Source organism: Paraburkholderia bannensis NBRC 103871 (assembly GCF_000685015.1).
Lineage (GTDB): Bacteria > Pseudomonadota > Gammaproteobacteria > Burkholderiales > Burkholderiaceae > Paraburkholderia > Paraburkholderia bannensis.
On the sequence record NZ_BAYA01000012.1, the window covers coordinates 172,130 to 229,452 of the forward strand.

The window sequence follows — 57,323 nt, forward strand, 5'->3', positions numbered from 1 at the left end:
ATAACCCTGCGACGGGATTGCAGATCGAGCCTTGCGAGCAAGTCGCCGGGCCCGACCACCGAAGCACACGTTGTTTAACTGACTCTCGCGTGCTCCGGCCTGTACTGCTACAGCTTGAACGGCTTACGGACGGCTGCCCGTCGGGAACGGCCATGCAGCAGCCGGGTTCAGTGCCGTCTTCACCGTTGCTGCGGGTGCAGCCGGTTGCGCAGCAGCCGCAGGCGCAGCAGCGGCAGCCTTCTTCGCCGGTGCCTTGCGGGCAGCCTTCTTCGCAGCAGGCTTCTTGGCAGCAGGCGCGGCCTTTTTCGCAGGCGCAGCCTTCTTGGCAGCAGCCTTCTTCGCAGGCGCAGCCTTCTTGGCCGGTGCAGCCTTCTTCGCAGCAACCTTCTTCACTGCGACTTTCTTGGCGGCAACCTTCTTCGCTGCGGCCTTCTTCGCCGGTGCTGCCTTCTTGGCTGCAACCTTCTTCACCGCGACTTTCTTGGCGGCAACCTTCTTCGCTGCGACCTTCTTCGCCGGTGCTGCCTTCTTCGCAGCAACCTTCTTCACGGCGACCTTCTTGGCTGCAACCTTCTTCGCAGCGGCCTTCTTGGCCGGTGCTGCCTTCTTCGCCGGAGCTGCCTTCTTCGCAGCAACCTTCTTCACGGCGACTTTCTTGGCAGCAACCTTCTTCACTGCTGCGACCTTCTTCACTGCGGCCTTCTTCGCCGGAGCAGCAGCCTTCTTCACTGCAACCTTCTTCACTGCGGCTTTTTTGGCCGCCGGTTTCTTCTTGGCAGTTGCCATTTTTCTTCTCCTTCAGGTTCAGATGAGAGTCAGTTCAAACTACACCCTTCGTCAAAACCCGCTTCCCGCAAACGCTTCTCAGGGCGCACGCTACAAAGCGGGCTATTCATCGGCGTACGCTGGTCCCGCGCGCTTACGCTAATGAATGCGGTAAGGCGCGCCGTGCTGAAAAGCACGGCGCGCCGAGTCATTCCGGCGTCGGCTACCGACACCGGGCAACGTTCGTTGAGGGCGCAAGCCACATGGCTCGCGCCTTTTTCCGGGGGGAAGTTTGCCCATCCCTCTGAAGGGTTTGCAAAGTGCCTTGCACGTAGTTGAGCCGCCAGGGCTCCGGGCACGCTTTGCATCAGGCGTTCCTGCTCCTAATCGTCATGCCGGCGAAGGCGCTCGCGTAGCGCCTTGCGGCAACCCCAAAAGACTGACTTCGCAGTGCGTCCGGGTCATTCCCAGGTCAGCGCACCGCCCGTCTGGTACTCGATCACGCGCGTCTCGAAGAAGTTGCGTTCCTTCTTCAAGTCGATCATTTCGCTCATCCACGGGAACGGGTTCTCTTCGTTCGGGAACAGCGCGTCGAGGCCGATCTGCTGGCAGCGACGGTTGCAGATGAAGCGCAGATAGCTCTTGAACATCGACGCGTTCAGGCCGAGCACGCCACGCGGCATGGTGTCTTCCGCGTAACGGTATTCGAGTTCGACCGCTTCCTTGAACAGTTCGGTGATCTCCGCGCGGAACGCCGGCGTCCACAGCTGCGGATTTTCGAGCTTGATCTGGTTGATCAGGTCGATGCCGAAGTTGCAGTGCATCGACTCGTCGCGCAGGATGTACTGATACTGCTCCGCGGCGCCCGTCATCTTGTTCTGGCGGCCGAGCGCGAGAATCTGCGTGAAGCCCACATAGAAGAACAGGCCTTCCATGATGCACGCGAACACGATCAGCGACTTGAGCAGCGTCTGGTCGGCTTCGAGCGTGCCGGTCTTGAACGAGGGATCCGTCAGCGTCGTGATGAACGGGATCAGGAACTCGTCCTTGTCACGGATCGACTTGACCTCGTGGTACGCGTTGAAGATCTCGCTTTCGTCGAGACCGAGCGATTCAACGATGTACTGGTACGCGTGCGTGTGGATCGCCTCTTCGAACGCCTGGCGCAGCAGGAACTGGCGGCATTCGGGCGCCGTGATGTGCCGGTAGGTGCCGAGCACGATGTTGTTGGCGGCGAGGGAGTCGGCGGTCACGAAGAAGCCGAGGTTGCGCTTCACGATGCGGCGCTCGTCCTCGGTCAGACCATTCGGGTCTTTCCACAGGGCGATGTCGCGCGACATGTTCACTTCCTGCGGCATCCAGTGATTCGCGCAGCCAGCCAGGTACTTTTCCCAGGCCCACTTGTACTTGAACGGAACCAACTGATTGACGTCGGTCTGACCGTTGATGATGCGCTTGTCGGCGACATTCACGCGGCCTTCGGCCGAGACCGGCGCCTGCGGCGGCGGTGCGACTGCGAAGTCGGCGGCGAAGATGTTGGTTGCCGAAGAGGACTGAGGAGCGGAGTGCATGCCCGGAGCAGAGACAGCCTGTCCCGCGAGGTTGCGCATTGCGTTTTGCTGCGCACCGCTCGACGGAGTTACGGCCGTGTTCTCGTCATCCCAGTTGAGCATAAATGTCACCATCAATTTAGAACGGTTTGTACCATCTTTTCGTGAGCGGTAAAAGGGTTCGCACACGAAAAAACCTGTTTTCGATTCGCGTTGAGACCTCGATACAACACTTTGTTATCGCATCGTCTCGATCGACTCACGTGAACAGTGCGCAAGCTTCGCTTCTGCGTTGCTCGAACGTCACTGTCGCGACGCGCTTCGTGGTCTACGCGCAATCGTGAGCGCGGGTGAAAGAGCCTTCGCATCACGCGCGCTTCGTTCATCGATTCGCACGTCATTGCCTTCGCTCTTCACTGCGCTTTTCATCGCGCTCGTCGTTGCGTTTGTCCTTGCCGTTGTCGCCCGTTGTCGCCCGTTTCGCTTCACGCTTGCCGCGCATCGTGCGCGCTTTGCATATCGATCAAACGAGGATCGAGTGACTAGCGAAAAACCCCAAGGATTCCTGAAGCCTGTCACAAACGAAACGTGAGGAAGAAGCGAGCAACACGCGTGCCGCGTCGTTGCTCCACATCGCCATCCACACTTCGCCGGGAGAGACAGGCGGCGCGCATTGCGCGCACCGCCCTTCAAACGCTTCGACTACCTACTATTGTTTACTACAGTGCTGCCGCATGACTGCCTGCTTGCTGCCTGGCTACTGCTGTACTGCTCGCGGTCCTGCGTCATGCGCGCAGTGTTGCACTGCGCGTTGCCGCTTTATTGACGAGCCGATTCGACAAGCTGAACTGGCAAACTGCACTGGCAAACTGAGCGCCAGGATTACTGGCAGGCTTCGCACTCTTCGAAGCCGGCGTCGCCCGGACGCATCATGCACACCGGACCTTCCGCTTCCGGTGCGTCTTCGGCTGCCTGTTCGGGCGCCGAGTGCATCACCGTCGAGCCGCCGTTGCCGGCCGCGCCGCCTGCTGCACCGAAGCCAGCGCCACCGCTTGCACCACCGCCGTTCGAGCCACCCGTCGGCACTGCGTTGAGCGCGCCGTGAGCGACCGTCGACTTCTCGACGTGCGTCGCCGCCATCGTGCGCAGGTAGTACGTCGTCTTCAGGCCGCGCACCCATGCGAGCTTGTAGATCTCGTCGAGCTTCTTGCCCGATGCACCCGCCATGAAGATGTTCAGCGACTGCGCCTGGTCGATCCACTTCTGGCGACGCGACGCCGCTTCGACGAGCCACGTCGGATCGACTTCGAACGCCGTCGCATAGACAGCGCGCAGGTCGGCCGGGACGCGGTCGATGCGCGAGAGCATGCCGTCGAAGTACTTCAGGTCGGCGACCATGACTTCGTCCCACAGGCCGCGCGACTTCAGGTCGCGAACGAGGTAGTCGTTCACCACCGTGAATTCGCCCGAGAGGTTCGACTTCACGTAGAGGTTCTGGAACGTCGGCTCGATACACGGCGACACGCCGATGATGTTCGAGATGGTCGCGGTCGGTGCGATCGCGATGCAGTTCGAGTTACGCATGCCGTGCGCGGCGATGCGCTCGCGCAGCGACGTCCAGTCCATCGTCTCGCTCGTGTCGACTTCGACGTAACCGCCGCGTGCTTCCTCGAGCAGCTTGAGCGTGTCCTGCGGGAGGATGCCGCGATCCCACAGCGAACCGCGGTAGGTCGAGTAACGGCCGCGCTCGGCTGCCAGTTCCGTCGACGCCCAGTAAGCGTAGTAGCAGACCGCTTCCATCGAACGGTCGGCGAACTCGACGGCCTCTTGCGAAGCAAACGGCGTGCGCAGAACGTGCAGGCAGTCCTGGAAGCCCATGATGCCCATGCCGACCGGACGGTGCTTCAGGTTCGAGTTACGCGCCTTCGCCACCGCGTAGTAGTTGATGTCGATGACGTTGTCGAGCATGCGCATCGCGACGCTGATGGTGCGCTTGAGCTTCTCGTGGTCGAGTGCGAACGTGCCGTCGGCCTGTTCGACCATGTGAGCGACGAGGTTCACCGAACCCAGGTTACACACGGCGATTTCCGTGTCGCTGGTGTTCAGCGTGATTTCCGTGCACAGGTTCGACGAGTGGACGACGCCGACGTGCTGCTGCGGCGAACGCACGTTGCAAGGATCCTTGAACGTGATCCACGGGTGGCCCGTTTCGAACAGCATGCCCAGCATCTTGCGCCACAGTTGCGCAGCCGGCAGCTTCTTGAACAGCTTGATCTCGCCGCGTGCCGCCTTCTCTTCGTAAGCGACGTAAGCCTTTTCGAAATCGGCGCCGAACAGGTCGTGCAGATCCGGGCAGGTCGACGGCGAGAACAGCGTCCAGTCGCCGCCTTCCATCACGCGCTTCATGAACAGGTCGGGAATCCAGTTCGCCGTGTTCATGTCGTGCGTACGGCGACGGTCGTCGCCCGTGTTCTTGCGCAGTTCGAGGAACTCTTCGATGTCCAGGTGCCACGTTTCCAGGTACGCGCAGACCGCGCCCTTGCGCTTGCCGCCCTGGTTCACCGCGACGGCCGTGTCGTTCACGACCTTCAGGAACGGCACCACGCCTTGCGACTTGCCGTTCGTGCCCTTGATGTGCGAACCGAGTGCACGCACGCGCGTCCAGTCGTTGCCCAGGCCGCCCGCAAACTTCGACAGCAGTGCGTTGTCCTTGAGCGCTTCGTAGATGCCGTCGAGGTCGTCGGCAACCGTCGTGAGGTAGCACGACGACAGCTGCGAGCGGTGCGTACCCGAGTTGAACAGCGTGGGCGTCGACGACATGAAGTCGAACGACGAGAGCACGTTGTAGAACTCGATCGCGCGCGCTTCGCGGTCGATTTCGTTGAGCGACAGGCCCATCGCGACGCGCATGAAGAATGCCTGCGGCATTTCGATGCGGGTGCCACCGACGTGCAGGAAGTAGCGGTCGTACAGCGTCTGCAGGCCGAGGTAGCCGAACTGCAGGTCGCGGCCCGCGTCGAGCGCGTTACCGAGACGCTTCAGGTCGAACTGTTGCAGCTTGTCGTCGAGCAGGCCGGCTTCGACGCCGCGCTTGATGAACTGCGGGAAGTACTCCGCGTAACGCCAGCCCATGTCGGCTTGCGTGACTTCTTCTTCCAGGATTTCGCGACGGATCGTGTGCAGCAGGATGCGCGACGTGACCTGGCTGTATGCCGGATCCTTTTCGATCATCGTGCGTGCGGCCAGGATCGCCGAATCGTAGACCTGCGACATCGGCACGCCGTCGTACAGGTTCTTGACCGTTTCCGCGACGATCGGGTCGGCGCTCACGGCGTCGCCCAGGCCTTCGGTCGCCGACACGATCAGCGCGCGCAGCGCGTTCATGTCGAGCGGGCGCGTGACGCCGTTGTCGGTCACGTTGATGCCAGGCGCGGCTGCCGCTTCCGGCGCATGCGTGCGTTCCTGGCTGCGCTTCTCGCGATACAGCACGTAGGCGCGCGCGACGTTGTGCTCGCCGCCGCGCATCAGCGCGAGTTCGACCTGATCCTGGATGTCTTCGATGTGGAACGTGCCGCCGTTCGGACGGCTGCGCACGAGTGCGCGCACGACGTTCTGCGTGAGCTGCTCGACGAGTTCGCGAACACGCGCCGACGCTGCACCCTGTCCGCCATTGACGGCCAGGAATGCCTTGGTCATGGCGAGGGCGATCTTCGACGGCTCGAAGCCCACAACGCTGCCGTTACGGCGAATCACCTTGTGGTCGGCGAACTGCGCGGCGCCGTTCTGGCCGTCCTGCGGCTGGCCACCCAGCTGCGCGGCGGGCGCGCCTTCATACCGGGTCGAGACGTTATCGGTCGTTTGCATGTGCAAAGCTCCTGGTCCTGGAAATGTGCGAAGGGAATTCGCGAATTAATACGGATGCCGCGCCCCCGTGTGCGCGAACGATTGGGTGGAGATGGAGGGCCAGCCTGGCGAGGCTGCCGGATGCGGCAAGGCAGATGAACCACGTAACGTTTCGTTCTTCATCGTGTATGCCGCGATCATTGGCTGTACCCTTTTCTCTCGATATCAGCCGGTGCGCCGGACTTCTGGCCGACTGCACCGCACAATTTTTCCTATGCCGCTAATGCGCGCGGCGCCATGCTCGACCGAGCGGGGCGCCGCAGAACAACACAACATATGGTGTAAAGCCGTGCTTCGGGTACGAAGTATAGTGGAAGCGCCGGACAGTCAAAGAAGAAAAAACGAAGAAAATTTCGGCCTGGAGTCTTGACAGCACGCGAAGCCTAGACGGCGCGGGCATTTGAGCGCGACGTCATTTTTCATGCGTCGAAAAAGCCCATACGCCGCGCTACGGTTAGTGCAGCAAAAGGTCTTCGCCTAGTTGCGCCATGGTGCGTCAAGACGACGCTGACGCCCCATCAAGAGGCATCGCGCGCATGAAGATAGGGAAAGAACACATCGCCCAGTTGCGCCTCGCGTTGCAGGCGCGTCCAGTCGAAATGCGGCCCCGGATCGGTCTTGCGACCTGGCGCGATATCCGAGTGACCCGCGAGCGCGTCGATCGGATAGTGCGCGCACAACGCTCGCACGAGGGGCGCGAGTGTCTCATATTGCGCGGCTTCGAAGGGCTGGGTGTCGCTGCCCTCCAGTTCAATGCCGATCGAGAAGTCGTTGCAGCGCTCGCGGCCGAAGAAGTTCGACAACCCCGCGTGCCACGCGCGCTCGTCGCACGAAACGAACTGCTCGAGCGTGCCATCGCGATGAATCACGAAATGCGCCGACACGCGCACGCCGCGCAGATGCGTGTCGAAGTACGGATGCGCGTCGCAGTCGAGCCGATTGAGGAACAGGTCGGCGATCTCGGGGCCGCCGAAGGTGTCTGGCGGCAGGCTGATGTTGTGCACGACGATGAGCGTCGGCACTGCGCCGTCGGGACGCGCTTCGAAGTTCGGTGACGGCAGGCGCTGCGCGGGAGACACCCAACCCTGCGCATCGACAACGTACGCAGGCGCATCCGGTGCTACGGCGTAGCTCATCGCGCGGGACGATCCTGACCAGTCTTGCGCGCGTCGTAGGCGCGTTCGTGCGCGGCGCTACAGAAGCTCTGCGCACCCACGCTCACCGATTCGCTGCGCGGCGCATGCACGCCGCACTCGGCGCAACGCACCATCGGCTCGGGCAATGCGCTGCCGTTCGAGCCGGCTTTCGCACCCCCATCATTCGCACCGAAGGAGCCGCCAGGGCCATTGCCCTGTGCGCCGCCATTCGCGCGCCACGCGCCCTGCCCCGGCTGACGCGGATCGGCGCCCGGACGTGCTTGCGGCTGCGCGCGGCGCAGTGTCTTGACGAACCACTGCCCGACGAAGAACAGCAGGATCAGGAGAAGAATCTGTCGCATGAAGTTAATCAGGTATCAGCATGTGAAGCATGCAGGTGACGCAGCAGGTAAAGCCGCGCAGCGTCGTGCATCAAACCACAGGACGATGCAGCAGCACTTCGAACACAAAGCGGCTGCCGACATACGCGAGCAGCAGCGCAACAAACGACGCGATCACCCAGCGCAGCGCCGAGCGCCCACGCCAGCCGGAAATCTTGCGCGCGGTGAGCAGCGTGCCGAACATCAGCCACGAGAGAATCGCGAACACCGTCTTGTGATCGAGCGAAAGCGGACGGTCGATCAACTGCTCGCTGAACACGATGCCCGACACGAGCGTAGCGGTCAGCAGCACGAAGCCCGCGCCGATCAGACGGAACAACAGCTTTTCCATGGTCAGCAGCGGCGGCAGCGTCTCGATCCAGTTCGACAGCCAGCCGCCGCCCTTGTTGCCGGCGTTGCGCTGGAAGCCCGCGCCCTTGAGCGCGTGCAGACGGCGCTCCACGGCGAGCATCAGCACCGCATGCAGCGCCGCGATCGCGAACAGCCCGTACGCCACATTGGCGATCACGAAGTGCAGCTTGAAGAGCGGCGCAGCCGCATACGGCAGCACGCGCACGCCGCCGAACACGAGCGGCAGAATCGACGCGATGCCGGCGAGCGGCAACAACAGCAGGCGCAGCCCGTCGAGCGAAAAGAAAAAGCTCTCGATCCAGTAGATCACCGCGCCGAGCCAGAACATCGCCGACAACGCGAACGCGAAGCCGAAGATCATTTCGTGGGCGGGGAAGATCGTCGTGTGCAGCAGCAGGCCATGCGCCGCCAGCGCGGCGAACAGCAGCGTGCGCGAGAGTGCGCCGAAGCTGCGCGCGCGCGAAGCCTCGGCGTCCGCGCCCGCGAGGCCAGAGGAACCGGAGGGTGCAATCGCCAGCGGAACCGGCGGCACGCTGCCGAAAAGCGGCTCGACGCTGGCGCGGCGCAATGCGCGCCAGTCGGCAACGCACAGACCGCCGTACAAGAGTACGGTGAGGGCATACAGTACAATATCCATGTTCGAAGTTTACTATAGGCCCCCTGGCCGCGCGGCAAACACACCGAAGCGCGACGAAACGCGGCGCGCTCCCGCTGCGTGACCCACCGGGCCTCACTGCTCACCGCCTCCCCATGCTCGACAATCTCACTCAACGGATGGCGCGCGTCGTCAAGACGCTGCGCGGCGAAGCCCGGCTGACCGAAGCCAATACGCAGGAAATGCTGCGCGAGGTTCGTCTCGCGCTGCTCGAAGCAGACGTTGCGCTGCCCGTCGTGCGCGAGTTCATCGCCAAGGTCAAGGAAAAGGCGCTCGGCGAGGAAGTGATCTCCAGCCTGTCGCCGGGCCAGGCGCTCGTCGGCGTGGTGCAGCGCGAGCTGACCGCCGTGATCGGCGGCGACTACGAAGGCAAGGCCGTCGAGCTGAACCTCGCCGTCACGCCGCCCGCCGTCATCCTCATGGCGGGCCTGCAGGGCGCGGGTAAGACGACCACGGTCGGCAAGCTCGCCAAGCTCCTGCGCGAGAAGTACAAAAAGAAGGTTCTGACCGTTTCCTGTGACGTCTACCGCCCCGCTGCTATCGCGCAGCTGAAGACGGTGACGGAACAGGTCGGCGCCGACTTCTTCCCGTCGCAGCCCGACCAGAAGCCGGTCGACATCGCCGCAGCCGCGGTCGACTGGGCCAAGCGCCACTATCACGACGTGCTGCTCGTCGACACGGCCGGCCGCCTCGGTATCGACGAGGCGATGATGAACGAGATCACCGCGCTGCACGCCTCGCTCAAGCCCGCCGAAACCCTGTTCGTGGTCGACGCCATGCTCGGCCAGGACGCGGTCAACACGGCCAAGGCGTTCAACGACGCCCTGCCGCTCACCGGCGTCGTGCTCACCAAGCTCGACGGCGATTCGCGCGGCGGCGCGGCGCTTTCCGTGCGCCACATCACCGGCAAGCCGATCAAGTTCGTCGGCGTCGCGGAAAAGCTCGACGGTCTGGAAGTGTTCCACCCCGACCGCATGGCCAACCGTATTCTCGGCATGGGCGACATTCTCGCTCTCGTCGAGGAAGCGCAGCGCGGCGTGGACGTGCAGGCCGCCCAGAAGCTCGCCGACAAGGTCAAGAAAGGCGGCGATTTCGACCTCAACGACTTCCGCGCCCAGCTCACGCAGATGAAGAGCATGGGTGGCCTGTCGTCGCTGATGGACAAGCTGCCCGCACAGTTCCAGCAGGCCGCCTCGGGCGCCAACATGGGCCAGGCCGAAAAGCAGATGCGCCGCATGGAAGGCATCATCAATTCGATGACCGCCCAGGAGCGCGCCAAGCCCGATCTGATCAAGGCCACGCGCAAGCGCCGTATCGCGGCGGGCGCAGGCGTGCAGGTGCAGGAAGTGAACCGTCTGCTCAATCAGTACGACCAGATGCGCACCATGATGAAGAAGCTCAAGGGCGGCAACCTGCAGAAGATGATGCGCGGCATGAAGGGCATGATGCCCGGCATGCGCTGATCGACGTTTCCTGAGTTTGATCCCGGGCTGCGCGGCGCAACTGCGCGCGGGCAGCCCGACACGACGCGGCGCGCGAGCCGGAACATGAAGCGCGGGTTTTTGCTGTAGCGCGCGCCGTCGTTATTTTCCACACTGAATAGCTACAGCCACCGCCCCGCCAGAGTCATGAATCGCGAAGAAGCCCTCCATATTTTCCGCCACTCCGAAGAAATCGTTTCGGTGAGCGAGGTCAATGCGTCGATCGGCCGGATGGCCGAAGCCATTCGCGCCGATATCAGCGAGGACTTCCCGCTCGTGCTGTCGGTGATGGGTGGCGCGGCCGTGTTCACCGGCATGCTGCTGCCGCACCTCGACTTCCCGCTGGAGTTCGACTACATCCACCTCACGCGCTACCGCAACGCCATCAAGGGCAGCGCGGAGATGCAATGGCGCGTGGCGCCGCGCGAGTCGGTGAAAGACCGCGTCGTGCTCGTGCTCGACGACATCCTCGATGAAGGCGAAACCATGGCCGCGATCCGCGACCGCATCATGGACATGGGCGCGAAGCGTTTCCTGTCGGCCGTGCTGTGCGAGAAGATCATTCCGAAGGCCAAGCCGCTGCATCCGGATTACTGCGGCTTTTCGGTGCCGGATCGCTACGTGTTCGGCTGCGGCATGGATGCAAAGGGTTACTGGCGTAACCTGCCGACCATTCGCGCACTGACCGAGGGTGCGTAACCCAGGCGCGTAAGCGCGGGCCGCATCGGCCACGCCAATAAAAAAAGCCGCTTCATTCGAAGCGGCTTTTTTGTTGTCGACGTGCGCAGTCGTGGGCGACGTCAAAGGTGATGCACGAACGCGGCAATGCCCGCAAGGATCATCTCCACCGAAATCGCCACGAGCACGAGCCCCATCAAACGCTCGAAGGCCGTCACCACGCGCTCGCCGAGCCACTGCTGGATGCGCTCAGCGAGCACCAGCACGATCGCGCAAATCGCCATCGTCACGATCAGCGCGCCGATCCACTCGAACAGCTTGCCCGGCGCCTGCGAGGTCAGCAGCATCACCGTGGCCAGCGCCGACGGCCCCGCCAGCGCAGGAATCGCAAGCGGCACGATCAGCGGCTCGCCGCCCTTGTCGCCGCCGCCGAACGGGCCGCCCGGATGCGGAAAGATCATGCGCAGCGCGATCAGGAACAGCACGATGCCGCCGCCGATGCGCAGCGACGTGTCCGTGAGCCCCATCATGCGCAGGAAGCCGTTGCCGGCCACCATGAAGATGAGCAGGATCACGAACGCGATCGCCACTTCGCGCAGGATCACGATTGCCCGGCGCTCCCGCGCTACGTGATGCAGGCAGCCGATGAAGAGCGGGATATTGCCGAGCGGATCGGTGATAAGCAGCAACAGGATCGTTGCGGACAGGAAACTGTACTCCACGTTCGCAACGCTCCCTTAGCTGGGTTGGATCGCCGAAATGTGCGCGGGGCTGTGCCCGAAAACGCGCATCAAGCCTGAAGCGCTGCCTGCACCTTCTGCGCGACCGTCTGCGCGGCTTCTTCGGCCGGCAACAGCGTGGCTTCCGTGTCGCGGCGGCCCTGGTACTCGATCTTGCCGTCCTTCAGGCCACGCTCGCCGATCACGAGACGATGCGGCACGCCGATCAGTTCCCAGTCGGCGAACATCACGCCCGGACGCTCGCCGCGATCGTCGAGGATCACGTCGATGCCCGCTGCGAGCAGTTCGTTGTACACACGTTCCGCGTGCTCGCGCACGAGTTCGCTGCGATCCATCCCCATCGGGCACACGACCACCTGGAACGGTGCGATCGATTCCGGCCAGATGATGCCCTTGTCGTCGAAGTTCTGCTCGATCGCGGCGCCCAGGATACGCGTGACGCCGATGCCGTAGCAGCCCATCTGCATCGGCGCGGGCTTGCCGTTTTCCGCGAGGAAGGTTGCGCCCATTGCGTTCGAATACTTGGTGCCGAGCTGGAACACGTGGCCCACTTCGATGCCGCGGCAGATGTCGATGACGCCCTGGCCGTCCGGCGACGGATCACCCTTCTTCACGTTGCGGATATCGGCCACGACCGGCTCCGGCAGATCGCGGCCCCAGTTCACGCCCGTGGTGTGAAAGTCGACGTCGTTCGAACCGACCACGAAGTCGCTCATGTTCGCGACCGTGCGGTCCGCGATCACCTTGACCGGCTTCTTCGTATTGAGCGGCCCGAGGTAGCCCGGCGGCGTGCCGAACCATTCGACGATTTCGGCTTCGGTCGCCATGCGGAAACCTGCAAGACCTTCGATCTTGCCTGCCTTGATCTCGTTCAGGTCGTGGTCGCCGCGCAGCATCAGCAACCAGATCGTCGGCTCGGCGCCTTCGTTGTCGGTGGCCAGGATGATCGACTTGATGGTCTTTTCGAGCGGAATGTCGAGCAGCTTCGCGACGGCTTCGCACTTCGCGGCGCCGGGCGTCGAGGTCTTCGTGAGCGCTTCGGCCGGTGCGGCGCGCGAGGCGATCAGCGGCAGGGCTTCGGTGGCTTCGACGTTAGCGGCGAATTCCGAGGTCGGGCAGTAAGCGATGTCGTCCTCGCCCGTTTCGGCGATCACGTGGAATTCGTGCGAACCGCTGCCGCCGATCGAGCCGTTATCGGCCACGACCGCGCGGAATTGCAGACCGAGGCGCGTGAAGATGCGCACGTAGGCGTCGTACATCTTCTGGTACGACAGCTTGAGACCGTCGACGTCCTTATCGAACGAGTACGCGTCCTTCATGATGAATTCGCGGCCGCGCATCACGCCAAAACGGGGACGGATTTCATCGCGGAACTTCGTCTGCACCTGGTAGAAGTTCACCGGCATCTGACGGTAGCTCTTGATCTGGTTGCGCGCGATGTCGGTGATGACTTCCTCGTGCGTCGGCCCCATCACGAAATCGCTTTGCTTGCGGTCCTTGAAGCGCAGCAGTTCCGGCCCGTATTGCTCCCAGCGCCCCGACTCCTGCCACAGTTCGGCCGGCTGCACCGCCGGCATGAGCAGTTCGATGGCGCCCGCGCGGTTCATTTCCTCGCGCACGATCTGCTCGACCTTGCGGATCGAACGCAGGCCGACCGGCAGATAGTTGTAGATGCCGCCCGCGACGCGACGGATCATGCCCGCGCGGATCATCAACTTGTGGCTGACGATTTCGGCGTCAGCCGGCGCTTCCTTCAGGGTGCCGATAAAGAAACGGGAGGCTTTCATTCAGGGTTTTTTCCAAAAGCGGCGGCAACGGGAGGCCGCCCGAAAGAGTCCAACGGTGGAGTTCACAGACCCGACATTATGACAACGCCCCGGATGCCGCGCAGGTGAGGCCCGCGGCCGGCGTGGCGAACGGTTTTTGCGCCTTCGTGACAAAACGCTCCAAACTTCTGGCCGCCGGGTGCGTGAGAACCGTTATCTGTTTATAATCAAAGCAATTTTAAAGGATTCGAAGGTGGTTGTATGCTGGATCGTGAGGGGTTTCGCCCGAACGTCGGCATCATCCTCTTGAACGCGCGAAACGAGGTGTTTTGGGGCAAACGGGTTCGCGAACATTCCTGGCAGTTTCCGCAAGGGGGCATCAAATATGGTGAGACCCCCATGCAGGCAATGTATCGGGAGTTGCACGAAGAAACCGGTCTGCATCCGGAGCACGTCAAGATCGTCGGTCGCACGCGCGACTGGCTGCGTTATGAGGTGCCGGACAAGTTCATCAAGCGCGAAGTGCGCGGCCATTATCGCGGCCAGAAACAGATCTGGTTTCTGCTGCGCATGGTCGGGCGCGATTGCGATATCTGCCTGAGGGCGACGGAGCATCCCGAGTTCGATGCGTGGCGCTGGAACGAATACTGGGTGCCGCTCGAAGCGGTCATCGAGTTCAAGCGCGACGTCTATCAGCTGGCGCTAACCGAGCTGTCGCGATTTTTGCGACGCCCGGCGATGCCGCGTGTCGAACGCGTCCATGTGCATAGCTCGCATGGCCATGAGGTGCGCTATCCGCGCCTGATCGCAACGGCGCACGCCGAGGCGGTGGAATTCGAGCCCACGCTCGTCGACACCGCCGATCACTCCCCACTGGATCGCGACTGCGACCCCGCGGGGAGTATGATCGAGCCTGCGCCGGACGAGCACGGGTAAATCAGGCTTCGGCCTGAATTGCCCGCTAGCAGGCTCGCCACGTCGCACCCACGCCCGGACCGGCCAGGCGGGCGCTGCGCAGTTCCCTGCGCGGCGCGCTGCGGTCCGCATTCGCGGCGCCGCGCATTCGTGCGCGCAGCGCCGGTGCATCGAAGGAATATCACTTGAAACGATTGGCTCTTGCTGCGGTGTGCGCCGCGGCCGCTAGTAGCGTCCTGCTGTCCGCTTGCGGCAGTTCCGGCCCCACCAACAAGGACGACAGCGCGTTCACCTACCTGCTCGACCGCAAGGGCGAGTGGAAAGAAAACGCGCTCGAAGGCCTGCCGGCGCTGCCGGGCCCGAACACGACGCTCTATGGCTTCGATGTCTCGAACAACACGCCGCTGAAGTTCTCGGTCGATCCGGCCTCGCTGAGCGTCGGCACCGACGGTGTGGTGCGCTACGTGATCGTCATTACGAGCCCGAACGGCGCGCGCAACATCAATTACGAAGGCATCCGCTGCGACACCTACGAGTGGCGCCTCTATGCGAGCCTGAACGCCGACCACAACGGCTGGGATCAGACCGTGGCGAACGACTGGTCGCGCATCGAGAACGGTGAGCTCAACGCGTATCAGTCGCGGCTTTATCAGGATTACTTCTGCGCGAACAAGATGCCGATTGGCAAGGCACCGGTCATCAGCGAGAACATCCGCTTCGGCCGCACGCAATCGACGCTCGTACGTTAATCGCCGCGCTTTGCGCTTTACCGCGCAGGTCAGATACAAAAAAGCCGCAGCAGTCATCGACTGTTGCGGCTTTTTCTTTGCGCCTTGATCGACTTCAGATCAGCACGAGATTGTCGCGGTGAATCAGCTCCGGCTCGAGCATATAGCCGAGCACGCCTTCGATCTCACCGCTCGGATGACGCTGGATCAGCTTCGTTTCCGCGCTGCTGTAGTTGGTGAGGCCGCGCGCGACCTCCTGGCCCGCCGGATTCAGGCAGGCGATGACCTCGCCGCGCGCGAATGCGCCCTGCACGCCCACCACGCCGATCGGCAGGAGACTCTTGCCGTCCGCGGTGAGCTTCTGGACTGCGCCGTCGTCGATGACGACGTGACCGCGCACCTGAAGGTGATCGGCCATCCATTGCTTGCGCGCCGCCATGCGCGCCGTGCGTGCGATCAACTGCGTGCCGATTGCCTCGCCTTGCGCGAGACGCACCAGCACCGCCTCTTCGCGGCCGCTTGCGATCACGGTATTCGCGCCGCTATGCGCCGCGCGTTTGGCCGCGAGAATCTTGGTGAGCATGCCGCCACGGCCAATGCTCGAACCCGCACCGCCTGCCATCGCCTCAAGCTCGGGCTTGCCGGCATCGGCTTCCTGCACGAGCGTCGCGGCCGGATCCTTGCGCGGATCGGCGGTATAGAGGCCGCTCTGGTCGGTGAGAATGACGAGCGCATCGCCTTCGATCAGATTGGCCACCAGCGCGCCAAGCGTGTCGTTGTCGCCGAACTTGATTTCGTCGGTAACGACCGTGTCGTTCTCGTTGATGATCGGCACGACACCCAGACGCAGCAGCGTCAGCAACGTCGAGCGCGCGTTCAGATAGCGTTCGCGATCCGCAAGGTCGGCGTGCGTCAGCAGAATCTGCGCGGTGCGGATGTTGTGTTCCGCAAAGCGGCTTTCGTAAACCTGCGCGAGCCCCATCTGGCCGACGGCCGCGGCCGCCTGCAATTCGTCGATTTCACGTGGGCGCTTTGTCCAGCCCAGACGCTGCATGCCTTCCGCAATGGCGCCCGAACTCACGAGCACGACTTCCTTGCCCTGCGCACGCAGCGCCGCGATCTGCGCGGCCCATCGGCCGATGGCCGCATGATCGAGCCCGCGGCCATCGTTCGTGACGAGGCTCGAACCGACTTTCACTACCAGACGCCGGGAATCGGCGATGACGGAACGCATGCTGCGCGGTCTCCCCAAATGACTGATGACGCGTGAAACAGTTTGGCCGAACTGCCGGCGCGGCCGCGCGCCGGCACATACGGTGAATTACTCCTGCGCTGCGCCGCTGCTATCCTGCCCCGGCACACCTTCACGGAAGCGCACGTCGGAGGCGAGATCTTCCGCTTCCTCTGCGCGCCGCGCATCCGAGTGCTCGGACACGAAGTCGTAGATCGCGTAGCAAAGGTTCTCGCAGCCCTGTCCGGTGAGCGCCGAGATCTCGAAGACCGGGCCATCCCATTCGAAGCGCTCGACGAAGTCGGCGATGCGTGCGGCGCGCTCTTCTTCCGGCACCATGTCGAGCTTGTTCAGCACGAGCCAGCGCGGCTTCTCATAGAGCGTTTCGTCGTACTTGCGCAGCTCGCCGACGATGGCCTTCGCTTCCGCGACCGGATCGACCGATTCGTCGAACGGTGCGAGGTCAACCAGATGCAGCAGCACGTTGGTGCGCTGCAGGTGACGCAGGAACTGGTGGCCGAGGCCCGCGCCTTCGGCGGCGCCTTCGATCAGGCCGGGAATGTCGGCGATCACGAAGCTCTTGCTCGGGCCCACGCGCACCACGCCAAGGTTCGGCGCGAGCGTCGTGAACGGGTAGTCGGCGATCTTCGGCTTCGCGTTCGACACCGACGAAATAAAGGTGGACTTGCCCGCATTGGGCATGCCGAGCAGACCGACGTCAGCCAGCACCTTCAGTTCCAGGCGCAGCATGCGGCGCTCGCCCGGCTTGCCGTCGGTCTTTTGACGCGGCGCGCGGTTGGTCGACGACTTGAAGTGCAGGTTGCCAAGGCCGCCCGCGCCGCCTTCCGCCACGACCACGCGCTGGTCGTGCTCGGTCAGGTCGGCGATGAACTCGCCGGTTTCCATGTCGGTGATGGTCGTGCCCACCGGCATGCGCAGCGTGATGTCGTCGCCGCCCTTGCCATAGCAATCCGAGCCGCGGCCGTTTTCGCCGTTGCGCGCCAGATGCTTCTTGGTATAGCGGTAGTCGATCAGCGTGTTGATGTTGCGGTCGGCGATCACGTAGACGCTGCCGCCCCGTCCGCCGTCGCCGCCGTCCGGCCCGCCGAACGGGACGAACTTCTCGCGTCGCATCGACGCGCTGCCATCGCCCCCATCGCCGGCGATGACTTCGATCTTCGCTTCGTCAATGAACTTCATGCGTTACTCCGTCCCGTAATCGGTGAATCGGTAATTCGTTATTGTGCCCACGTATTGTGCTCGCCGGGGGCATGCTTGCCCACCTGGCCGAATGGCCAGCGGCGATCTCAAAGCACTGCGCCCTCGCGTGGACCGGGGCGCAGATAAAGAAAAAGCCCCGCAAACTTCGCGGGGCCTTCCTTGCGTCGATTGCTAGCAGCTGAAACTTAGGCTGCTACCGGGACGACGTTGACCATGTGCTTGTTAGCTGCGCCCTTGGTCGAGAACGCGACGTGGCCGTCGACCAGCGCGTAGAGCGTGTGGTCCTTGCCGATGCCGACGTTCAGGCCCGGGTGCATACGCGTACCGCGCTGGCGAACGATGATGCCGCCTGCGAGGATAGCCTGGCCGCCGAACACCTTCACGCCAAGTCGTTTCGACTCTGAGTCGCGGCCGTTACGTGACGACCCGCCTGCCTTTTTGTGTGCCATTTGTTTGCTCCTTTACCTGCGTGCGCTTACGCGTTGATCGCGTCGATGCGCAGTTCGGTGTAGTTCTGGCGGTGGCCGCCATGCTTCTGGTAGTGCTTCCGGCGACGCATCTTGAAGATGGTCACTTTGGCGTGTCGGCCTTGCGACACAACGGTGGCCTTGACGGAAGCCCCACTGACCAGCGGCGTACCGAACTTAATCGATTCGCCTTCGCCCACTGCGAGAACCTGGTCGAGCGTGATTTCTGCGTCAATGTCAGCCGGTATCTGTTCTACTTTAAGTTTTTCGCCAACAGCAACCTTGTACTGCTTGCCGCCGGTTTTTATGACCGCGTACATTGAGAACCTCACTCTAAAATATCTTTTCAGACGCACTGCGCGCCCGAAACCTTAGATTATACATAGAGTTAGCTGCACGGTCAAAAGGTATTGACAGACACGTATCCCGTGTTCCAGCGCCCGGCGCAGCAAGGCTTCCCGACCGGAGCAAACGGCCCGTCCCACAAGACTAAAATAGAGGGAACCATCGGCCGGACGGCAGGGCTGCGTCCGGCCCGCGGCCGATTCGCCTTATAATCCGCGGCACTACCTATATTTGCCATCATGTCGTCCACCGCCACCCCTACCCCCAGCGCAGCGACCCTGCTTGCGCCCATCGCCAGCGACATGGAGCAGGTGAATCGTGTCATCCGGCAGAGTCTGGCGTCCGAGGTGATGCTGATTAACCAGATCTCCGAGTACATCATCAGTGCGGGCGGCAAGCGGCTGCGCCCGGCGCTGCTGCTACTCGTGGCGGGCGCGCTCGGCGACCGCAGCACGCATCGGCACACGCTCGCGGCCGTCGTCGAATTCATTCACACCGCCACGCTGCTGCACGACGACGTCGTCGACGAATCCGACCTGCGGCGCGGCCGCCAGACGGCCAACGCGCTATTCGGCAACGCCGCCAGCGTGCTGGTGGGCGACTATCTGTACTCGCGCTCGTTCGAGATGATGGTCGGCGTCGGCAAGATGCGCGTGATGGAAATTCTCTCGCAGGCCACGACGATCATTTCCGAAGGGGAAGTGCTGCAACTCCTGAACATGCATGATGCGGACGTCGATACCGAACGCTATATGCAGGTCATCCGTTACAAGACGGCCAAACTGTTCGAGGCGGCAGCGCAACTGGGCGCCGTGCTTTCGGGGGCGGATGCCCGCACCGAAGAAGCCGCGGCGGAATATGGCCGTCGCATGGGCACGGCGTTCCAGATCATGGACGACTGGCTCGACTACACTGGCACGGCCGAATCGATGGGCAAGAACGCCGGCGACGATCTGCGCGAAGGCAAGCCCACCCTGCCGCTGATCTGGCTGATCGAACACGGCACGGCTGAAGAAGCGGCGCTCGCGCGGGAAGCGATCGAGCAAGGCGGCACCACGCGCTTCGACGAAATCTTCGCGGCGATCACGCGCTCGGGCGCGCTCGATCACACGCTGCAATGCGCGAAGGCAGAGGCTCAAGCAGCCGCCGATGCAATTTCTTCATTTCCCCCTTCCCAATACAAAGAGAGCCTGCTAGAATTATGTTCTTACTCGACGACGCGCCAGTCTTGAAGAAGACGAAGCAAGTCGGAAGAGTGCAGCAGTAAAATTCGGGGTGTAGCTTAGCCTGGTAGAGCGCTACGTTCGGGACGTAGAGGCCGGAGGTTCGAATCCTCTCACCCCGACCAGAATTCTAAAAAAAACCGCACACGTGTTGTGCGGTTTTTTTTCGCCTGTCGCAAATGTCCGCAAAGCGCGCCCGACCGTACATCGAGGCGGCGATCCCCACCGCCCTGGCCGAACGGCCAACGCCTTTCCTGCCACGCCAGTCCCGTCGCACCCCTCTGTTATAGTTTCCCCATCCCCTCCCCCTCATTTTCTTTAAGCGTGGACCACCTTCCCTTATGGGCGCAGATTTGCGCCGTATTCGTCCTGCTCGTCTGCTCCAGCTTCTTCTCCATTTCCGAAACGGCGATGATGGCGCTCAACCGCCATCGGCTGAAATACCTCGCGACCCACAACGCGCTTGGCGCGAAGACCACGCAGAAGCTGCTCGTGCGCACCGACCTGCTGCTCTCGGTCATCCTGATCGGCAACAATCTGTTCAACACGATCATCCCGGTGCTGACCACCTCGATCGCGCTGCACACTTTCGGCCATAACAACGTCGTCCTGTCGATCGCGACCGGCATCGTTGCGTTCCTGATCATCGTGTTCGCGGAAATCACGCCGAAGATCGTCGGCGCCACGTTTCCGGAAAAGATCGCGCTGCCCGCGAGTCTGTTGATCGCACCGCTCATGCGCGTGACGAAGCCCATCATCTGGTTCGTCAACATGTTTGCGAACACGATCCTGCGCGTGCTGCACATCAACACCAGCAAGGCGCACGACCAGCGTCTTTCGACCGAGGAACTGCGCACTATCGTGCTGGAGTCCGGCAGCTTCATGCCGACCAAGCACCGCAGCATCCTGCTCAATCTCTTCGACCTCGAAAACATCACTGTCGACGACGTGATGATTCCACGCCGCCGCATCGAGGCGCTCGATTACGACGCGCCGCTCGAAGACATCCTGCATCAGCTCGAAACCTGCTATCACAACAAGCTGATCGTCTATCAAGGCGACATCGACCGCGTGCTCGGCGTGCTGCACGTGCGCAAGACACTGGCCGCCTTGCACAACCAGGAATTCGAGCGCGAAACGTTACGTGAACTGCTTGCGGAACCGTATTTCGTGCCCACCGGCACGCCGGTGTTCCAGCAGCTTCAGTATTTCCAGGAAAGCCGTCATCGCATCGCGCTCGTGGTGAACGAATACGGCGAAATGGAAGGGCTCGTGACGCCCGAAGACATCATCGAGGAGCTGATCGGCGAATTCACCACGACCATGCCGCGCAGCGGCACCGGGCGCGGCGGGTGGAACGATCAGGGCGAATGCATCGTGCCGGGCAGCATGCCCTTGCGCGAACTCAACCGCTGGCTGCATCTCACGCTGCCGACCGACGGGCCGAAGACGCTCAACGGCCTGATTCTCGAAGTGCTCGAAGAGATTCCCGAAGGCGACGTGTGCGTGCAGATCGGCGACGTGAAACTCGAAGTCATGCGCGCCGACGATCAGGCCATTCGCACCGTGAAGCTTTTCAAGCCCGGCACGACACCGGGCAAGTCCGCACGCGCACTGCAAAAGGCAAAGAAGCTGTTGCCGGGTCACTGATCCGCACATCGCCACGCATCGACGTGCGAAGTTAGCCATTTAGTTAGCCATTTGGCCGAATGGCGCGCATCGCCGCGCCAGCCGATCATGAAGCCGTCACTCGCACACGGCGGCTTCGGGCCGGCAATCGATGTTTTCCATTCCTGATCGTTCTGGTGTTCACGGCGCTCGTCCCACGCCGGCCATCGCGGCGCGCGCAATCGATAGCGCAGGCGCGCCCTCTGCCCCCTCGTCACCAGCTGCGTTCGACGACGCGCCTTCGGTGCGCCTGCTCGCCGATACGCTGCGCGAAGCCGCACGCCGCAATGCCTCCGACCTTCACGTCGAGCCGCTTGAGCAAGGCTGGCGCGTGCGGCTGCGCATCGATGGCGTGCTGCATGAAATCGCGCGGCCGCCCGCACATCTGCGCGACGCGTTCGTCACGCGCATCAAGGTGCTCGCGCGCATGGACATCGCCGAGCGGCGCATTCCGCAGGATGGCCGCCTGCGGCTAGCGCCTCGTGGCAACGCCCAGCCGCACGAAGACTATCGCGTGAACTCGCTGCCCACGATACACGGCGAAAAGCTTGTATTGCGGCGGCTCGAAGCGCTGCCCGCCGATCTCTCGCTGAGCGCACTCGGGCTCGACGTCACGCAGCGCGAAGCACTGAGTGCCGCGATTGGCGCAGCGCACGGTCTCGTACTGGTCACGGGCCCGACCGGCAGCGGCAAGACGCTCTCGCTTTACTGCTTCCTGCAAAAACTCAATGACGCATCGCGCAATCTCTGCTCGGTCGAAGACCCAGCGGAAATCCAGCTCGCCGGCATCAATCAGGTCAACGTGCGCGAGAAAGCCGGGCTCACCTTCGCGCTCGCCCTGCGCGCGCTGCTGCGCCAGGATCCGGACGTCATCATGATCGGCGAGATCCGCGACGAGGAAACCGCCAGCGTCGCCGTGAAGGCGGCGCAGACAGGCCATCTGGTGCTCTCCACCTTGCATACCAACGATGCGCCTGCGGCGATTGCGCGCCTTATCGATATCGGCGTCGAGCCGTACAACCTTGCCGCAGCGCTGCGGCTCGTCACCGCGCAGCGACTCGTGCGCAAATTGTGTACGCACTGCCGTCAGCCTTCGGACGCTTCGGCCGCGACGTTGCGCGCGGCGGGACTCGCCGATGCGCAGCCGTATATCGCCAGGGGCTGCGAAGCATGTCATGGGATCGGTTATCGAGGACGCGTGGGCATTCACGAAGTCATGCCCGTGAGCGCCGCGATGCGCGACATGATCGTCGCGCGGTGCAGCGCACAGGAGATCGCACAACTGGCGCGCGCGCAAGGCGCCGCCACGCTGCGCGACGCCGCGCTGGCGCGCGTTCGCGACGGCACGACCAGCCTCGCCGAAGCACTCGCTGCAACGGACGCATCGTGAGCAAGGTCACGCACGCCGCACCCGATTCGCGCTTCGCATGGCGTGGCCTCGACGTGGCAGGGGTCGCGCGTCGCGGCACGCTGATCGCGTTCGACGCCACGGCGGCGCGGGCCGCGCTCAAGCGCGAACGCATTACCGCGACGCTGCTGGAGCGACGCGGCCCGGCAGCGCCACCGCGCGCGAACCAGGCCGACGTCACACGCTTCACGCGTCAGCTTGCGAGCCTGCTGCGCGCGGGCTTGCCGCTCGCCAGCGCCCTCGACCTGCTCGCGCAGGCGCCTGGCCCCCACGGACTGCCACGCATCGCCGCCGCACTCGCCCGCGAGATCACCGCAGGCAAGCGTTTCGCCGAAGCGCTCGCCCAGCATCCCGCGCGTTTCGGCCTGCTCTACTGTCAGCTCGTGGCGGTAGGCGAAGCGTCGGGTGCGCTCGCCAGCGTGCTCGCCCGCATCGCCGACGATCGCGAGCGCGCCGCCGCGCAACGCTCGAAGGTACGAGCGGCGCTCACCTATCCGGTCGCCGTGCTGCTGCTCGCCTTCGCTATCACCACGGCGCTGCTGGTCTGGGTCGTGCCGACGTTCAAGCAGATATTCGATGGCTTTGGCGCTGCGCTCCCCGCGCCTACGCAATTCGTGCTGATGCTCTCGGCGGGTGCTGCGCGATGGAGCGTGCCTTTCGCTGTGTTGTGTACCGGCGGCGTGTGCGCGCTGCATACGTTGCTGCGCCGCTCTGTCGCCGCGCGCCTCGCGTTCGGGCGTCTCGCACTCGCGCTGCCTTTCGTGGGCGCGCTGCTCACGACGCTGTGCGCCGCGCGCTGGAGCCGCGCACTCGGCACCTTGCTGGGTGCCGGCACGCCGCTGGCCGATGCGTTCGATTCGCTCACGCACGCAAGCGGCAACGCCTTCTTCGATCACGCGAGTTCAAGCATCAGCACACGACTGCGACACGGCGAGCGACTGGCATCGGCGATGCGCAACGCGCACTGCTTTCCCGACGACGTGATCCAGCCCGTCGCCGTCGCGGAAGAATCCGGCGCGCTCGATGCGATGCTGCTCGACGTCGCCTCGCTTGCCGACCGTCAGGTGGACGAAAAAATCGCGCTCGTTGCAAGCCTGTGCGAGCCGCTCATCATCGTCGTGCTGGGCGCGCTGGTCGGCGGGCTCGTGATCGCGATGTATCTTCCCATCATTCAACTGGGCAACGTGGTGTAGCATCGCTGCCAGATTACGGTTCCCGCTCATGTCCGTCCTTTTATCGTCCGCCGCTGCTTCCGCAGCCTTCGCGTCGCCGCTCGCGTCGTCTTTCAACGGCGCGCCGCTCGCGTCCGTCGATGCACCCTCGCCTTTGTCGCTCGCGCTCGCTGCATTGCCATCCGGCATGCTGATGGGTTTCGCCATCGTGATCGGTCTCGTGATCGGCAGCTTTCTCAACGTGGTCGTGCACCGGCTGCCGATCATGCTTGAACGCGCCTGGCGCGCCGATGCGGCTGAAGTCCTCAGTCCGCCGGACACGGACGCTACCCGCGACCTCTTCAACGACGGACTGCCCGCGCGCTACAACCTCTGGCTGCCGCGCAGCGCCTGCCCGCATTGCGGCCACACGTTGCGCGCCTGGGAAAACATTCCGCTTGTGAGCTGGCTCGTCCTGCGCGGACGCTGCTCGCAATGCGGCACGCGCGTGAGCCTGCGCTATCCGGCCGTCGAAATCGCGAGCGCGCTTTGCGCCGTTGGCGCGCTACTCGCATTCGGCCCCACGGGCAAAGCGCTTGCGACGTTCGCGCTGAGCGCCACGCTGATCGCCGCAAGCATGATCGATCTCGAACATCACCTGCTGCCCGACGCGATCACGCTGCCGCTCGTCTGGGCCGGCCTGCTCGTCAACCTCGCCGACACCTTCACCGATCTGCACAGCGCCGTGATCGGCGCGGTCGCGGGCTATCTCGCACTCTGGAGCGTGTACTGGGTCTTTCGCCTGCTGCGTGGCATCGAAGGCATGGGTCACGGCGATTTCAAACTGCTCGCTGCGCTCGGCGCGTGGCTCGGCTGGGCCGCGCTGCCGCAGATCATCGTGATCAGCGCGGTAGCTGGCGCCGTGGTCGGCGTCGCGGCGACCTTGAGCGGTCGCATGCGCTTCGAGGAACCGTTGCCGTTTGGCCCTTATCTCGCAGTGGGCGCGTTCGTCACGCTGTTTGCGGGCACACCGCTCTACGGCGTCTTTGCGTGAGGAAATGAATCGATGATTGCGGTCGGATTGACTGGAGGTATCGGCAGCGGCAAATCGACGGTCGCGGATCTGTTCGCGGCGCGCGGCGTGCCGCTCGTGGATACGGATGTGATCGCGCATCGCGTCACCGCACCGCAAGGTCTGGCCATGCCGCAAATCGCCGCGCAATTCGGCCCCGAATTCGTCGCTGCCGATGGTTCGATGGATCGCGCGCGCATGCGTGCACTCGTGTTCGGCGACGAGGCCGCGCGCAAGCGGCTCGAAGCGATCACGCATCCACTGATCCGCGCGGAAACCGAGCGCGAAACACGTGAGGCCCAGGGCCCCTACGTGATGCTCGTCGTACCGCTGCTGATCGAATCGGGTGCGTGGAAAACACGCGTGAATCGCATCCTCACCGTCGATTGCAGCGTGGAAACGCAAATTGCGCGCGTGATGTCGCGTAACGGCTTCACGCGTGAGCAGGTGCTGGCGATCATCGCGCGCCAGGCGACGCGCGATGATCGCCTCGCCGCCGCCGACGACGTGATCGTCAACGACAACGTGTCGCTGGATGCACTCGCGCAGGACGTCGAACGACTGCACCAGCGCTATCTCGCACTGGCCGATGTGTAGCGATCCACAGCGTTTTTTCAGTGCAGATCACGCCGAACCACGCTCAAGCGCACCGAATCGCGCCCGGCGAGCGAAAATCCGCAGGAAAACACTGATGTAACGGCCTTGCGCGGGTGTGTGCGATTGCGACGGTAGTCCCCCGGCATTAGAATGTGCTGCAATCCTTCACCGACCACGCCCGAGGCGAGCGCGCTTGATTCTTTACGAGTATCCCTTCAACGAGCGAATCCGGACGCTGCTGCGCCTCGAAGACCTGTTCGAGCGCTTCACGTTTTTCCTGACCCAGGAAGATCCGAGGGAACATCACGTTGCGCTCACGACGCTCTTCGAAATCGCAGAAGTCGCGGGCCGCGCCGATCTCAAGTCGGACCTCATGAAGGAACTCGAAAGGCAGCGTCAGACGCTCGCACCGTTCCGCGGCAATCCCGGTATCGAACAAAACGCGCTCGAAAGCGTGCTCGGCGAAATCGAGCAGACGCTTGCGGGTCTCACGCAGATGCAGGGCAAAACCGGCCAGCATCTTGCGGACAACGAATGGCTCACGAGCATCCGCAGCCGCGCGATCATTCCGGGCGGCACCTGCAAGTTCGACCTGCCCTCGTATTACGCGTGGCAGCAGTTGCACGCCGATCAACGCCGCCAGGACATCGCCAAGTGGGTGACGCCGCTCCTGCCGCTGCGCGACGCCGCCAGCATCGTGCTGCGCCTCGCGCGCGAATCGGGCCAGGCGTCGAAGGTCATGGCGATGCAGGGCAGCTATCAGCAGATGCTGTCCGGCCGCACCTACCAGTTGATGCAGGTACGCGTGGCACCGGATTTACGCGTGATTCCGGAAGCAAGCGCCAACAAGTACATGCTGTGGGTGCGCTTCACCGTTCAGGACGGCGATCTGCGTCCGCGCGCCGTCGATCAGGACGTGCCGTTCCAGCTCACGCTCTGTAGTCTGTAATTTTTTCGAATCCCGATTTTCCCAACCGCGGCGTCGCTCAAGAGACGCCGCCCAGTTACCGATCAGCCGACCGAATGACCACCGTCGTCAAATGTCCGACCTGCGGCAAGGATGTCCGCTGGGTACCGGAAAACCGTTTCCGCCCGTTCTGCTCCGAGCGTTGCAAGCAGATGGATCTCGGTGCCTGGGCCGCTGAAAAGTACCGGATCGGCGGCAACGAGGAAGACACGCCGCCCGATGACGAGGCGCCGCCCACTGACACGCGCCAGTAAGCACGCCAGCAGGCACACCAACAGGCGCACCAACAAGGCGCGCCCAAAATGAAAAAAGCCGCTGCACGTCAAACGTGCAGCGGCTTTTATGTTTCTGCCGACGGCCTCAGCGCCAGGCGTGGCTCATTCCGCCGCCAGCCACTCCAGCACGGGAATCGTCGCGGGCAGCAGCGGCTCGACGCTCGCGGGCAGCGCCTGCCAGGCGAGCGCCTGGCCTTCGCGTCCGTGCGGCTCGCCGCTCCACTCGGTGACCTTGCAGAAGTACAGCCGCACATAGGCGTGCGGATAGTCGTGTTCGAGCGTATGCCAGCGATGGCACGCCTTCACGTCGATACCCAGCTCCTCGTGCAGTTCGCGCGCCAGTGCCGCCTCGACCGACTCGCCCTTCTCCAGCTTGCCACCGGGGAATTCCCAGTAACCTGCGTAGGGCTTGCCCTCGGGACGTTGCGCCAGCAGGTAGCGGCCATCGGGCTGCACCATCACGCCTACGGCAACTTCCGTCACCGGACGGACGCTTTCCTTGGCTTGCTCGCTCATGCCTCTTGCGCCTTCTTGCCCGACCAGTCGCGTGCGAATTGCCACGCCACGCGGCCCGAGCGCGAACCGCGCTCCAGCGCCCAGACCAGCGCGTCGCCGCGCGCGCCTTCGACTTCGGCGTCGCTCACGCCGAAGTGACGCAGCCAGTGGCCGACGATGGTCAGATAGTCGTCCTGCTTGAACGGGTAGAAGCTCACCCACAGGCCGAAGCGCTCCGACAGCGAGATCTTCTCCTCCACTACTTCACCCGGATGAATCTCACCGTCGGGCATGTGCTTGTAGGACTCGTTGTCGCTCATGTACTCGGGCAGCAGATGGCGGCGGTTCGAGGTCGCGTAGATCAGCACGTTGTCCGACTGCGCGGCCACCGACCCGTCGAGCGCCACCTTGAGCGCCTTGTAGCCCGACTCGCCATCCTCGAACGAGAGATCGTCGCAGAACACGATGAAGCGCTCCGGGCGCGACGAGATCAGGTCGACGATATCGCCGAGGTCGTGCAGATCGTCCTTGTCGACTTCGATCAGGCGCAGGCCGTCCTTCGAGTACGCGTTCAGGCAGGCCTTGATCAGCGACGACTTGCCGGTGCCGCGCGCACCCGTCAGCAGCACGTTGTTCGCGGGCTTCTTCTGCACGAACTGGCGCGTGTTGCGATCGATGAGATCCTTCTGGCGGTCGATGTTCTGCAGGTCGTCCAGCGAGATCAGCGAAATCGCCGGAACCGGCTGCAGGAAGCCGCGGCCCTGGCGCTTGCGCCAGCGGAACGCGACTGCCGCGTTCCAGTCGACATCGGGCGCCGCCGGCGGCAACACGGCTTCGAGGCGGCCGAGCAGCGCTTCGGCGCGGGTCAGAAACTGTTCGAGCTTGTCCATTGCGTCGTGCTTGAAGAGATCAGGTGCGAATTAAGAACGGTAATCGGCGTTGATGCTCACGTAGTCGTGCGAGAGATCGCAAGTCCAGACGAAGGCTTCGGCGTTGCCGCGGCCAAGCACCACGCGGATCAGGATTTCGCTCTCCTTCATCACGCGCTGGCCGTCTTCTTCCTTGTACTCGGGGTTACGACCACCCGCCTTCGCGACGAGCACGTCATTCAGGTACAGGTCGATCTTGTTCACGTCGAGATCCGTCACGCCCGCATAGCCGATCGCGGCCAGAATACGGCCCAGATTGGGGTCGGATGCGTAGAACGCCGTCTTCACGAGCGGCGAATGGCCGATCGCGTAAGCGATCTGGCGGCATTCAGCGACGTCCTTGCCGCCTTCCACTTGCACGGTCATGAACTTGGTCGCGCCTTCGCCGTCGCGCACGATCAGTTGCGAAAGCGTCTGCGCGACTTCCGTGACCGCGTCGCGCAGGGCCGCGTAGGCCGGCGAATCGGTCGAGGTGATCGCGGGCAGGCTCGACTTGCCCGAGGCGATCAGGATGAACGAGTCGTTGGTCGAGGTATCGCCGTCGATCGTGATGCAGTTGAACGAGCGATCGGCCACGTACTTCACGAGCTCGTCGAGCACCGGTTGCGCGACGTTCGCATCGAACGCGAGGAAGCCCAGCATGGTCGCCATGTTCGGCTTGATCATGCCTGCGCCCTTGCTGATGCCGGTGAGCGTGACCGTGTGGCCATCGATCGTGACCTGGCGCGACGCGGCCTTCGGCAGCGTATCGGTCGTCATGATCGCCTGAGCGGCGTCGTACCAGTTGTTTTCCTTGCGGTTCTCAAGCGCGGCGGGCAGACCGGCCTTCAGGCGGTCGATCGGCAGCGGTTCGAGAATCACGCCCGTCGAGAACGGCAGCACCTGCGAGGACTCGATGCCCGCAAGGCGCGCGAGTTCGTCGCAGGTTTCGCGCGCGTGCTTCATGCCCGGCTCGCCCGTGCCCGCGTTCGCGTTGCCTGTGTTGATGACGAGCGCGCGGATGCCCTTGCCGCCCTCGCGCACCTTGGCGAGATGTTCGCGGCACACCGTGACCGGCGCGGCGCAGAAGCGGTTGAGCGTGAACACGCCCGCGACGCTCGCGCTTTCATCGACGGAAATCACCAGCACGTCCTTGCGATTGGGCTTGCGGATATGAGCTTCCGCCCAGCCTAGCGTCACGCCGGCGACCGGATGAAGTTGTGCGGGATCGATCGAGGGGAAATTGACAGCCATGGTGGCGACCTGTCGAAAAGGCAATGCCGGCCGCGGCGTCTACGCACCTGGCCGGCATCGGGATTCAAAACGCAAGGCCCGCCATGGTGAGCGGGCCGCCGGAATCAACGCGCAAGCGCATCACGAAGCGAGCGGCGCGGGCATCGAACATGAGTCGATACGCGCACCGTCGCGCTTCATCACGCAATCTTGCCGTGGCACTGCTTGTACTTCTTGCCGCTGCCGCACGGGCACGGGTCGTTGCGGCCGACCTTCGGCACGCCGTCGGCGTCCAGCGCCTCGTGGCTCATGGCCGCGCCGACCATGGCGGCGGCCGCGTCGGCCACCGGTGCGGCGGCTGCGACCGGCGCAGCTTCGGCGCCCGTTTCCGCGAATTCGGCGTGACGGAATTCGACGTTCTCGAGATGGCCGCCCTGCTCTTCCATTTGCTCGGCGGCTTCTTCGAGTTGCTGCGGCGACTGGATCTGCACGTTCATGACGATGCGCGTGACTTCCTGCTTCACGGCGTCGAGCATGGCAGCGAACAGTTCGAACGCTTCGCGCTTGTATTCCTGCTTCGGGTTCTTCTGCGCATAGCCGCGCAGATGGATGCCCTGGCGCAGGTGATCGAGCGCGGCAAGGTGTTCGCGCCAGCTACGGTCGAGCGTCTGCAGCATGACCGAGCGTTCGAACGCGCTGAACGATTCGCGGCCCACGAGCGCGACCTTCTGCTCATAGGCTTCGTCGGCGGCGGCGAGCACGGCTTCGAGAATCTCGTCCGCGTCGATCGACGACGACTCGTTGATCATTTCCTGGATCGCGAGGTCGAGCTGCCATTCGTTGCGCAGGATTTCCTCAAGCTCAGGCACGTCCCACTGCTCTTCGATGCTGCCGTGCGGCACATACTGGCGCACGATATCCGTCACCACGCCATGACGCATCGCGCCGATGGTCTCGGTGATGTCGTGCGCTTCGAGCAGTTCGTTGCGCTGCTGGTAGATCACCTTGCGCTGGTCGTTCGACACGTCGTCGTATTCGAGCAGCTGCTTACGAATGTCGAAGTTGCGCGCTTCGACCTTGCGCTGCGCCGACTCGATCGAACGCGTGACGATGCCTGCCTCGATCGCCTCGCCTTCCGGCATCTTCAGGCGATCCATGATGGCGCGCACGCGGTCGCCCGCGAAAATACGCAGCAGCGGATCTTCGAGCGACAGATAGAAACGCGACGATCCCGGATCGCCCTGACGGCCCGCACGGCCGCGCAGCTGGTTGTCGATACGGCGCGACTCGTGACGCTCGGTGCCGATGATGTGCAGGCCGCCCGCGGCCTTCACCTGATCGTGCAACGTCTGCCATTCGTCGTGCAGTTGCTGGATGCGGCGCGCTTTTTCGTCGGCGGGAATCGCTTCGTCGGCTTCGATGAACGCAGCCTGCTTTTCCGCATTGCCGCCCAGCACGATGTCGGTACCGCGACCGGCCATGTTGGTGGCGATCGTGATGCGCTTCGGACGGCCGGCTTCAGCGACGATCGCGGCTTCGCGGCCGTGCTGCTTGGCGTTGAGCACGTCGTGCGGCAGACCGGCCTGCGTGAGCAGGTGCGACAGCACTTCCGAGTTTTCGATCGACGTCGTACCGACCAGCACCGGCTGGCCGCGATCGTGACATTCGCGGATATCGCGAATCACGGCGTCGTAGCGCTCCTTGGCGGTCTTGTAGATCTGATCCTGCTTGTCGATGCGCTTCGGAATCCGGTTGGTCGGGATCACGACCGTTTCCAGGCCGTAAATCTCGTTGAATTCGTACGCTTCGGTGTCCGCCGTACCCGTCATGCCCGCGAGCTTGGCGTACATGCGGAAGTAGTTCTGGAACGTGATCGACGCGAGCGTCTGGTTCTCGCTCTGGATCTTGACGTGTTCCTTTGCTTCCACGGCCTGATGCAGACCGTCCGACCAGCGGCGACCGGCCATCAGGCGGCCCGTGAATTCGTCGACGATGACGACTTCACCGTTTTGCACCACGTAGTGCTGATCCTTGAAGAACAGCGTGTGCGCGCGCAGCGCGGCGTACACGTGGTGCATCAGCGTGATGTTCTGCGGCGCGTAGAGGCTTTCGCCCTGACCGATCAGGCCCCACTCGGCGAGCATGCGCTCGGCCTTTTCGTGGCCAGCTTCCGTCAGGAACACCTGACGCGCCTTTTCGTCGAGCGTGTAGTCGCCCGGCTTTTCCACGCCCGTACCGTCGGCTTTCTCTTCGCCGATCTGACGTTCGAGCAGCGGCGGCAGCGCATTCATGCGCACGTAGAGTTCGGTGTGATCTTCGGCCTGGCCCGAGATGATGAGCGGCGTACGCGCTTCGTCGATCAGGATCGAGTCCACTTCGTCGACCACGGCGAAGTTCAGCGCACGCTGCACGCGCGCCTCGGTCTCGTAGACCATGTTGTCGCGCAGGTAGTCGAAGCCGAACTCGTTGTTCGTACCGTAGGTGATGTCCGCGCCGTAGGCTTCCTGCTTCATGCCGTGATCCATCTGCGACAGATTGATGCCGACAGACAGACCGAGGAAGTTGTACAGACGCGCCATCCATTCGGCGTCGCGCTGGGCGAGATAATCGTTCACCGTGACGACGTGCACGCCGCGCCCCGACAGGGCGTTCAGGTACACCGGCAGCGTAGCGACGAGCGTCTTGCCCTCGCCCGTGCGCATTTCGGCGATCTTGCCGTAGTGCAGCACCATGCCGCCGATCAGCTGGACGTCGAAGTGGCGCATCTTGAGCACGCGCTTGCTCGCTTCGCGGCAGACGGCAAACGCTTCCGGCAGCAGGTCGTCGAGCGACGTGCCATTGGCGACGCGCTCGCGGAACTCAACGGTCTTGGCGCGCAGTTGCTCGTCGGTGTATTGCTCGATGGTCGGTTCGAGCGCGTTGATCGCCGCGACCGTCTTCTGATATTGCTTGATCAGGCGCTGATTGCGGCTGCCAAAGATTTTCTGTAAGAAACCGGTGGTCATCGGATCGGTGTCTGCGTCGCGGCTTCGGCCGGGATTGCTGCACGGCGCGTTGCAAACGGACTGGTTTGCATACGTTTTGCGCCACACACCCGGATCGGAAGGACCTCGGCGGCTTAAGCCCAAATTGGTGGATTCGAATCGGGCATTTTAGCACGCACCCTGGGCGCCGCCCGTGTCAACGCCGTGATGGGTGCAGCGCCGGGTGCAGTGCGAAAAGCCCGTGCCGACGCGCCTCGCCAGCCGATCTTTCGGGCCGCTCGCGTGGCCCGCTTCGAGCGCTGCCGCAAGGATCCGGCAACAGGACAAGGCGCGTGGAGGTAAAACGCGCAGGCTACAATGCTACTGACGCTGCGCAGCCCGCGCATGCACCTCTACTCGCCACATGAGCCGTTTTTCGCCGTTTTCAAGGCCGGACGCCCCAGCCGCGCCGCGTACGCAGCGCAAGACGCACAACACGCGCGGCCCGGGCAAGGCGCCGCGCGCGCCCCAGCCGCTCGCCGAAGTCCTCAGCCGCACGGACGCGTTCGCGCCGCTGCGCGCGGGCGTCGAGCAGATTGCGGCGATCCAGCGCGACCTCAATGCGCTCTTGCCCGACTATCTGGCCGCGAGCGTCGAACCAGGGTTCATCAAGGACGGCACGTTGGCGCTGTTCGCGGCGCACAACGCGCTGGCCGCTCGCCTGCGACATCTCGAACCACGCCTCGTCACCGAATTGCAGGCGCGCGGCTGGGCGCTGACCAGCGTGCGCATTCGCGTGCGCCCGCAGGCCGTGAAGGAGCCGCCGCAGCCCAAGCAGGCGCGCATGACGCCCGCAGGCGCCGCGGCGCTGGCCACGCTCAGCGAAAGCCTGCCGCCCTCGCCGCTGCAGGAAGCGCTCGCAAAAATGGCGGCGCGGCACTTGAAGCGCCGCTAAATCGATCGCACGAAATAAAAAAAGGGGGGCATGAAGCCACCCTTTTTCGTTTTATCGCGTGCTTGACGCCGATCAGGCAAACGCCGCCTGCGCATCGAAAGCGAACCCGCGCGGCGCCTTTTGCGCATCGTCGAAGGTGACGATTTCATACGCATCTTCGTGCGCCAGCAGTTCGCGCAACAGCGCGTTGTTCAGGCCGTGGCCCGACTTGTACGCGTCGTACGACGCCAGCAGCGGATGGCCGACCACATAAAGGTCGCCAATCGCGTCCAGCATCTTGTGCTTCACGAACTCGTCGTCGTAACGCAGTCCGTCGTTGTTCAAAATGCGGTACTCGTCCAGCACGATCGCGTTATCCATGCTGCCGCCGCGCGCGAGACCCAGTTCGCGCATCATTTCGACTTCATGCGCGAAGCCGAACGTGCGGGCACGAGCGATTTCACGCACGTACGAGGTGTTCGCGAAGTCGACTTCGAGCGCCTGGCCCGTCTTGTCGACCGCCGGATGACGGAAGTCGATGGTGAACTTGAGCTTGAAGCCGAAGAACGGATCGAGGCGCGCGAACTTGTCGCCATCGCGCACTTCCACGGTCTTCTTCACCTTGATGAACTTCTTGGCTGCGTTCTGTTCTTCGATGCCCGCCGACTGGATCAGGAACACGAACGACGATGCGCTGCCGTCCATGATCGGGATTTCTTCCGCGGTCACGTCGATATAAAGGTTGTCGATGCCAAGACCCGCGCACGCCGACATCAAGTGCTCGATCGTCGAGACGCGTGCGCCGTCCTTTTGCAGCACCGAGGCGAGGCGCGTATCGCCAATCGCCATCGCCGACGCGGGGATGTCCACCGGGTTCGGCAAATCCACGCGCGAAAACACGATGCCCGTGTCCGGCGCCGCCGGGCGTAGCGTCAGATTGACCTTGCGGCCCGAGTGCAGGCCGATGCCAACCGTTTTCACGATCGATTTGATGGTTCGCTGCTTCAACATAGTGTTCTACTCATTGAAAATCCCAATCGGGACTTTTTAACTCATAGGACGAATTATACTCCAAGTCTGGCATGTCCGTCGTCGTCCGGGGCGTGACAATCTGTTTCCCCACGTTACTCCGTTGGGATGGACGACGGGCCGATGGCCGGAACGGAGGCGTTCCCGGCCATCGGCCCGCACGGCTGGTAGTAATAGCCCGTCACATTTACCCTGCCGGCCCGTTGCATTGCGGCAACGCAAGCGCGGCCTGGGCGCTCATGTCGGGCTCAACGTGGCGAGTATGCTCGCGGCATCGCTGACTTCGAATTTGCCGGGCGCCTCGACGTTCAGCGTCTTGACCACGCCGTCGTCGATCACCATGGCGTAGCGCTGGGATCGTATGCCCATGCCACGCGCCGACAGATCCTGATCCAGACCGAGTGCACGAGTGAACGCCGCGCTGCCGTCGGCCATCATGCGTACCTTGCCCGAGGTCCGCTGATCTCGCCCCCACGCGCCCATCACGAACGCGTCGTTGACGGACACGCACCAGATTTCGTCGATGCCCGCCGCGCGTAACGCTTCGTACTGCTCGACATAACCCGGTACGTGTTTCGCGGAGCACGTGGGCGTAAACGCGCCCGGCAATCCGAAGATCACCACACGTTTGCCCGCCGTTTGCTCACGCACGCTGAAGCTGTTCGGCCCCAGCGTGCAGCCCGCGCGCTCGTCTTCGATCAATTCGAAGAGCGTGGCGTCGGGCAGCGTATCACCCTGTTTGATCATCACTCGTCCTTCACATCGATGCGCTAAACGTCTGCATTCGTCATGGCATGCGACAGCGCGTTCAAGACCGCGCGCATACGCCGTGCCGCATCGTCGCACTAAAGCCGCTTAAGCGACTTAAGCAACTAAGGCACCTAAAGCGCAGCGGGCACGCGTCCCGGCCGTGCATCCTGGTGGATGCGGCCTTGCGGGTCTCGTTAGCCATCATCGCAATCATGCCGAACGCTCCGTCCGCGGACGGGCACCGTACCGCTGTGCCCGGCGCCGCAGCCAGAACTCGCTCGTCGCGCAGTCCGCCTGAGCAGACCTTAGTCGGCCTGCTTGCGCAGGAACGCCGGGATGTCGTACGTATCGACGCCCTTTTCCTGCAGCGCCTGCACGTGCGAGGCCGCGGTGTCGCGCGACGTGCGCCAGACTGCCGGCGTGTCGAGCGCGCCGTAGTCAGCGCCTTGCGTCTGCGGCGGTGCGTAGGAATGCTGAGCGGCGGCAACCGGATGGTTGTCCGTGCCCGTACGCAGCAGCGTCATCGGCGCAGCCTGCTGGCGCGTTGCTGCCGCGCGGCCCAGACCCGTCGCCACGACCGTCACGCGCAGTGCGTCGCCCATCGCGTCGTCGTACACGGCACCGAAGATCACCGTGGCGTCTTCCGCCGCGTAGCTCTTGATGGTGTTCATGACTTCACGCGTTTCCGACAGACGCAGCGAACGGCTCGACGTGATGTTGACCAGCACGCCACGCGCGCCCGACAGATCGACGCCTTCGAGCAGCGGGCTTGCGACCGCCTGTTCTGCGGCCAGACGTGCGCGATCGACGCCGGCAACCGTCGCCGTGCCCATCATCGCCTTGCCCTGCTCGCCCATCACCGTCTTCACGTCTTCAAAGTCGACGTTCACCAGACCGTCGACGTTGATGATTTCAGCGATACCGGCAACTGCGTTGTTCAGAACGTCGTCCGCGCACTGGAAGCACTTGTCCATCTCGGCGTCATCGCCCATCACGTCGAACAGCTTGTCGTTCAGGACGACGATCAGCGAGTCGACGTGATCCTCCAGTTGCTGCGAGCCGGCTTCCGCCACGCGCATGCGCTTGCCACCTTCGAATTCAAACGGCTTGCTCACGACACCAACCGTGAGAATGCCCATTTCCTTGGCGATCTGCGCGACCACGGGTGCTGCACCCGTACCAGTGCCGCCGCCCATGCCGGCGGTGATGAACACCATGTGCGCGCCCAGCAGCGAGTCTGCGATGCGCTCGCGGGCTTCTTCAGCTGCCGCGCGGCCCATTTCCGGCTTGGCGCCAGCGCCCAGACCCGTGTTGCCGAGCTGGATCACAGCCGGCGCGCGCGAACGCGAGAGCGCCTGGGCGTCCGTGTTCATCACGATGAAGTCGACGCCCTGCACGCCACGATTGATCATGTGCTGCACGGCATTGCCGCCAGCGCCACCTACGCCCACCACCTTGATGATGGTGCCGTTGGTTTCCGTTTCCAGCATCTGGAATTCCATGTTGCCTCCGTCAAGAAAAAGATTTCCGCTCCTCGGCGTTATTCAGGGGAGAGTCGGGCAACCCTTCCCTGCGCGCCAGCCGCCGTCACCAGCGCGTATTCGGTCCCTGCGTTCTGCCTTTGCGTCTGCTTTGCGTCTAATTTGCGCGTTTGGTTCGCGCAGATCACAGCATCAGAAGTTGCCGAGGAACCAGTCCTTCATGCGAGTGAAGACCTGGCCCATCGACCCCGACTGCACAGCAACCTTGCGACCGCGCATACGCTGCGCGCGGCCCTCCACGAGCAGGCCCATCGCCGTCGAATAGCGCGGATTGCGCACGACGTCGGCGAGACCGCCCGCGTACTCCGGCACGCCAATGCGCACCGGCTTGAGGAAAATGTCCTCGCCCAGTTCCACCATGCCCGGCATCATCGCGGCGCCGCCCGTCAGCACGACGCCCGAACTGAGCAATTCCTCATAGCCCGACTCGCGCACCACCTGCTGCACGAGCGAGAACAGTTCTTCCACGCGCGGCTCGATCACCGCAGCGAGCGCCTGGCGCGACAGCGTGCGCGGGCCGCGCTCGCCAAGGCCTGGCACTTCGATCATTTCGTCCGGATCGGCGAGCGCCTGCTTCGCGATGCCGTAGCTGACCTTGATGTCTTCCGCGTCGGGCGTCGGCGTGCGCAGCGCCATCGCGATGTCGCTCGTCACCTGGTCGCCCGCAATCGGAATCACGGCCGTGTGACGGATCGCGCCTTCGCTGAAGATCGCGATATCGGTCGTGCCGCCGCCCACGTCCACCAGCACCACGCCGAGTTCCTTCTCGTCGTCGGTGAGCACCGCCAGCGACGACGCCAGCGGCTGCAAAATCAGGTCGTTCACTTCGAGGCCGCAACGGCGCACGCACTTCACGATGTTCTGCGCCGCGCTGACCGCGCCCGTGACGATGTGCACCTTCACTTCCAGGCGAATGCCGCTCATGCCGATCGGCTCGCGCACATCTTCCTGACCGTCGATGATGAATTCCTGCGTGAGGATATGCAGCACCTGCTGGTCGGTCGGGATGTTGATCGCCTTGGCCGTTTCGATCACGCGCGCGACGTCCGTCTGCGTGACTTCCTTCTCCTTGATGGCGACCATGCCGCTCGAGTTGAAGCTGCGGATATGGCTGCCTGCGATGCCGGTGAACACGTTAGTGATCTTGCAGTCGGCCATGAGTTCCGCTTCTTCGAGCGCACGCTGGATAGACTGCACCGTGGCCTCGATGTTCACCACCACGCCCTTCTTGAGACCTTTCGATTCGGCCTGGCCGAGGCCGATCACCTCGTAGTGGCCATCGCTTTTCATTTCAGCGACGACGGCCACCACCTTCGACGTCCCGATGTCGAGGCTGACCAGCAGATCCTTATAGTCTTTACTCATATCGTGCTCGTTGCGTGTGATGTGCTGTTACTTCTTGCCCGGGCCGGGCGTATCGCTAATGAAGCGCATGCCCGCCGCCCGAATCGCAAAACCGTTCGGATAGCGCAAATCCGCATATTCGATGTCTTTCCCCCAACGTTGCGTGAGCGCCGACCACGCGGCGATGAGGCGATGCGAGCGTTCCGCGAGTGTGTCCGCGTTGCGTTCGCGACCGAGTTCCACCTGCATGCCGTTCGAGAGCTTCACCGTCCACGCGTAGCGCGGCGTCAGCGTCACTTCGTCCGGTTCGAGACCGAGCGGCGCAAACCACTTCACGAAGTCGCGATAACGCGCGACGACTTCGGGCGCCGTGCCGTCCGGGCCGTCGAACGCAGGCAGGTCTTCGTCGAGCTCGCCCTGGTTCGCGGTGAACAGTTCGCCGTCGGTGCTCACGAGCTGGTCGCTGCCCCACGTGCCGAGCGGCTTGTACTCTTCGAGCGACACCGCCAGCACGTTCGGCCAGACGCGGCGCACGCTCGCATGGCGCACCCACGGCATCTGTTCGAAGGCAGCGCGCGCCGTGTCGAGATCGACGGTGAAGAAGTTGCCCTTCAGGCGTCCGACCACGCTCGCGCGCACCGTGGGCGCGTTGATGTGCTCGGTGTCCCCCTCGATGCGGATTTCGCGCAGCGCGAAGTTCGGCCGCTGCACCAGCCAGTAGCAGCCGGCCACCAGAAGCGCGAGCACGAGCAGCGCGTGCAACGCGTTGGCGGCGAGGTTGAGCTGGCGTACGTTATTCCACATGTCGGCGTCGGTTCAATCCGTCGATTCAGTCCGTTGGTTCACTCTTTGAGGCGAGATCAGTCTTTGAGCGTCAGCGCCAGCACGCGCACCACGAGGTCGCGGTACTCGATGCCGACCGAGCGCGCGGCCTTCGGCGGCAGCGAGTGATCGGTCATGCCAGGCGCCGTGTTCACTTCGAGGAAATACGGGTTGCCCGCTGCGTCCATCATGAAATCGGCGCGGCCCCAGTCGGTGCAGCCGAGCACGTCGAACGCGCGGCGCGCGAGCTTCTTCAGTTCGGCTTCTTTCTCGGGCGCGACGCCGCACGGAATCAGGTACTGCGTCGTGTCGAGGATGTACTTCGCGTCGTAGTCGTAGAACTCGCCCGCCGGCACGATCTTGATGATCGGCAGGTCGAGGTCGCCCGCGACGCAGGCCGTATATTCGCCACCGCCTTCGATGCTCTTTTCCACCAGCACGATCTTGTCGTGCTTCGCGGCTTCGACGATGGCCGGCACGAGGTCGGCTTCGGTCTTCACCTTGATGACGGCCACGCTCGACCCTTCGCTCGCGGGCTTCACGAACAGCGGCAGGCCGAGCTTCGCAACGATGCCAGGCGCCGCAGCGGCGTAATCGTCGCCACGCAGCACGGCGACGAACGGCGGCGTCGGGATGCCGAGCTGCTGCCACACCAGCTTGCTGCGGAACTTGTCCAGACCGAGCGCCGATCCCAGCACACCCGTACCCGTGTAACGGATGCCGTAAAAGTCGAGCGCGCCCTGGATCTGGCCGTTCTCGCCATAACCGCCATGCAGCGCGTTGAACGCGCGCACGAAGCCTTCGTCCTTGAGCGCCGACAGCGGACGCTCGGACGGATCGAACGCGTGCGCGTCGATGCCCGCTTGCTGGAGCGCCTGAAGCACCAGCGAGCCGGACTTGAGCGACACTGCGCGCTCGGCGGACACGCCGCCCAGCAGAACCGCTACCTTGCCAAACTGCTTCGGATCGAATTTCGGGTCGATGCTGCTCATGTCACTCACGCCTTCTGTTCCTGTTGCGCGATCCGGCCCGGCACACCGCCGATCGAACCCGCGCCCATCGTAATCACCACGTCGCCGTCGCGAACCACCGCGGCCAGCGCGTCCGGCATCTCATCCACTGTCTCGATAAACACCGGCTCGACCTTCCCGGCGACGCGGATCGCGCGCGCCAAAGCACGGCCGTCCGCCGCCACGATCGGCGCTTCGCCGGCCGCGTAGACGTCGCTCAGCACGAGCGCATCGGTCGTCGACAGCACGCGCACGAAATCTTCGAAGCAGTCGCGCGTGCGCGTATAGCGGTGCGGCTGGAACGCGAGCACGAGACGGCGGCCCGGGAACGCGCCACGCGCGGCTGCAATCGTCGCCGCCATTTCCACCGGATGGTGGCCATAGTCGTCGATCAACGTGTAAGTGCCGCCGCCGTTGACCGGAATTTCGCCGTAACGCTGGAAACGTCGCCCGACGCCGTTGAATTCGGCGAGCGCACGCTGGATGTCCTCGTCCTTCACTTCGAGTTCGGTCGCAATCGCGATGGCCGCGAGCGCGTTCTGCACGTTGTGGTCGCCCGGCAGGTTCAGCACGATATCGAGCGGCGGTGCATCTTCGCGCATTACCGTGAAATACATTTTTCCGTCGCGCGCGACCGCGTTGACGGCGCGCACCTGCGCATCGGGCGCGAAGCCGTAACGGATGATCGGCTTCGACACGAACGGCAGGATTTCCTTCACGTTCGGATCGTCGACGCACAGCACCGCAATGCCGTAGAACGGCAGGCGGTGCGTGAATTCGATGAACGCCTGCTTCAGGCGCGCGAAGTCGTGCCCGTAGGTGTCCATGTGATCGGCGTCGATGTTCGTGATGACTTCGATCACCGGGAAGAGATTCAGGAACGAGGCGTCCGACTCGTCGGCTTCCGCGACGATGAAGTCGCCGGTGCCCAGACGCGCGTTCGCGCCCGCGCTGATCAGGCGGCCGCCGATCACGAAAGTCGGATCGAGCCCGCCCGCCGCCAGCACGCTCGCCACCAGCGACGTGGTCGTGGTCTTGCCGTGCGTGCCTGCAATGGCGATGCCTTGCTTGAGGCGCATCAGCTCCGCGAGCATCACGGCGCGCGGCACGATGGGAATGCGGCGATGGCGCGCGGCCAGCACTTCGGGGTTGTCGCTGCGCACGGCAGTCGAGACGACCACGGCGTTCGCGCCTTCGATGTTCTCTTCGGCATGGCCGATCGCGATGCGCGCGCCAAGCGCGGCGAGGCGGTCGGTGACCGCGTTTTTCGCGAGATCCGAGCCGCTCACGTGATAGCCGAGATTGACGAGCACTTCGGCGATGCCGCTCATGCCCGCGCCGCCGATGCCGACGAAATGGATGTGTTTGACGATGTGTTTCATTGCTTTCCTCCCGCTACTACGCCCGCCGCGGCCGCGCAGATGCGCGCGACCTGTTCGGCGGCGTCGGGTTTTGCGAGCGCGCGGGCGCGCTCTGCCATTTCTGCCAGCGATTGCCGGGTTTGCTGCTTGAGCCAGTCCGCGAGGGCGTCTGCCGACAACTCGCGCTGCTGCACCACGCGCGCCGCGCCCTCTTGCGCGAGGAACGCCGCGTTGGTGGTCTGGTGGTCGTCCACCGCGTAGGGGAACGGCACGAACAGCGCCGCCACGCCCACGGCCGCGACTTCGGCCACCGTCATCGCGCCCGAGCGGCAGATCACGAGATCCGCGTTTTCGTAGGCGCTCGCCATATCGTCGATGAAGGGCACCAGTTGCGCCGCTTCACCCGGTTCGATACCAGCGTCGAGATAGTTCTGTCGCAAAGCGTCGATGTGCTTCGCGCCCGCCTGGTGCACGACCTCCGGACGCTCGGCCGGCGCAAGCATCGACAGCGCGCGCGGCACGACTTCGTTGAGCGCCGCAGCGCCCAGGCTGCCGCCCACGACCAGCACGCGCAACGGGCCGCTGCGCTGCGCGTAGCGATCCTTCGGCTGCACGACGTGTTCGAGTTCGGCGCGGATCGGATTGCCCGTCCATTCGCCGTGCGGCAGCGCGCCGGGGAACGCCACGAGCACACGCTTCGCGAGTTTCGCCAGCACCTTGTTCGCGAGACCCGCGATCGAATTCTGCTCGTGCAGCACGAGCGGGCGGCCCGACAGCGCGCTCATCACGCCCGCCGGGAACGTGATGTAGCCGCCCATGCCGAGCACCACATCGGGCTTCACGCGGCGCAGCGCCTCAAGGCTCTGCGTGCACGCGCGCAGCATGTTCAACGGCAGCATCAGCTTGGTCTTGAGGCCCTTGCCGCGCACGCCGCCAAAGCGCACGTATTCCATCGGGATGCCGTGTTTGGGCACCAGCGTCGCTTCCATGCCTGCGGGATTGCCGAGCCACACCACGCGCCAGCCCCACTCCTGCATGCGATGCGCAACGGCGAGCCCCGGAAACACGTGTCCCCCGGTGCCACCGGCCATCACCATGAGCGTGCGGGTTTGCGGAGCGGTCATACCTTGCCTCCGCGCATCAATACCCGGTTTTCGTAATCGACTCTCAACAGCAGGGCCACCGCAATACAGTTCAGCAAAATGCCCGAGCCGCCGTAGCTCACGAGCGGCAGCGTCAGGCCCTTGGTCGGCAACAGGCCGAGATTCACGCCCATGTTGATGAACGCCTGCGCGCCGAACCACACGCCAAGCCCCTTCGCGACCAGGCCCGCAAAGGTGCGGTCGAGCGCGAGCGCCTGACGGCCGATCTCGAACGCGCGACGCACGATCCAGTAGAACAGCAGAATCACGATCATCACGCCGACGAAACCGAGTTCCTCGCCGATCACGGCCAGGATGAAGTCGGTATGCGCTTCGGGCAGGTAGTTGAGCTTTTCGACGCTGCCGCCCAGACCCACGCCGAACCATTCGCCGCGCCCGAACGCGATCAGCGAGTGGGTAAGCTGATAGGCCTTGCCCTGCGCGTAACGGTCGTCCCACGGATCGAGGTAAGCAAAGATCCGCTCGCGACGCCACGGCGACAGCCACACGAGCATCGTGAAGGTGCCCACCGCCGTCAGCACGAGGCCGCCGAACAGCTTGCCGTTCACGCCGCCGAGGAACAGCACGCCCATCGCGATCGCCGCGATCACCATGAACGCGCCCATGTCGGGTTCGAGCAGCAGCAGCGCGCCCACGACGCCGACCGCGAACGCCATCGGCAAGAAGCCCTTGCCGAAGCTGTGCATGAATTCCTGCTTGCGCACCGTGTAGTTCGCCGCATAGACCGTCACCGCGAGCTTCATGATTTCCGACGGCTGCATATTGGTGATGCCGAGCGGAATCCAGCGCCGCGCGCCGTTCACGCCCTTGCCGATGTGCGGAATCAGCACGACCACGAGCATCGCCAGCGCGATCAGAAAGAGCTTGGGCGCGTAGCGCTCCCACACGGACACGGGAATGCGGAACGCCACGACCGCCGCGACGGCGGCAACCAGCAGCGACACCAGGTGGCGCGCGAGGAACGCCCAGTCGCGGTACGACGCGTACTTGGGCGAATCGGGCATGGCGATCGACGCCGAATAAACCATCACCACGCCCAGACCCAGCAGCGCAATCACGGCCCACAGCAGCGAGTAGTCGTAGTCGAGCATGCGCGAGCGCCCAGGACGCGCGCCATTCACGGCGCTCGAAATGCCGCTCGTGCGTGCGCCGGCCGAACCCAGCGAGCTGCCGTGATCGGCCGAGCCGCCGCTCGCCTCGCGCGACAGACGCGTGCCGAATCGCTCTGACCAGCTCATATCGTCGTCCCCCGTTCTGCGGCGATGGCTTGCACCGTGTCGTTGAACACGGCGGCGCGGTGGGCGTAGCCCTTGAACATGTCGAAGCTCGCGCATGCGGGCGAGAGCAGCACGACGTCGCCGGGTTCGGCGAGCGCGGTGGCCGCACGCGTGGCTTCTTCGAGCGTGCCGTGATCGCTGAGCGCGATGCCAGTGCCTTCGAGCGCCGCGCGAATCTTCGGCGCGTCGCGGCCGATCAGCATGACTGCACGGCACCAGCGCGCCACGGGCGCCGCCAGCGGATCGAAGTCCTGGCCCTTGCCGTCGCCGCCCGCGATCAACACCGCGCGCTGCGCGAGGCCGTCGAGCGCTGCAACGGTCGCGCCGACATTGGTGCCCTTGCTGTCGTCGACGTAGTCAATGCCGTCGACCGATGCGATCAGTTCGACGCGATGCGGCTCGCCGCGATATTCGCGCAGGCCGTGCAGCAGCGCCGCGGGTGAAAGATCGATCGCGCGGGCCAGTGCAAAGGCCGCCAGCGCGTTGGCCGCGTTGTGCAGGCCGCGGATGCGCAGCGCGTCGACGGGCATCAGGCGCTTCATGGCCAGGTTCACGGGCGCGGCGTCGAGCTGCTTGCGGCGGCGCGCAGAAACCGGTTCGTCGATGGCGTCGCGGTCGTGCGCCTGCACGAGCCACTGCATGCCGTTGTCGCGCGAGAGGCCGAAGTCGCCGTCGCGCTGCGGCTCGTTGACGCCGAAGGTCACCACGCGCGCCTCGCCGCTGTCCTTCACGCGCGCGAGCGACATCACGCGTGCGTCGTCGCGGTTGAGCACGCGCACGGTCTGCGCGCCGAAAATGCGGCCCTTCGCGGCTGCGTAGGCGTCGAGCCCGCCGTGCCAGTCAAGGTGATCCTGCGTGATGTTGAGAACGGTGGCCGCGTCGGGTTCGAAGGTGTGCGCGGTTTCCAGCTGGAAGCTCGACAGTTCGAGCACCCAGACGTCGGGCAGCGCGGTGTTGTCGATGGCTTCGGCCAGCTTGTCGAGCATCGCCGGGCTGATGTTGCCCGCGACCGCCACGGTCTTGCCGGCGCGCTCGCAGAGCATGCCGGTCAGGCTCGTCGTGGTGGTCTTGCCGTTCGTGCCGGTGATCGCCAGCACCTTCGGTGCGTAGCCGCTTTCGCCCAGATGGCGCAGCGCCTGGGCGAACAGTTCGAGTTCGCCCCAGACTTCAATGCCCTGTTCGCGCGCGGCGGCGATCAGCGGCACGAGGTCGTCGGCGAGCGGCGACAGGCCCGGGCTGATGGCGACGATTTCGACGCCTTCGAGCAGCGCCGTCGAAAACGCGCCGCCGACGAAGTTCGCGGGATCGATGCCGTGCTTGGCGAGTTCGGCCAGTCCGGGCGGCGTCTCGCGCGTGTCGGCGATGCGCAGGCGGCAACCCTGCCGCGCGCACCAACGCGCCATCGCGAGACCCGATTCGCCGAGTCCCAGCACGAGCACCATCGGCTTTTGCCGATCCCGAAACTTCTCGCCAAACATTGCTTGCTTTCCTAAGTAGGCAAAGTGAAAAACGTTGCGTCGCTCAACGCAGTCTGATCAACGCAGCCCGATCAACGCAGCTTCAGCGTCGACAGACCGATGAGGCACAGCATCAGCGTGATGACCCAGAAGCGCACGACCACCTGCGTTTCCTTCCAGCCCGACAGTTCGAAATGGTGATGCAGCGGCGCCATCTTGAAGATGCGGCGGCCTTCGCCATAACGTTTTTTCGTGTACTTGAACCACGTGACCTGCAGCATCACGGAAAGCGTTTCCGCGACGAAGATGCCGCCCATGATGAAGAGCACGATTTCCTGGCGCACGATCACGGCGATGGTGCCGAGCGCGCCGCCGAGCGCAAGCGCGCCCACGTCGCCCATGAACACCTGCGCGGGATACGTGTTGAACCAGAGGAACGCCAGCCCCGCCCCGCCCATCGCCGAGCAGAAGATCAGCAATTCGCCCGCGCCCGGAATGTGCGGGAACAGCAGGTACTTCGAATAGACCGAGCTGCCCATCACGTACGCGAACACGCCCAGCGACGCGCCCACCAGCACGACCGGCATGATGACGAGACCGTCGAGGCCGTCGGTCAGGTTCACCGCATTGCTTGCACCGACAATCACGAAATACGTGAGCGCGATGAAACCCCACACGCCCAGCGGATACGTCATCGACTTGAGGAACGGCAGCAGCAGGTCGGCACGCGCGGGCAGGCCCATCGACAGGCCGCTGCGCACCCATGCCATGAACAGGTCGAACACGCGCACGTTATTCGCTTCGGACACGCTGAAGGCGAGATACACCGCGGCAAACAGACCGATCACCGACTGCCAGAAGTACTTTTCGCGCGACGACATCCCGCGCGGATCCTTGTAGACCACCTTGCGATAGTCGTCGACCCAGCCGATCGCGCCGAAGCCGAACGTCACCAGCATCACGATCCAGATGAAGCGGTTCGAGAGATCGCCCCACAGCAGCGTGGCGACGGCGATGCCCAGCAGGATCAGGATGCCGCCCATGGTGGGCGTGCCGGACTTCACGAGGTGAGTCTGCGGGCCGTCCGTGCGCACGGCCTGGCCGACCTTCATTTCGGTGAGCTTGCGAATGACCCAAGGCCCCAGGAAGAGCCCAATAGCCATCGCGGTGATGGTCGCCATCACCGCACGGAACGTCAGATAACTGAACACGCGCAAGAAGCTTGCGTCATTCTGCAGCCATTGCGCCAGCGCCAGTAGCATGCCTTGTATTCCTTAGTAAATCAGTGCGCGCCGGACGCTGCGTCCGGTGCGGTGGGTTGCGGGTTCGTCAATGCGGCCACGACGCGCTCCATCTGCATGAAGCGCGAGCCCTTGACGAGAATCGTTGCGCCGGAGCCGTAACCGGCGCCAGCGAGTGCGCGAACCAGCTCGCTCACGTCGGCGGCATGCAGCGCGTTGGCGCCGAAGGCCGTCGAGATGTCGCGTGCGGCGTCGCCGAGCGTGTACAGCGCGTCGATGCCGCGCTCCTTCGCATAGGCGCCCACCTCGCGGTGGAACGCCGGGCCGTTGTCGCCGACTTCGCCCATGTCGCCCAGCACCAGCACGCGCGGTGCAGTGTGCGAGGCGAGCACGTCGATGGCCGCGCGCACGGAATCGGGGTTCGCGTTGTAGGTGTCATCGATCACCTTTGCGCCAGCAAGTTCCGCAAGCGCTGCGCATTTGACCTGCAAACGGCCCTTGACCGGCTCGAATGCTTCGAGCCCGCGACGGATCGCTTCGAGCGGCACGCCTGCCGCAATCGCCGCCGCCGTGGCCGCGAGCGCGTTGTGCGCGTTGTGTGCGCCGAGCACTTTCAGTTCGACTTCGAGGTGACCGTCGGGCGTCGCGACCGAAAGACGCGAGCCGCTGAGCTTGCCCGTCACCGCTGCATCGACTGCACGCTCGTCCGTGTGCAGCGCGAAGTCGAGAATCTGCGAGCCCGTCGCGGCCACGCGCCAGATGCCTGCGTAGGCGTCGTCGGCGGGAAACACGGCCGTGCCTTCGGGCTTGAGCGCGTGAATCACGCTCGCGTGTTCGAGGGCGACGGCTTCGACTGTCGCCATGAATTCCTGGTGCTCGCGCTGTGCGTTGTTCACCACGGCCACGGTCGGCTCGGCGAATTTCGCGAGCAGGTCGGTTTCGCCGGGATGATTCATGCCGAGCTCGACCACGGCGAGCTGGTGTGCAGCACTCAAGCGCAGCAGCGTAAGCGGCACGCCGATGTCGTTGTTCAGGTTGCCCGCGGTCGCCAGGCGCGCGTCCTCGCCCACCGCAGCGGCGAAGATCGACGCGATCATTTCCTTGACCGTGGTCTTGCCGTTGCTGCCCGTTACCGCGACGAGCGGCATCGCGAACCGACGCCGCCAGCCGAGTGCCAGCGCGCCCAGCGCCGCGCGCGTGTCGTCCACGCGCAGTGCGGGAACGCGCCAGTCGCCGGGGCTGCGCGAGACGAGCGCCGCGCTCACGTGGCGGGCCGCCACGTCGGCCAGGAAGTCGTGCGCATCGAACCGGTCGCCCTTGAGCGCGACGAACAGGTCGCCGGGGCCAGTCGTGCGGCTATCGGTCGAGATGCGCTCGAAGGTGACGTTCTCGTCGCCGAGTACGCTCGCGCCGGGAATCAGCGCCGCTGCTTCGCGCAGGGAAAGCATTGTCATTCACCGCCTCCGCGCCCATGCCGATCGGAAGTCGGACGGGCTGCGAGGGCAAGGCGCGCGTGATCCTGGTCGGAGAACGCGCGCTTCTTGCCCATGATTTCCTGGGTTGCCTCGTGCCCCTTGCCGGCCAGCACGATGACGTCTTCCTTGGCCGCGCCGCGCACCGCCTGCAGGATTGCGCTTGCGCGATCCTCGATGCGGCGCGCCTTCGCACCTTCGCGCATGCCGCCGACGATCTGGTCGATGATCGCGGCCGGCGCTTCGCTGCGCGGGTTGTCGCTCGTCACGACGGTTTGATCGGCGAGACGCTCGGCGATCGCGCCCATCAGCGGGCGCTTGGTCGCGTCGCGGTCGCCGCCGCAGCCGAACATGCAGATCAGGCGGCCGCCGCGCGCCGCCGCGATCGGGCGCAGCGCTTCGAGCGTTTTTTCGAGCGCGTCGGGCGTGTGCGCGTAGTCGATCACGACGAGCGGTTCGTCGTGATCGGCGCGGCCGCCCAGGCGCTCCATGCGGCCATTGACCGGCTGCAGCTTCGAGATTTCGTTGAGCGCGGCGACGAGCGGCACGTTTGCCGCCAGCAGCGCGCCCAGCACGCCGAGCAGGTTGCTCACGTTGAACAACCCGAGCGTCTGCACCTCGATATTCGCTTCACCCCAGTCCGACGTTTCCAGATGGAACGCGGTGCCGGTCGCGGTCGCGCGCACGTCTTTCGCACGCAGCCAGGCGTCGGCGACCGGTGCGTCGGCGGCGGGCGTTTCGATGCTGTAGGCAATCGTTCGCGCCGCGCCGCGCGTGGCGGCGATCAGGCGACGGCCCGCTGCGTCGTCGGCGTTGATGACCGCGGCGCGCAGGCCCGGCCAGGCGAACAGACGCGCCTTCGCCGCCTCGTAGGCTTCGAAGGTGCGGTGATAGTCGAGGTGATCCTGCGTGAGATTCGTGAAGATCGCGATATCGAACGAGGTGCCGTTGACGCGGCCCTGATGCAGCGCATGCGAGGACACTTCCATCGCCACGGCCTGCGCGCCCTGCTGACGCAATTGCGCAAGCGAGCGCTGCAACTGCGGCGCGTCGGGCGTCGTGAAGCCGGTATGCACGAGCTGGCCGACAAAGCCGCTGCCGAGCGTGCCGACGATCGCGCACTTCTGGCCGATGGCCGACAGCGCCGATGCGACCCACTGGCTGCACGAGGTCTTGCCATTGGTGCCGGTCACGCCGACCACGAGCATCGCGTCGCTCGGATCGCCGTACCAGCCGCTGGCGATTTCGCCCGCCAGCACGTCGAGTTGCAGCACGGCGAGCGCGTTCTGCGCCTGCGAGGCGTCGAACTGCGCGCTATAGCCTTCCGGCTGATAGAGCACGGCGGCCGCGCCGCGCGCGAGCGCGTTTTCGATATGCGAACGGTTATCCGCACCTTCGACGGCGTAGGCGAGGAACACGTCGCCCGGCTGGAGCGAACGCGTATCGGCGTGCAGGTTGGCGGCGCTCGCGACGCGCGCGCGCAGCCACGCGAGTGCGTCCGCGATCTGCCGGTGCGCGGGATGCTGGGTGCGCGTGGCGCTCATCGGACGACTCCGGGTCGGGTTTTCGCGTTATCGGCGACGGTCATGTGGTGCGCGGCGGACGGGCTCTTGCCGCTCGCCGAAGCGACGTGCTTTGCGGGCGCTGCCGGCGCTTTCGCTGCGGCCGGCGCATTCGCGACCGCCGTGGACGACGCGCTGTCGTCGGACACGACGAGTTGCTTGACCGGCATGTCGGGCGGCACGTTGAGCGAGCGCAGCGTATCGCCGACGATGCCCGAGAACACCGGCCCCGACACCGCACCGCCGAAGTGGCTGCCCGCCGTCGGCTCGTCGACCGTCACGGCGACCACGATGCGCGGATTGGGCATCGGCGCCATGCCGACAAACGAGGCGCGGTATTTCGAGCGGTCGTAGCCGTGCGGGCCGTGTTTATACGCCGTACCCGACTTGCCGCCCACGCGGTAGCCAGGCACCGCTGCATCGGGCGACGTGCCCTGCTTCGACACCACGCTTTCGAGCATCGTGCGCACTTCGCGCGCGGTCGTCGGCGCGAACACCTGGGTGCCGATCACCGGCTGATCGTCGCCAGGATGACGGAAGATCGACACGGGCAGGATCTGGCCGTCGTGCGCGATGGCCGTGTACGCACGCGCGAGCTGGAACAGCGACACCGACAGGCCGTAGCCGTACGACATCGTCGCCTGCTCGATGCGGCGCCAGCTTTTCCACGGACGCAGACGTCCTGGCGCCGCGCCGGGGAACCCGACCTTCGGCGCCTGGCCGAGACCGATGCTGGTGTACATGTTCCACATTTCTTCGGGCCGGAGCGTCATCGCGATCTTGGTCGCGCCGATGTTCGACGACTTCTGGATCACGCCGCCCACCGTCAGCACGCCAAAACCGGCATCGTCGGTAATCGTCGCGCCGTCGAGGGTGAAGTGGCCCGCGCCCGTATCCACCAGTGTAGTCGGCGAGACGCGGTGCAAATCCAGGGCCAGCGACACCGTGAACGGCTTCATGATCGAGCCCGGTTCGAACACGTCCGTGAGAATGCGGTTGCGCAGCTGCTCGCCGGTCAGGTGCGAGCGGTCGTTCGGGTTGTACGTCGGGTAATTGACGAGCGCGAGCACTTCGCCCGTGCGCACGTCCACCACCATCGCGGCGCCCGCCTTGGCCTTGAACTTCTCGACCGCGGCCTTCAGGTTCGAATACGCGATGTATTGAATCTTGCTGTCGATCGACAGTTCGACATCCTTGCCATCGTGCGGCACGACGGTCTCGTCCACATCCTCGATGATGTGGCCCATGCGATCCTTGATGACGTGACGGATGCCCGGCACGCCCGCGAGAATCTTTTGATCCGACAGTTCGACGCCTTCCTGGCCTTCGTCTTCCACATTGGTGAAGCCGATCAAGTGGGCCGTGACGTCGCCTTCCGGATAGAAACGTTTGTATTCGTTGCGCTGGTAGATGCCCGGAATGTCGAGCGCCGTGATCTGCTGTGCGACGTCGAGCGGCACCTGACGCTTCACGTACACGAAGGTCTTGTCTTCGGAGAGCTTGGCGCGCAGGTCCTTGCTCGACATGTCGAGCAGCTTGCCGAGCTGGTTGAGCTTGTCGGCGCCGAGATCGTCGGGCACGGCTTCCGGAATGGCCCAGATCGCGCGCACGGGCAGGCTCGTCGCGAGCACGAGGCCGTTACGGTCGAGAATCTTGCCGCGCGTGGCGGGCAGTTCGATGGTGCGCTGATAGCGGCTCTCGCCCTGCTTCTGATAGAAGGCGTTGCCCGGCCCCTGAATCCAGAACGCGCGCGCAGCGAGCGCGACGAACGCCATGAACAGCATGAAGACGACGAGCTTCGAGCGCCACATCGGCAGGCGCACCGAGAGAATCGGGTTGGCGCTGAAGGCGACGCTCTTGCGGCTATTGCCTTTTTTCATCGCGTGCCCCCACGACGGCTGTTCGAGCTGGCCGGGGCCGACGCCATGGCGGGCGCGGACGTGGGCACAGGCGCGTCCACAGCGGTGGCCGCGCCCGGTGCGAGCGTCAGGTATTGCGTGCGTCCGGTCGTCACGGGCTGCATCTTGAGCGAATCGGTAGCGAGCTGTTCAACGCGCGACGTCCGTGACAGCGCGCTCTGCTGATATTGAAGCTGCGCGTAGTCCTGCTGGAGCTGACGCTCCTGCGACTGCGCGCGTTGCAACTGAATGAAGATCTGCCGCTGCTGATTGGTGGCATTGACGACTGACAAGGCGCAGCCCATGACGACAATCAGCAGGAAGATGTTCAGGCGATTCATGACGTGATGCGCTCCGCAATGCGCATCACAGCCGAACGGGCGCGCGGGTTCGCCGCGACTTCTTCGTCGCTTGCGAACACGCGTCCGAGCAGCTTCAGGGGCGGGCTGGGCAGGTCGACGGCGCGGATCGGCAAACGGCGATCGATCGCCGGCGTCGTAGCGTTAGCCTGCATGAACCGCTTCACAATCCGGTCTTCCAGCGAATGAAAGCTGATGACCACGAGCCGCCCCCCCTGTTCCAGCAACGACAGTGCTGCTTCTAGAACGACCTGCAGCTCCGCAAGCTCTTGATTGACGTGAATCCGTATAGCTTGAAAGGTGCGGGTTGCCGGGTCCTTACCCTTCTCACGGGTTTTGACGGCGTTAGCCACGATTTGGGCAAGCTCGCCCGTGCTGTCGAGAGGCCCGAGACGGTCGGACTCTGCCCGGCGAGCAACAAGCGCCTTTGCAATCTGAAAAGCAAACCGTTCTTCCCCATAATCTCGAATCACCTCCGTCAGTTCCTGCAACGTGGCCCGCGCGAGCCAGTCGGCAGCAGACTCGCCGCGCGTCGGGTCCATCCGCATGTCGAGCGGGCCATTGGCGCGGAAGCTGAAGCCGCGCTCCGGATCGTCGATTTGCGGCGACGACACGCCCAGGTCCAGCAAAATCCCCGACACACGCCCTACCCCGCGCTCCGCCATGGCGTCGCGCAGTGAAGCAAAACTTTCGTGCACGATAGAAAACCGCGCGTCGCCCACCTGTTCGGCGGTGGCGATCGCCAGCGGATCCTTGTCGAACGCGATCAGCCGGCCGCCCTCGGCGAGCCGGCCGAGCACGGCGCGGCTGTGCCCGCCGCGCCCGAACGTGCCGTCCACATAGACGCCGTCCGCGCGCGTCACGAGCGCATCGACCGCTTCATCGAGCAGCACCGTGCGATGCTGCAATCCGTTTCCCATCGCAGATGCCATAGCGTTTTTACCCGCGATCAGAACGTGAAATTCTTCAAGGCGTCGGGCATGCCCTGAGCCATCGCCGCCTGTTCCTTGGCGGCGTAGGTCTGCGCATCCCACAACTCAAAATGACTACCCATGCCAAGCAGCATGACTTCCTTTTCCATTCCCGCTGCAAGACGTAATTCAGGTGAGACGAGCACGCGGCCCGCGCTGTCGAGATCGACGTCGGACGCGTTGCCTAGAAAGATGCGGCGCCACCAGTGGGCGTCCATCGGCAAGGCTGCGACTTTGGCGCGAAACACTTCCCATTCGGGGCGCGGAAATAGCAACAGGCAGCCGTCCGGGTGCTTGGTGATCGTCACCCGGCCTTCTGCCTGTTGTTGCAGCGCGTCCCGATAGCGCGACGGAATCGACATCCGTCCTTTCGCATCGAGTGTCAGCGCCGACGCCCCCTGGAACACTTCGCTCCCCCTGAGCGGCGCCGTTTGCCGCCCGTCTAAATCTCAGGAAATTTACCCGAATACATCTTTGAAATCACACAAAAATACACTTTCTCACACTGTCTCCCACTTTAGAGGAACGCCATTCGAGGGTCAAGGTGGGCCGCACGTTTTTTGACGAAATTTATCCGCTAGAACAAGGACTTAGCGGCACCTGTTCAAGTCAGCGCTAAAACCAAAAACCGTTATGAATGAATGAGCTAACGCAGGTTGTGAAGGTGATTTGTGAAATGCGCGGAGAAAACCGCGATGGCGCGGGGGCTTGGGAGGGATTAACGCGGACGATTGGAAGCCGGAAATGGCAGCGGAATGGCGGGGCAAACAGCGAACCGGCGAAGCTTACCGGCTCGCGTGAACATCTCAAAGTAGAGCTTAAATATAGTAGGCCGTGCGGGTCATCACCTTCGATGCAAAACGCATGAGCGAGCGCACCGGCAGCGGCAGTTCGATGCCGCCCAGCTCGGTCGCCGACTTCGCGTGGGCGATCTCGTCGGTACGCATCTGTTCGACGATTGCACGCGATTCGAGGTCGGCCGGCGGCAGCGCATCGAGGTGGCTGTCGAGGTGATGCTCGACCTGACGCTCGGTTTCGGCCATGAAGCCGAGACTCACTTTGTCGCCCAGGCGCCCTGCTGCCAGGCCAATCGCCATTGCACCGGCGTACCAGAGCGGATTGAGCAGGCTGGGGCGAGAATCGAGCGCTTCGAGACGGCGCGCCGTCCACGCGAGATGGTCTTCCTCTTCGCGCGCGGCCTGCTCGAAGGCGGCCTTGAGCGTGGGCGAGCGCGTCGCGAGTTTTTGCGCCTGATAAAGCGCCTGCGCGCACACTTCGCCGACGTGATTCACACGCATGAGACCAGCTGCATGCGAGCGCTCGGCAGGCGTGAGTTCGCCGGGAAGCGTCGCTGAAACGCTGCCGCCGGTCGCCACCGCGGCGTCGGCGGTCGCGACCTGCGCGGACACGGCGTCGGGGGAAGGTTGCGGCATCGGCCGCGACATGCGCGACACGCCGGTGATCGAGCGCAAGCCGCGATCGAACTCGGTAATCAATTCGTCAAACATCATCCAACCTTCCTCCATGCGCAAGGCAGAACGAACCGCTCAAAGGAGCCGCTCGAAGAGACCGCCTGAAGCGCCCCTGAAAGGCCGACCGACCGGCCGTTCAAAGTCGCTACAGGAACACGCACAGGCCCGTCAATAAGGGGCTGCGCCGATATCCAGGCGCATATTCTAGACCATGTTGTGTAAACGAAACAGGTACTTAGGTGCACCTGGCTTTTCCTTTGTGCCCCCTAACCCTTTTGCTACATTACGTGGCAACTTCTCGCGAAGTTAGACATCAAGGCCACCGCAAGACAAATAAACAGGCCTTGTAAAAAGACGCATAAAAGCAGTCAGATACTGGAGATCATTCAATGAAGAAGTCGCTTCTCGCGCTCGCCGCGATGGGTGCGTTCGCGGGCGTCGCCCACGCTCAGAGCAGCGTCACGCTGTACGGCATCATCGACGAAGGTTTCAACATCAATACGAACGCAGGTGGCAAGCACCTGTACAACCTGTCGAGCGGCGTGCTGCAAGGCAGCCGTTGGGGCCTGCGCGGCGCGGAAGACCTGGGCGGCGGCCTCAAGGCGATCTTCGTGCTCGAAAGCGGCTTTGACGTGAACAACGGCAAATCCGGTCAGGGCGGCCTGCTGTTCGGCCGTCAGGCTTACGTGGGCCTGAATAGCGCCCAGTTCGGCTCGGTCACGCTGGGTCGCCAGTACGACTCCGTGGTCGACTACGTCGGCCCGCTCGAAGTCGGCGACCAGTGGGGCGGCTACATCGCTGCTCACCCGGGCGACATCGACAACTTCAACAACGCGTACCGCACCAACAACACGGTCAAGTTCACCAGCGCCAACTACGCTGGCCTGACTTTCGGTGGCACGTATAGCTTCGGCGGCGCGGCTGGCGACTTCTCGCACAACCAGATCTGGTCGCTTGGCGCAGGCTATAACAACGGCCCGCTGTCCCTCGGTCTCGGTTACTTGAACGCACGCACGCCGGCAGCATCGGGCGGCCTGTTCAACAACGGCGGCACCGCAGCAGCAGCCAACGCTGCCGTGACTTCGACGGTCTACTCTGGCTTCACGTCGGCCAATACCTACCAGGTAATCGGTGCGGGCGGTGCTTACACGTTCGGCGCAGCCACGTTCGGTATCACCTACTCGAACATCCGCTTCGCGAACCTGGGCTCGACCTATGCGCTCGCAGCCTACAAGGGCCAGTCGGCAACGTTCAACAACGCCGAAGTCAACTTCAAGTATCAGTTGACCCCGGCTCTGCTGGTCGGTGCGGCCTACGACTACACGCGCGGCGTGTCGATCAACGGCGGCTCGCGCGCCCAGTATCACCAGGGCGCAGTCGGCGTGGACTACTTCCTGTCCAAGCGCACCGACGTCTACATCACGGGCGTCTACCAGCACGCACTGGGCGACACGCTCAACGCCGCTGGCGAGACTGTTGCAGCCACGGCAAACATCAACAACCTGACTCCTTCGTCGAACCAGAACCAGTTCACGGCGCGTGTCGGTATCCGCCACAAGTTCTAAGAAAAACAGCCGTTTGAGTCTCAAAGGCGCCTCCGGGCGCCTTTTTTCTTTGGCTCGCTACTTTGGCTCGCTTCTTTGACACGCGTCGCCAGAAAAAAAGCCTGCCCTCGCGGGCAGGCTTCATTTGCTCTTTGTCGAAACGGCGTCGCGCCGGGAAGCTTACGCGCGACCGTCGCGCAATTCGCGTCGCAGGATCTTGCCGACGTTGCTCTTGGGCAGGTCGTTGCGGAATTCGATGAGCTTCGGACGCTTGTAGCCGGTCAGCTGCGTCTTGCAGTATTCGAACACGTCCTTGTCGGTGAGCGCCGGATCTTTCCTGACGATATAGAGCTTCACCGCTTCGCCCGAATGCTGGTCGGGCACGCCCACCGCCGCGACTTCGAACACACCGGGCAGTTTCGCGACCACGTCCTCGACTTCATTCGGATAGACGTTGAAGCCCGACACCAGAATCATGTCCTTCTTGCGATCCACGAGCTTCACGTAGCCGCGCGTGTTCATCACGCCCACGTCGCCGGACTTGAAGAAGCCGTCGGCGGTCATGACCTTCGCCGTCTCATCGGGACGCTGCCAGTAACCCGCCATCACCTGCGGGCCGCGGATGCAGATCTCGCCCGCTTCGCCGATCGGCAGTTCGTTGCCGCTATCGTCGCGAATCGAGATTTCCGTGGACGGCAGCGGCAGCCCGATCGTGCCCGTGTACTCGGTTGCCGTCGTCGGGTTGCAGGTCACGCTCGGCGAGGTTTCCGACAGGCCATAACCTTCGACGATCGGCGTCTGCGTGCGCTCGTACCAGCGCTTGGCCACGGCTTCCTGCACCGCCATGCCGCCGCCATTGGCGACCAGCAGATGCGAGAAGTCGAGCTTGTCGAAATCGGGATGATTGAGGATCGCGTTGTAGAGCGTGTTGACGGCCGGGAACGTCGTGATCGAGTAGCCGTGCAATTCCTTGATCATGCCGGCGATGTCGCGCGGATTCGGAATCAGCACCGCAAGACCGCCCGTGCGCATCGTCAGCAGACCGCACACGGTGAGCGCGAACACGTGATAGAGCGGCAGCGCCGCGACCGTCACAGGCTGCGCGCCCGCAGGCAGGCGTGCGAGCGCGGGCTCCGTCCACGCAGCCGATTGCAGCACGTTGGCGATGAGGTTGCGATGCAGCAGCGTCGCGCCTTTCGACACCCCCGTCGTGCCGCCCGTGTACTGGAGGAAAGCGACGTCATCGGGCTTCTGCTCGACGGGCTTGAAGCTCGCGCGCGCGCCCGCCGAAATCGCGTCGTTGAATTTGACATGGCCCGGCAGGCTCCACGCGGGCACCATCTTCTTCACGCGGCGCACGACGAAATTGACGATGAAGCCCTTCGCCGCGCCGAGCAGATCGCCCATCGACGCCACCACGACGTGCTTCACGCGCGTCTGCGCGATCACGGCCTGGAGCGTGTTGGCAAAATTCTCAAGGATGATGATGGCTTCCGCGCCGCTGTCCTTGAGCTGATGCTCAAGTTCGCGCGGCGTGTAGAGCGGGTTCACGTTCACGACCACATAGCCCGCGCGCAGGATCGCAGCCAGCGCCACGGGGTACTGGAGCACGTTCGGCATCATGATGGCGATGCGCGCACCGCGCTCGATGCCGCGTGACTGGAACCACGCGGCGAGCCGCTTCGATAGTTCGTCGAGCTGACCGTAAGTGAGCGTCTTGCCCATGCACGCGAAGGCGGGCTTCGCACGGTTGGCGTTGAAGCTCTCCGTGAGCAACGCCGTGATGGACGCGTATTGGCTCGCGTCGATTTCCGCGGGCACAC

The 57,323-nt window shown here is 64.0% G+C and carries 50 protein-coding genes and 1 tRNA gene (1 of these 51 cut by a window edge); 15 read left to right on the plus strand and 36 right to left on the minus strand.

Translation table 11 applies throughout. The features are described 5' to 3' along the window. Nucleotides 1-123: 123 nt before the first annotated feature. From BBA01S_RS19675 to BBA01S_RS19710, 7 genes are all read right to left on the minus strand, one after another. Nucleotides 124-786 (minus strand): histone H1-like DNA-binding protein, encoded by a 663-nt coding sequence (locus BBA01S_RS19675; RefSeq protein WP_027817963.1) that lies wholly within the window; start codon nucleotides 784-786, stop codon nucleotides 124-126. A 29-nt stretch (nucleotides 787-815) separates the two neighbouring features. Further along, on the minus strand, nucleotides 816-1,133 hold the full coding sequence (locus tag BBA01S_RS48120) for a hypothetical protein (protein WP_084162339.1): 318 nt from the start codon (nucleotides 1,131-1,133) through the stop codon (nucleotides 816-818). 93 nt (nucleotides 1,134-1,226) lie between these two features. Further along, nucleotides 1,227-2,438 (minus strand): ribonucleotide-diphosphate reductase subunit beta, encoded by a 1,212-nt coding sequence (locus BBA01S_RS19680; RefSeq protein WP_027817964.1) that lies wholly within the window; start codon nucleotides 2,436-2,438, stop codon nucleotides 1,227-1,229. A 759-nt stretch (nucleotides 2,439-3,197) separates the two neighbouring features. Continuing rightward, nucleotides 3,198-6,179, minus strand: a complete 2,982-nt coding sequence (locus tag BBA01S_RS19695; RefSeq protein WP_027817965.1) for a ribonucleoside-diphosphate reductase subunit alpha — start codon at nucleotides 6,177-6,179, stop codon at nucleotides 3,198-3,200. 557 nt (nucleotides 6,180-6,736) lie between these two features. Next, nucleotides 6,737-7,354 (minus strand): 1,6-anhydro-N-acetylmuramyl-L-alanine amidase AmpD, encoded by a 618-nt coding sequence (gene ampD, locus BBA01S_RS19700; RefSeq protein WP_027817966.1) that lies wholly within the window; start codon nucleotides 7,352-7,354, stop codon nucleotides 6,737-6,739. Then, the gene (locus tag BBA01S_RS19705; protein ID WP_027817967.1) at nucleotides 7,351-7,716 is read right to left on the minus strand and encodes a PP0621 family protein; all 366 of its coding nucleotides are present in this window, start codon (nucleotides 7,714-7,716) and stop codon (nucleotides 7,351-7,353) included. The genes ampD and BBA01S_RS19705 overlap by 4 nt, the downstream gene beginning before the upstream one ends. Before the next feature lie 70 nt (nucleotides 7,717-7,786). Continuing rightward, nucleotides 7,787-8,743 (minus strand): cytochrome C assembly family protein, encoded by a 957-nt coding sequence (locus BBA01S_RS19710; RefSeq protein ID WP_027817968.1) that lies wholly within the window; start codon nucleotides 8,741-8,743, stop codon nucleotides 7,787-7,789. Nucleotides 8,744-8,856: 113 nt separating this feature from the next. On the opposite strand from BBA01S_RS19710, the gene ffh reads away from it, so the two are divergent. Together ffh and BBA01S_RS19720 are read left to right on the plus strand one after the other, a co-directional pair. Continuing rightward, nucleotides 8,857-10,224, plus strand: coding sequence for a signal recognition particle protein (ffh, locus tag BBA01S_RS19715; RefSeq protein ID WP_027817969.1), 1,368 nt, complete (start codon nucleotides 8,857-8,859; stop codon nucleotides 10,222-10,224). Between the two features lie 165 nt (nucleotides 10,225-10,389). After that, on the plus strand, nucleotides 10,390-10,941 hold the full coding sequence (locus BBA01S_RS19720; protein WP_027817970.1) for a hypoxanthine-guanine phosphoribosyltransferase: 552 nt from the start codon (nucleotides 10,390-10,392) through the stop codon (nucleotides 10,939-10,941). Between the two features lie 101 nt (nucleotides 10,942-11,042). Here BBA01S_RS19720 and BBA01S_RS19725 read toward each other — a convergent pair whose 3' ends face one another. Continuing rightward, a complete protein-coding gene (locus BBA01S_RS19725; protein WP_027817971.1) occupies nucleotides 11,043-11,642 on the minus strand; it encodes a MarC family protein in 600 nt (199 codons plus the stop codon). Nucleotides 11,643-11,710: 68 nt separating this feature from the next. Then, nucleotides 11,711-13,447 (minus strand): proline--tRNA ligase, encoded by a 1,737-nt coding sequence (locus BBA01S_RS19730; RefSeq protein WP_027817972.1) that lies wholly within the window; start codon nucleotides 13,445-13,447, stop codon nucleotides 11,711-11,713. Between the two features lie 240 nt (nucleotides 13,448-13,687). Between BBA01S_RS19730 and BBA01S_RS19735 the strand changes: the two genes are divergently transcribed. Next, nucleotides 13,688-14,362 (plus strand): RNA pyrophosphohydrolase, encoded by a 675-nt coding sequence (locus tag BBA01S_RS19735; protein ID WP_027817973.1) that lies wholly within the window; start codon nucleotides 13,688-13,690, stop codon nucleotides 14,360-14,362. A gap of 125 nt (nucleotides 14,363-14,487) precedes the next feature. Beyond that, nucleotides 14,488-15,090: a CNP1-like family protein gene (locus tag BBA01S_RS19745; protein ID WP_407668326.1), complete on the plus strand. Its 603-nt coding sequence runs from the start codon at nucleotides 14,488-14,490 to the stop codon at nucleotides 15,088-15,090. A gap of 94 nt (nucleotides 15,091-15,184) precedes the next feature. On the opposite strand, the gene proB is transcribed toward BBA01S_RS19745, so the two are convergent. The 4 genes from proB to rplU all read right to left on the minus strand — a co-directional run bounded on the left by proB (nucleotide 15,185) and on the right by rplU (nucleotide 18,308). Continuing rightward, nucleotides 15,185-16,303, minus strand: a complete 1,119-nt coding sequence (gene proB, locus BBA01S_RS19750; RefSeq protein ID WP_027817975.1) for a glutamate 5-kinase — start codon at nucleotides 16,301-16,303, stop codon at nucleotides 15,185-15,187. An 87-nt stretch (nucleotides 16,304-16,390) separates the two neighbouring features. Next, nucleotides 16,391-17,500, minus strand: a complete 1,110-nt coding sequence (gene cgtA, locus BBA01S_RS19755; RefSeq protein ID WP_027817976.1) for an Obg family GTPase CgtA — start codon at nucleotides 17,498-17,500, stop codon at nucleotides 16,391-16,393. Between the two features lie 206 nt (nucleotides 17,501-17,706). Beyond that, complete coding sequence (rpmA, locus tag BBA01S_RS19765; protein WP_027817977.1) at nucleotides 17,707-17,970, minus strand: 50S ribosomal protein L27; 264 nt, start codon at nucleotides 17,968-17,970, stop codon at nucleotides 17,707-17,709. 26 nt (nucleotides 17,971-17,996) lie between these two features. Next, nucleotides 17,997-18,308, minus strand: a complete 312-nt coding sequence (gene rplU / locus BBA01S_RS19770; RefSeq protein WP_007180329.1) for a 50S ribosomal protein L21 — start codon at nucleotides 18,306-18,308, stop codon at nucleotides 17,997-17,999. A gap of 264 nt (nucleotides 18,309-18,572) precedes the next feature. Here rplU and BBA01S_RS19785 point away from each other — a divergent pair, with 264 nt between their 5' ends. The 9 genes from BBA01S_RS19785 to BBA01S_RS19825 all read left to right on the plus strand — a co-directional run bounded on the left by BBA01S_RS19785 (nucleotide 18,573) and on the right by BBA01S_RS19825 (nucleotide 26,673). Next, on the plus strand, nucleotides 18,573-19,565 hold the full coding sequence (locus BBA01S_RS19785) for a polyprenyl synthetase family protein (protein WP_027817978.1): 993 nt from the start codon (nucleotides 18,573-18,575) through the stop codon (nucleotides 19,563-19,565). Between the two features lie 39 nt (nucleotides 19,566-19,604). Further along, nucleotides 19,605-19,681 (plus strand) — tRNA-Pro (locus BBA01S_RS19790). A 199-nt stretch (nucleotides 19,682-19,880) separates the two neighbouring features. Beyond that, nucleotides 19,881-21,206, plus strand: coding sequence for an HlyC/CorC family transporter (locus BBA01S_RS19795; RefSeq protein ID WP_027817979.1), 1,326 nt, complete (start codon nucleotides 19,881-19,883; stop codon nucleotides 21,204-21,206). Between the two features lie 130 nt (nucleotides 21,207-21,336). Then, nucleotides 21,337-22,614 (plus strand): GspE/PulE family protein, encoded by a 1,278-nt coding sequence (locus tag BBA01S_RS19800; RefSeq protein ID WP_084162343.1) that lies wholly within the window; start codon nucleotides 21,337-21,339, stop codon nucleotides 22,612-22,614. Continuing rightward, on the plus strand, nucleotides 22,608-23,825 hold the full coding sequence (locus BBA01S_RS19805) for a type II secretion system F family protein (RefSeq protein ID WP_027817981.1): 1,218 nt from the start codon (nucleotides 22,608-22,610) through the stop codon (nucleotides 23,823-23,825). The genes BBA01S_RS19800 and BBA01S_RS19805 overlap by 7 nt, the downstream gene beginning before the upstream one ends. A gap of 28 nt (nucleotides 23,826-23,853) precedes the next feature. Further along, nucleotides 23,854-24,837, plus strand: coding sequence for a prepilin peptidase (locus BBA01S_RS41850; protein ID WP_042297551.1), 984 nt, complete (start codon nucleotides 23,854-23,856; stop codon nucleotides 24,835-24,837). 12 nt (nucleotides 24,838-24,849) lie between these two features. Continuing rightward, nucleotides 24,850-25,452, plus strand: a complete 603-nt coding sequence (coaE, locus tag BBA01S_RS19815; protein WP_027817982.1) for a dephospho-CoA kinase — start codon at nucleotides 24,850-24,852, stop codon at nucleotides 25,450-25,452. Nucleotides 25,453-25,645: 193 nt separating this feature from the next. Then, a complete protein-coding gene (gene zapD / locus BBA01S_RS19820; RefSeq protein WP_027817983.1) occupies nucleotides 25,646-26,401 on the plus strand; it encodes a cell division protein ZapD in 756 nt (251 codons plus the stop codon). A gap of 74 nt (nucleotides 26,402-26,475) precedes the next feature. Next, complete coding sequence (locus BBA01S_RS19825) at nucleotides 26,476-26,673, plus strand: DNA gyrase inhibitor YacG (RefSeq protein ID WP_027817984.1); 198 nt, start codon at nucleotides 26,476-26,478, stop codon at nucleotides 26,671-26,673. Between the two features lie 123 nt (nucleotides 26,674-26,796). Here BBA01S_RS19825 and BBA01S_RS19830 read toward each other — a convergent pair whose 3' ends face one another. The 4 genes from BBA01S_RS19830 to secA form a co-directional block, all read right to left on the minus strand. Beyond that, a complete protein-coding gene (locus BBA01S_RS19830; RefSeq protein WP_027817985.1) occupies nucleotides 26,797-27,210 on the minus strand; it encodes an NUDIX domain-containing protein in 414 nt (137 codons plus the stop codon). Further along, a complete protein-coding gene (locus BBA01S_RS19835; protein WP_027817986.1) occupies nucleotides 27,207-28,079 on the minus strand; it encodes an ATP-binding protein in 873 nt (290 codons plus the stop codon). Before BBA01S_RS19835 ends, BBA01S_RS19830 begins: the two co-directional genes overlap by 4 nt. A 30-nt stretch (nucleotides 28,080-28,109) precedes the next feature. Beyond that, on the minus strand, nucleotides 28,110-29,351 hold the full coding sequence (gene argJ / locus BBA01S_RS19840) for a bifunctional glutamate N-acetyltransferase/amino-acid acetyltransferase ArgJ (RefSeq protein ID WP_027817987.1): 1,242 nt from the start codon (nucleotides 29,349-29,351) through the stop codon (nucleotides 28,110-28,112). A 179-nt stretch (nucleotides 29,352-29,530) separates the two neighbouring features. Next, on the minus strand, nucleotides 29,531-32,335 hold the full coding sequence (secA, locus tag BBA01S_RS19850) for a preprotein translocase subunit SecA (RefSeq protein WP_027817988.1): 2,805 nt from the start codon (nucleotides 32,333-32,335) through the stop codon (nucleotides 29,531-29,533). A gap of 382 nt (nucleotides 32,336-32,717) precedes the next feature. Here secA and BBA01S_RS19855 point away from each other — a divergent pair, with 382 nt between their 5' ends. Then, nucleotides 32,718-33,248 carry a DUF721 domain-containing protein gene (locus BBA01S_RS19855; protein WP_027817989.1) on the plus strand — a complete coding sequence of 177 codons (531 nt, stop codon included), beginning with the start codon at nucleotides 32,718-32,720 and terminating at the stop codon, nucleotides 33,246-33,248. 72 nt (nucleotides 33,249-33,320) lie between these two features. Here BBA01S_RS19855 and lpxC read toward each other — a convergent pair whose 3' ends face one another. The 18 genes from lpxC to coq7 all read right to left on the minus strand — a co-directional run bounded on the left by lpxC (nucleotide 33,321) and on the right by coq7 (nucleotide 53,995). Beyond that, entirely contained in the window at nucleotides 33,321-34,238 is a 918-nt protein-coding gene (lpxC, locus tag BBA01S_RS19860) for a UDP-3-O-acyl-N-acetylglucosamine deacetylase (protein WP_027817990.1), read from the minus strand. A 255-nt stretch (nucleotides 34,239-34,493) separates the two neighbouring features. Continuing rightward, nucleotides 34,494-35,003 (minus strand): peroxiredoxin, encoded by a 510-nt coding sequence (locus tag BBA01S_RS19865; protein ID WP_027817991.1) that lies wholly within the window; start codon nucleotides 35,001-35,003, stop codon nucleotides 34,494-34,496. Between the two features lie 308 nt (nucleotides 35,004-35,311). Then, a complete protein-coding gene (gene ftsZ, locus BBA01S_RS19870; protein WP_027817992.1) occupies nucleotides 35,312-36,508 on the minus strand; it encodes a cell division protein FtsZ in 1,197 nt (398 codons plus the stop codon). Between the two features lie 171 nt (nucleotides 36,509-36,679). Continuing rightward, nucleotides 36,680-37,912 carry a cell division protein FtsA gene (ftsA, locus tag BBA01S_RS19875; RefSeq protein WP_027817993.1) on the minus strand — a complete coding sequence of 411 codons (1,233 nt, stop codon included), beginning with the start codon at nucleotides 37,910-37,912 and terminating at the stop codon, nucleotides 36,680-36,682. 27 nt (nucleotides 37,913-37,939) lie between these two features. Continuing rightward, a complete protein-coding gene (locus BBA01S_RS19880) occupies nucleotides 37,940-38,695 on the minus strand; it encodes a cell division protein FtsQ/DivIB (protein WP_027817994.1) in 756 nt (251 codons plus the stop codon). Between the two features lie 56 nt (nucleotides 38,696-38,751). Then, nucleotides 38,752-39,705, minus strand: a complete 954-nt coding sequence (locus BBA01S_RS19885; protein WP_027817995.1) for a D-alanine--D-alanine ligase — start codon at nucleotides 39,703-39,705, stop codon at nucleotides 38,752-38,754. A 5-nt stretch (nucleotides 39,706-39,710) separates the two neighbouring features. Continuing rightward, the gene (gene murC / locus BBA01S_RS19890; protein WP_027817996.1) at nucleotides 39,711-41,105 is read right to left on the minus strand and encodes a UDP-N-acetylmuramate--L-alanine ligase; all 1,395 of its coding nucleotides are present in this window, start codon (nucleotides 41,103-41,105) and stop codon (nucleotides 39,711-39,713) included. Further along, nucleotides 41,102-42,208 (minus strand): undecaprenyldiphospho-muramoylpentapeptide beta-N-acetylglucosaminyltransferase, encoded by a 1,107-nt coding sequence (murG, locus tag BBA01S_RS19895; protein WP_027817997.1) that lies wholly within the window; start codon nucleotides 42,206-42,208, stop codon nucleotides 41,102-41,104. The genes murC and murG overlap by 4 nt, the downstream gene beginning before the upstream one ends. Continuing rightward, nucleotides 42,205-43,485 (minus strand): putative lipid II flippase FtsW, encoded by a 1,281-nt coding sequence (gene ftsW / locus BBA01S_RS19900; RefSeq protein WP_027817998.1) that lies wholly within the window; start codon nucleotides 43,483-43,485, stop codon nucleotides 42,205-42,207. Before ftsW ends, murG begins: the two co-directional genes overlap by 4 nt. Further along, entirely contained in the window at nucleotides 43,482-45,002 is a 1,521-nt protein-coding gene (gene murD / locus BBA01S_RS19905; protein ID WP_027817999.1) for a UDP-N-acetylmuramoyl-L-alanine--D-glutamate ligase, read from the minus strand. The genes ftsW and murD overlap by 4 nt, the downstream gene beginning before the upstream one ends. A gap of 71 nt (nucleotides 45,003-45,073) precedes the next feature. Further along, complete coding sequence (mraY, locus tag BBA01S_RS19910) at nucleotides 45,074-46,243, minus strand: phospho-N-acetylmuramoyl-pentapeptide-transferase (RefSeq protein WP_027818000.1); 1,170 nt, start codon at nucleotides 46,241-46,243, stop codon at nucleotides 45,074-45,076. A gap of 20 nt (nucleotides 46,244-46,263) precedes the next feature. After that, nucleotides 46,264-47,676 (minus strand): UDP-N-acetylmuramoyl-tripeptide--D-alanyl-D-alanine ligase, encoded by a 1,413-nt coding sequence (locus BBA01S_RS19915; protein WP_027818001.1) that lies wholly within the window; start codon nucleotides 47,674-47,676, stop codon nucleotides 46,264-46,266. Further along, nucleotides 47,673-49,238: a UDP-N-acetylmuramoyl-L-alanyl-D-glutamate--2,6-diaminopimelate ligase gene (locus BBA01S_RS19920; protein WP_027818002.1), complete on the minus strand. Its 1,566-nt coding sequence runs from the start codon at nucleotides 49,236-49,238 to the stop codon at nucleotides 47,673-47,675. The genes BBA01S_RS19915 and BBA01S_RS19920 overlap by 4 nt, the downstream gene beginning before the upstream one ends. Next, nucleotides 49,235-51,136: a peptidoglycan D,D-transpeptidase FtsI family protein gene (locus tag BBA01S_RS19925; protein WP_027818003.1), complete on the minus strand. Its 1,902-nt coding sequence runs from the start codon at nucleotides 51,134-51,136 to the stop codon at nucleotides 49,235-49,237. The genes BBA01S_RS19920 and BBA01S_RS19925 overlap by 4 nt, the downstream gene beginning before the upstream one ends. Beyond that, nucleotides 51,133-51,495: a cell division protein FtsL gene (gene ftsL, locus BBA01S_RS19930; RefSeq protein ID WP_027818004.1), complete on the minus strand. Its 363-nt coding sequence runs from the start codon at nucleotides 51,493-51,495 to the stop codon at nucleotides 51,133-51,135. Before ftsL ends, BBA01S_RS19925 begins: the two co-directional genes overlap by 4 nt. Continuing rightward, nucleotides 51,492-52,445 carry a 16S rRNA (cytosine(1402)-N(4))-methyltransferase RsmH gene (gene rsmH, locus BBA01S_RS19935; RefSeq protein ID WP_084162345.1) on the minus strand — a complete coding sequence of 318 codons (954 nt, stop codon included), beginning with the start codon at nucleotides 52,443-52,445 and terminating at the stop codon, nucleotides 51,492-51,494. The genes ftsL and rsmH overlap by 4 nt, the downstream gene beginning before the upstream one ends. A gap of 17 nt (nucleotides 52,446-52,462) precedes the next feature. Then, nucleotides 52,463-52,891, minus strand: coding sequence for a division/cell wall cluster transcriptional repressor MraZ (gene mraZ, locus BBA01S_RS19940; protein ID WP_027818006.1), 429 nt, complete (start codon nucleotides 52,889-52,891; stop codon nucleotides 52,463-52,465). Nucleotides 52,892-53,302: 411 nt separating this feature from the next. Then, entirely contained in the window at nucleotides 53,303-53,995 is a 693-nt protein-coding gene (gene coq7 / locus BBA01S_RS19945) for a 2-polyprenyl-3-methyl-6-methoxy-1,4-benzoquinone monooxygenase (protein WP_027818007.1), read from the minus strand. 350 nt (nucleotides 53,996-54,345) lie between these two features. On the opposite strand from coq7, the gene BBA01S_RS19950 reads away from it, so the two are divergent. After that, complete coding sequence (locus BBA01S_RS19950; RefSeq protein ID WP_027818008.1) at nucleotides 54,346-55,521, plus strand: porin; 1,176 nt, start codon at nucleotides 54,346-54,348, stop codon at nucleotides 55,519-55,521. 159 nt (nucleotides 55,522-55,680) lie between these two features. Here BBA01S_RS19950 and BBA01S_RS19955 read toward each other — a convergent pair whose 3' ends face one another. After that, a protein-coding gene (locus tag BBA01S_RS19955; RefSeq protein ID WP_027818009.1) for a long-chain fatty acid--CoA ligase crosses the window boundary here: on the minus strand, nucleotides 55,681-57,323 show its 3' portion. The gene runs 34 nt beyond the window's last position; only the last 1,643 of its 1,677 coding nucleotides appear in the window; the start codon falls outside the window, past its right edge; the stop codon is at nucleotides 55,681-55,683.

Coding starts and splice junctions, on each gene's coding strand:
- BBA01S_RS19675 (WP_027817963.1), bottom strand. CDS start 786: ATGGCAACTGCCAAGAAGAAACCGGCGGCCAAAAAAGCCGCAGTGAAG.
- BBA01S_RS48120 (WP_084162339.1), bottom strand. CDS start 1,133: ATGCAAAGCGTGCCCGGAGCCCTGGCGGCTCAACTACGTGCAAGGCAC.
- BBA01S_RS19680 (WP_027817964.1), bottom strand. CDS start 2,438: ATGCTCAACTGGGATGACGAGAACACGGCCGTAACTCCGTCGAGCGGT.
- BBA01S_RS19695 (WP_027817965.1), bottom strand. CDS start 6,179: ATGCAAACGACCGATAACGTCTCGACCCGGTATGAAGGCGCGCCCGCC.
- ampD (WP_027817966.1), bottom strand. CDS start 7,354: ATGAGCTACGCCGTAGCACCGGATGCGCCTGCGTACGTTGTCGATGCG.
- BBA01S_RS19705 (WP_027817967.1), bottom strand. CDS start 7,716: ATGCGACAGATTCTTCTCCTGATCCTGCTGTTCTTCGTCGGGCAGTGG.
- BBA01S_RS19710 (WP_027817968.1), bottom strand. CDS start 8,743: ATGGATATTGTACTGTATGCCCTCACCGTACTCTTGTACGGCGGTCTG.
- ffh (WP_027817969.1), top strand. CDS start 8,857: ATGCTCGACAATCTCACTCAACGGATGGCGCGCGTCGTCAAGACGCTG.
- BBA01S_RS19720 (WP_027817970.1), top strand. CDS start 10,390: ATGAATCGCGAAGAAGCCCTCCATATTTTCCGCCACTCCGAAGAAATC.
- BBA01S_RS19730 (WP_027817972.1), bottom strand. CDS start 13,447: ATGAAAGCCTCCCGTTTCTTTATCGGCACCCTGAAGGAAGCGCCGGCT.
- BBA01S_RS19735 (WP_027817973.1), top strand. CDS start 13,688: ATGCTGGATCGTGAGGGGTTTCGCCCGAACGTCGGCATCATCCTCTTG.
- proB (WP_027817975.1), bottom strand. CDS start 16,303: ATGCGTTCCGTCATCGCCGATTCCCGGCGTCTGGTAGTGAAAGTCGGT.
- cgtA (WP_027817976.1), bottom strand. CDS start 17,500: ATGAAGTTCATTGACGAAGCGAAGATCGAAGTCATCGCCGGCGATGGG.
- rpmA (WP_027817977.1), bottom strand. CDS start 17,970: ATGGCACACAAAAAGGCAGGCGGGTCGTCACGTAACGGCCGCGACTCA.
- rplU (WP_007180329.1), bottom strand. CDS start 18,308: ATGTACGCGGTCATAAAAACCGGCGGCAAGCAGTACAAGGTTGCTGTT.
- BBA01S_RS19785 (WP_027817978.1), top strand. CDS start 18,573: ATGTCGTCCACCGCCACCCCTACCCCCAGCGCAGCGACCCTGCTTGCG.
- BBA01S_RS19800 (WP_084162343.1), top strand. CDS start 21,337: ATGTTTTCCATTCCTGATCGTTCTGGTGTTCACGGCGCTCGTCCCACG.
- BBA01S_RS41850 (WP_042297551.1), top strand. CDS start 23,854: ATGTCCGTCCTTTTATCGTCCGCCGCTGCTTCCGCAGCCTTCGCGTCG.
- coaE (WP_027817982.1), top strand. CDS start 24,850: ATGATTGCGGTCGGATTGACTGGAGGTATCGGCAGCGGCAAATCGACG.
- BBA01S_RS19825 (WP_027817984.1), top strand. CDS start 26,476: ATGACCACCGTCGTCAAATGTCCGACCTGCGGCAAGGATGTCCGCTGG.
- BBA01S_RS19830 (WP_027817985.1), bottom strand. CDS start 27,210: ATGAGCGAGCAAGCCAAGGAAAGCGTCCGTCCGGTGACGGAAGTTGCC.
- BBA01S_RS19835 (WP_027817986.1), bottom strand. CDS start 28,079: ATGGACAAGCTCGAACAGTTTCTGACCCGCGCCGAAGCGCTGCTCGGC.
- argJ (WP_027817987.1), bottom strand. CDS start 29,351: ATGGCTGTCAATTTCCCCTCGATCGATCCCGCACAACTTCATCCGGTC.
- secA (WP_027817988.1), bottom strand. CDS start 32,335: ATGACCACCGGTTTCTTACAGAAAATCTTTGGCAGCCGCAATCAGCGC.
- BBA01S_RS19855 (WP_027817989.1), top strand. CDS start 32,718: ATGAGCCGTTTTTCGCCGTTTTCAAGGCCGGACGCCCCAGCCGCGCCG.
- lpxC (WP_027817990.1), bottom strand. CDS start 34,238: ATGTTGAAGCAGCGAACCATCAAATCGATCGTGAAAACGGTTGGCATC.
- BBA01S_RS19865 (WP_027817991.1), bottom strand. CDS start 35,003: ATGATCAAACAGGGTGATACGCTGCCCGACGCCACGCTCTTCGAATTG.
- ftsZ (WP_027817992.1), bottom strand. CDS start 36,508: ATGGAATTCCAGATGCTGGAAACGGAAACCAACGGCACCATCATCAAG.
- ftsA (WP_027817993.1), bottom strand. CDS start 37,912: ATGAGTAAAGACTATAAGGATCTGCTGGTCAGCCTCGACATCGGGACG.
- BBA01S_RS19880 (WP_027817994.1), bottom strand. CDS start 38,695: ATGTGGAATAACGTACGCCAGCTCAACCTCGCCGCCAACGCGTTGCAC.
- BBA01S_RS19885 (WP_027817995.1), bottom strand. CDS start 39,705: ATGAGCAGCATCGACCCGAAATTCGATCCGAAGCAGTTTGGCAAGGTA.
- murC (WP_027817996.1), bottom strand. CDS start 41,105: ATGAAACACATCGTCAAACACATCCATTTCGTCGGCATCGGCGGCGCG.
- murG (WP_027817997.1), bottom strand. CDS start 42,208: ATGACCGCTCCGCAAACCCGCACGCTCATGGTGATGGCCGGTGGCACC.
- ftsW (WP_027817998.1), bottom strand. CDS start 43,485: ATGAGCTGGTCAGAGCGATTCGGCACGCGTCTGTCGCGCGAGGCGAGC.
- murD (WP_027817999.1), bottom strand. CDS start 45,002: ATGTTTGGCGAGAAGTTTCGGGATCGGCAAAAGCCGATGGTGCTCGTG.
- mraY (WP_027818000.1), bottom strand. CDS start 46,243: ATGCTACTGGCGCTGGCGCAATGGCTGCAGAATGACGCAAGCTTCTTG.
- BBA01S_RS19915 (WP_027818001.1), bottom strand. CDS start 47,676: ATGACAATGCTTTCCCTGCGCGAAGCAGCGGCGCTGATTCCCGGCGCG.
- BBA01S_RS19920 (WP_027818002.1), bottom strand. CDS start 49,238: ATGAGCGCCACGCGCACCCAGCATCCCGCGCACCGGCAGATCGCGGAC.
- BBA01S_RS19925 (WP_027818003.1), bottom strand. CDS start 51,136: ATGAAAAAAGGCAATAGCCGCAAGAGCGTCGCCTTCAGCGCCAACCCG.
- ftsL (WP_027818004.1), bottom strand. CDS start 51,495: ATGAATCGCCTGAACATCTTCCTGCTGATTGTCGTCATGGGCTGCGCC.
- rsmH (WP_084162345.1), bottom strand. CDS start 52,445: ATGGCATCTGCGATGGGAAACGGATTGCAGCATCGCACGGTGCTGCTC.
- coq7 (WP_027818007.1), bottom strand. CDS start 53,995: ATGATGTTTGACGAATTGATTACCGAGTTCGATCGCGGCTTGCGCTCG.
- BBA01S_RS19950 (WP_027818008.1), top strand. CDS start 54,346: ATGAAGAAGTCGCTTCTCGCGCTCGCCGCGATGGGTGCGTTCGCGGGC.